General features: G+C 53.6%; 62 protein-coding genes and 1 other RNA gene (1 of these 63 cut by a window edge). 19 read left to right on the top strand and 44 right to left on the bottom strand.

Translation table 11 applies throughout. The annotated features are described in order from the left end of the window. From OCV64_RS03440 to OCV64_RS03455, 4 genes are all read right to left on the bottom strand, one after another. Nucleotides 1–629, bottom strand: a 629-nt coding sequence (locus OCV64_RS03440; RefSeq protein ID WP_262669340.1) for an amino acid ABC transporter ATP-binding protein, incomplete at its 3' end; no start/stop codon positions are given. 12 nt (nt 630–641) lie between these two features. Next, nucleotides 642–1,283 (bottom strand): amino acid ABC transporter permease, encoded by a 642-nt coding sequence (locus tag OCV64_RS03445; RefSeq protein ID WP_147570857.1) that lies wholly within the window; start codon nt 1,281–1,283, stop codon nt 642–644. Between the two features lie 93 nt (nt 1,284–1,376). Beyond that, nucleotides 1,377–2,279, bottom strand: a complete 903-nt coding sequence (locus OCV64_RS03450; RefSeq protein WP_262669341.1) for a transporter substrate-binding domain-containing protein — start codon at nt 2,277–2,279, stop codon at nt 1,377–1,379. Between the two features lie 340 nt (nt 2,280–2,619). Further along, nucleotides 2,620–2,820, bottom strand: coding sequence for an alpha/beta-type small acid-soluble spore protein (locus OCV64_RS03455; RefSeq protein WP_147570859.1), 201 nt, complete (start codon nt 2,818–2,820; stop codon nt 2,620–2,622). A gap of 495 nt (nt 2,821–3,315) precedes the next feature. On the opposite strand from OCV64_RS03455, the gene OCV64_RS03460 reads away from it, so the two are divergent. The 12 genes from OCV64_RS03460 (at nt 3,316) to OCV64_RS03510 (ending at nt 17,553) form a co-directional block, all read left to right on the top strand. Next, nucleotides 3,316–5,265 (top strand): DUF4118 domain-containing protein, encoded by a 1,950-nt coding sequence (locus OCV64_RS03460; protein ID WP_240286938.1) that lies wholly within the window; start codon nt 3,316–3,318, stop codon nt 5,263–5,265. 281 nt (nt 5,266–5,546) lie between these two features. Next, on the top strand, nt 5,547–5,624 hold the full coding sequence (gene kdpF / locus OCV64_RS16140) for a K(+)-transporting ATPase subunit F (protein ID WP_081692053.1): 78 nt from the start codon (nt 5,547–5,549) through the stop codon (nt 5,622–5,624). A gap of 36 nt (nt 5,625–5,660) precedes the next feature. Beyond that, nucleotides 5,661–7,484, top strand: coding sequence for a potassium-transporting ATPase subunit KdpA (locus tag OCV64_RS03465; protein ID WP_186852817.1), 1,824 nt, complete (start codon nt 5,661–5,663; stop codon nt 7,482–7,484). A gap of 15 nt (nt 7,485–7,499) precedes the next feature. After that, entirely contained in the window at nt 7,500–9,560 is a 2,061-nt protein-coding gene (kdpB, locus tag OCV64_RS03470; RefSeq protein WP_147570861.1) for a potassium-transporting ATPase subunit KdpB, read from the top strand. Nucleotides 9,561–9,575: 15 nt separating this feature from the next. After that, nucleotides 9,576–10,259, top strand: a complete 684-nt coding sequence (kdpC, locus tag OCV64_RS03475) for a K(+)-transporting ATPase subunit C (protein ID WP_186852818.1) — start codon at nt 9,576–9,578, stop codon at nt 10,257–10,259. A gap of 29 nt (nt 10,260–10,288) precedes the next feature. After that, nucleotides 10,289–11,170 carry a hypothetical protein gene (locus OCV64_RS03480; RefSeq protein WP_262669342.1) on the top strand — a complete coding sequence of 294 codons (882 nt, stop codon included), beginning with the start codon at nt 10,289–10,291 and terminating at the stop codon, nt 11,168–11,170. A 157-nt stretch (nt 11,171–11,327) separates the two neighbouring features. Next, nucleotides 11,328–11,525 carry a hypothetical protein gene (locus OCV64_RS03485; RefSeq protein ID WP_243200987.1) on the top strand — a complete coding sequence of 66 codons (198 nt, stop codon included), beginning with the start codon at nt 11,328–11,330 and terminating at the stop codon, nt 11,523–11,525. Nucleotides 11,526–11,648: 123 nt separating this feature from the next. Further along, complete coding sequence (locus OCV64_RS03490) at nt 11,649–12,983, top strand: TrkH family potassium uptake protein (protein ID WP_262669343.1); 1,335 nt, start codon at nt 11,649–11,651, stop codon at nt 12,981–12,983. 26 nt (nt 12,984–13,009) lie between these two features. Next, entirely contained in the window at nt 13,010–13,660 is a 651-nt protein-coding gene (locus tag OCV64_RS03495) for a potassium channel family protein (protein WP_147570865.1), read from the top strand. 33 nt (nt 13,661–13,693) lie between these two features. Continuing rightward, on the top strand, nt 13,694–14,179 hold the full coding sequence (locus OCV64_RS03500; protein ID WP_147570866.1) for a LysR substrate-binding domain-containing protein: 486 nt from the start codon (nt 13,694–13,696) through the stop codon (nt 14,177–14,179). 34 nt (nt 14,180–14,213) lie between these two features. After that, complete coding sequence (locus OCV64_RS03505; protein ID WP_262669344.1) at nt 14,214–16,859, top strand: sensor histidine kinase; 2,646 nt, start codon at nt 14,214–14,216, stop codon at nt 16,857–16,859. Continuing rightward, a complete protein-coding gene (locus tag OCV64_RS03510; RefSeq protein ID WP_147570868.1) occupies nt 16,852–17,553 on the top strand; it encodes a response regulator in 702 nt (233 codons plus the stop codon). Before OCV64_RS03505 ends, OCV64_RS03510 begins: the two co-directional genes overlap by 8 nt. 310 nt (nt 17,554–17,863) lie before the next feature. Here the strand turns inward: OCV64_RS03510 and OCV64_RS03515 are convergent, their stop codons facing one another. The 5 genes from OCV64_RS03515 to OCV64_RS03535 all read right to left on the bottom strand — a co-directional run bounded on the left by OCV64_RS03515 (nt 17,864) and on the right by OCV64_RS03535 (nt 24,733). Beyond that, nucleotides 17,864–18,634 (bottom strand): hypothetical protein, encoded by a 771-nt coding sequence (locus OCV64_RS03515; protein WP_147570869.1) that lies wholly within the window; start codon nt 18,632–18,634, stop codon nt 17,864–17,866. A 195-nt stretch (nt 18,635–18,829) separates the two neighbouring features. Beyond that, entirely contained in the window at nt 18,830–20,056 is a 1,227-nt protein-coding gene (locus OCV64_RS03520; RefSeq protein ID WP_240286929.1) for an aspartate kinase, read from the bottom strand. Between the two features lie 123 nt (nt 20,057–20,179). Beyond that, nucleotides 20,180–21,391, bottom strand: coding sequence for a homoserine dehydrogenase (locus OCV64_RS03525; RefSeq protein ID WP_147570871.1), 1,212 nt, complete (start codon nt 21,389–21,391; stop codon nt 20,180–20,182). 34 nt (nt 21,392–21,425) lie between these two features. Further along, nucleotides 21,426–21,866: an ACT domain-containing protein gene (locus OCV64_RS03530; RefSeq protein ID WP_147570872.1), complete on the bottom strand. Its 441-nt coding sequence runs from the start codon at nt 21,864–21,866 to the stop codon at nt 21,426–21,428. 206 nt (nt 21,867–22,072) lie between these two features. Continuing rightward, on the bottom strand, nt 22,073–24,733 hold the full coding sequence (locus tag OCV64_RS03535) for a transglycosylase domain-containing protein (RefSeq protein ID WP_147570873.1): 2,661 nt from the start codon (nt 24,731–24,733) through the stop codon (nt 22,073–22,075). Nucleotides 24,734–24,912: 179 nt separating this feature from the next. Here OCV64_RS03535 and OCV64_RS03540 point away from each other — a divergent pair, with 179 nt between their 5' ends. The 5 genes from OCV64_RS03540 (at nt 24,913) to OCV64_RS03560 (ending at nt 28,253) form a co-directional block, all read left to right on the top strand. Then, nucleotides 24,913–25,053, top strand: coding sequence for a hypothetical protein (locus OCV64_RS03540; protein ID WP_262669345.1), 141 nt, complete (start codon nt 24,913–24,915; stop codon nt 25,051–25,053). Continuing rightward, nucleotides 25,046–25,360, top strand: coding sequence for a DUF1292 domain-containing protein (locus tag OCV64_RS03545; protein ID WP_240286927.1), 315 nt, complete (start codon nt 25,046–25,048; stop codon nt 25,358–25,360). The genes OCV64_RS03540 and OCV64_RS03545 overlap by 8 nt, the downstream gene beginning before the upstream one ends. Nucleotides 25,361–25,364: 4 nt before the next feature. After that, nucleotides 25,365–25,563, top strand: a non-coding RNA gene (gene ssrS, locus OCV64_RS03550) — 6S RNA. Nucleotides 25,564–25,778: 215 nt separating this feature from the next. Continuing rightward, the gene (locus OCV64_RS03555; RefSeq protein WP_262669346.1) at nt 25,779–27,299 is read left to right on the top strand and encodes a peptidylprolyl isomerase; all 1,521 of its coding nucleotides are present in this window, start codon (nt 25,779–25,781) and stop codon (nt 27,297–27,299) included. 72 nt (nt 27,300–27,371) lie between these two features. After that, nucleotides 27,372–28,253, top strand: coding sequence for a DNA/RNA non-specific endonuclease (locus tag OCV64_RS03560; RefSeq protein ID WP_147570876.1), 882 nt, complete (start codon nt 27,372–27,374; stop codon nt 28,251–28,253). 192 nt (nt 28,254–28,445) lie between these two features. On the opposite strand, the gene OCV64_RS03565 is transcribed toward OCV64_RS03560, so the two are convergent. Further along, the gene (locus OCV64_RS03565; RefSeq protein ID WP_147570877.1) at nt 28,446–29,828 is read right to left on the bottom strand and encodes a vWA domain-containing protein; all 1,383 of its coding nucleotides are present in this window, start codon (nt 29,826–29,828) and stop codon (nt 28,446–28,448) included. A 593-nt stretch (nt 29,829–30,421) separates the two neighbouring features. Here OCV64_RS03565 and OCV64_RS16145 point away from each other — a divergent pair. Both OCV64_RS16145 and OCV64_RS03570 read left to right on the top strand, forming a co-directional pair. Continuing rightward, nucleotides 30,422–30,784 carry a sporulation initiation factor Spo0A C-terminal domain-containing protein gene (locus OCV64_RS16145; protein ID WP_186852827.1) on the top strand — a complete coding sequence of 121 codons (363 nt, stop codon included), beginning with the start codon at nt 30,422–30,424 and terminating at the stop codon, nt 30,782–30,784. A 409-nt stretch (nt 30,785–31,193) separates the two neighbouring features. Further along, nucleotides 31,194–31,451, top strand: a complete 258-nt coding sequence (locus OCV64_RS03570) for a helix-turn-helix domain-containing protein (RefSeq protein ID WP_186852828.1) — start codon at nt 31,194–31,196, stop codon at nt 31,449–31,451. Nucleotides 31,452–31,493: 42 nt separating this feature from the next. On the opposite strand, the gene OCV64_RS03575 is transcribed toward OCV64_RS03570, so the two are convergent. The 34 genes from OCV64_RS03575 to OCV64_RS03740 form a co-directional block, all read right to left on the bottom strand. After that, nucleotides 31,494–32,276 carry an N-acetylmuramoyl-L-alanine amidase family protein gene (locus OCV64_RS03575; protein WP_186852829.1) on the bottom strand — a complete coding sequence of 261 codons (783 nt, stop codon included), beginning with the start codon at nt 32,274–32,276 and terminating at the stop codon, nt 31,494–31,496. Then, nucleotides 32,269–32,535 carry a hypothetical protein gene (locus tag OCV64_RS03580; protein ID WP_262669347.1) on the bottom strand — a complete coding sequence of 89 codons (267 nt, stop codon included), beginning with the start codon at nt 32,533–32,535 and terminating at the stop codon, nt 32,269–32,271. Before OCV64_RS03580 ends, OCV64_RS03575 begins: the two co-directional genes overlap by 8 nt. A gap of 33 nt (nt 32,536–32,568) precedes the next feature. Then, complete coding sequence (locus OCV64_RS03585; RefSeq protein WP_186853532.1) at nt 32,569–32,829, bottom strand: phage holin family protein; 261 nt, start codon at nt 32,827–32,829, stop codon at nt 32,569–32,571. A 14-nt stretch (nt 32,830–32,843) separates the two neighbouring features. Beyond that, nucleotides 32,844–33,188: a hypothetical protein gene (locus OCV64_RS03590; protein WP_262669348.1), complete on the bottom strand. Its 345-nt coding sequence runs from the start codon at nt 33,186–33,188 to the stop codon at nt 32,844–32,846. 31 nt (nt 33,189–33,219) lie between these two features. Continuing rightward, complete coding sequence (locus OCV64_RS03595) at nt 33,220–33,507, bottom strand: hypothetical protein (RefSeq protein ID WP_262669349.1); 288 nt, start codon at nt 33,505–33,507, stop codon at nt 33,220–33,222. Next, complete coding sequence (locus tag OCV64_RS03600; RefSeq protein WP_262669350.1) at nt 33,504–33,824, bottom strand: hypothetical protein; 321 nt, start codon at nt 33,822–33,824, stop codon at nt 33,504–33,506. Before OCV64_RS03600 ends, OCV64_RS03595 begins: the two co-directional genes overlap by 4 nt. Nucleotides 33,825–33,941: 117 nt before the next feature. After that, a complete protein-coding gene (locus OCV64_RS03605) occupies nt 33,942–35,021 on the bottom strand; it encodes a hypothetical protein (protein WP_262669351.1) in 1,080 nt (359 codons plus the stop codon). Next, a complete protein-coding gene (locus OCV64_RS03610) occupies nt 35,018–35,872 on the bottom strand; it encodes a hypothetical protein (protein ID WP_262669352.1) in 855 nt (284 codons plus the stop codon). The genes OCV64_RS03605 and OCV64_RS03610 overlap by 4 nt, the downstream gene beginning before the upstream one ends. 11 nt (nt 35,873–35,883) lie before the next feature. After that, on the bottom strand, nt 35,884–37,053 hold the full coding sequence (locus OCV64_RS03615; protein WP_262669353.1) for a hypothetical protein: 1,170 nt from the start codon (nt 37,051–37,053) through the stop codon (nt 35,884–35,886). 13 nt (nt 37,054–37,066) lie between these two features. Then, nucleotides 37,067–37,714 carry a hypothetical protein gene (locus tag OCV64_RS03620; RefSeq protein ID WP_262669354.1) on the bottom strand — a complete coding sequence of 216 codons (648 nt, stop codon included), beginning with the start codon at nt 37,712–37,714 and terminating at the stop codon, nt 37,067–37,069. Then, the gene (locus OCV64_RS03625) at nt 37,711–37,881 is read right to left on the bottom strand and encodes a hypothetical protein (protein ID WP_262669355.1); all 171 of its coding nucleotides are present in this window, start codon (nt 37,879–37,881) and stop codon (nt 37,711–37,713) included. Before OCV64_RS03625 ends, OCV64_RS03620 begins: the two co-directional genes overlap by 4 nt. 11 nt (nt 37,882–37,892) lie before the next feature. Beyond that, nucleotides 37,893–39,944 carry a hypothetical protein gene (locus OCV64_RS03630; protein ID WP_262669356.1) on the bottom strand — a complete coding sequence of 684 codons (2,052 nt, stop codon included), beginning with the start codon at nt 39,942–39,944 and terminating at the stop codon, nt 37,893–37,895. Then, the gene (locus tag OCV64_RS03635) at nt 39,941–40,327 is read right to left on the bottom strand and encodes a hypothetical protein (protein WP_262669357.1); all 387 of its coding nucleotides are present in this window, start codon (nt 40,325–40,327) and stop codon (nt 39,941–39,943) included. Before OCV64_RS03635 ends, OCV64_RS03630 begins: the two co-directional genes overlap by 4 nt. A gap of 7 nt (nt 40,328–40,334) precedes the next feature. Further along, the gene (locus OCV64_RS03640; protein WP_262669358.1) at nt 40,335–42,221 is read right to left on the bottom strand and encodes a phage tail protein; all 1,887 of its coding nucleotides are present in this window, start codon (nt 42,219–42,221) and stop codon (nt 40,335–40,337) included. An 81-nt stretch (nt 42,222–42,302) separates the two neighbouring features. Beyond that, entirely contained in the window at nt 42,303–42,935 is a 633-nt protein-coding gene (locus OCV64_RS03645) for a bacteriophage Gp15 family protein (RefSeq protein ID WP_262669359.1), read from the bottom strand. Then, entirely contained in the window at nt 42,932–43,291 is a 360-nt protein-coding gene (locus OCV64_RS03650) for a hypothetical protein (RefSeq protein ID WP_262669360.1), read from the bottom strand. The genes OCV64_RS03645 and OCV64_RS03650 overlap by 4 nt, the downstream gene beginning before the upstream one ends. Nucleotides 43,292–43,303: 12 nt before the next feature. Then, nucleotides 43,304–43,801, bottom strand: a complete 498-nt coding sequence (locus tag OCV64_RS03655; protein ID WP_186853489.1) for a phage tail tube protein — start codon at nt 43,799–43,801, stop codon at nt 43,304–43,306. Beyond that, nucleotides 43,798–44,235, bottom strand: a complete 438-nt coding sequence (locus tag OCV64_RS03660) for a hypothetical protein (RefSeq protein WP_262669361.1) — start codon at nt 44,233–44,235, stop codon at nt 43,798–43,800. Before OCV64_RS03660 ends, OCV64_RS03655 begins: the two co-directional genes overlap by 4 nt. A 4-nt stretch (nt 44,236–44,239) precedes the next feature. Beyond that, a complete protein-coding gene (locus tag OCV64_RS03665; RefSeq protein WP_262669362.1) occupies nt 44,240–44,635 on the bottom strand; it encodes a minor capsid protein in 396 nt (131 codons plus the stop codon). Beyond that, nucleotides 44,632–45,030: a DUF6751 family protein gene (locus OCV64_RS03670; RefSeq protein ID WP_262669363.1), complete on the bottom strand. Its 399-nt coding sequence runs from the start codon at nt 45,028–45,030 to the stop codon at nt 44,632–44,634. Before OCV64_RS03670 ends, OCV64_RS03665 begins: the two co-directional genes overlap by 4 nt. Continuing rightward, nucleotides 45,027–45,371: a head-tail connector protein gene (locus OCV64_RS03675; RefSeq protein ID WP_262669364.1), complete on the bottom strand. Its 345-nt coding sequence runs from the start codon at nt 45,369–45,371 to the stop codon at nt 45,027–45,029. The genes OCV64_RS03670 and OCV64_RS03675 overlap by 4 nt, the downstream gene beginning before the upstream one ends. A gap of 18 nt (nt 45,372–45,389) precedes the next feature. Beyond that, nucleotides 45,390–46,562 carry a hypothetical protein gene (locus OCV64_RS03680; RefSeq protein WP_262669365.1) on the bottom strand — a complete coding sequence of 391 codons (1,173 nt, stop codon included), beginning with the start codon at nt 46,560–46,562 and terminating at the stop codon, nt 45,390–45,392. An 8-nt stretch (nt 46,563–46,570) separates the two neighbouring features. Beyond that, nucleotides 46,571–47,179, bottom strand: coding sequence for a phage scaffolding protein (locus tag OCV64_RS03685; RefSeq protein WP_186853483.1), 609 nt, complete (start codon nt 47,177–47,179; stop codon nt 46,571–46,573). 186 nt (nt 47,180–47,365) lie between these two features. After that, nucleotides 47,366–47,500, bottom strand: coding sequence for a hypothetical protein (locus tag OCV64_RS03690; protein ID WP_262669366.1), 135 nt, complete (start codon nt 47,498–47,500; stop codon nt 47,366–47,368). Then, nucleotides 47,497–48,654 carry a phage minor capsid protein gene (locus tag OCV64_RS03695; RefSeq protein ID WP_262669367.1) on the bottom strand — a complete coding sequence of 386 codons (1,158 nt, stop codon included), beginning with the start codon at nt 48,652–48,654 and terminating at the stop codon, nt 47,497–47,499. Before OCV64_RS03695 ends, OCV64_RS03690 begins: the two co-directional genes overlap by 4 nt. Beyond that, nucleotides 48,647–49,936 (bottom strand): hypothetical protein, encoded by a 1,290-nt coding sequence (locus tag OCV64_RS03700; RefSeq protein ID WP_262669368.1) that lies wholly within the window; start codon nt 49,934–49,936, stop codon nt 48,647–48,649. The genes OCV64_RS03695 and OCV64_RS03700 overlap by 8 nt, the downstream gene beginning before the upstream one ends. Nucleotides 49,937–50,042: 106 nt before the next feature. Further along, complete coding sequence (locus OCV64_RS03705; RefSeq protein WP_262669369.1) at nt 50,043–51,302, bottom strand: PBSX family phage terminase large subunit; 1,260 nt, start codon at nt 51,300–51,302, stop codon at nt 50,043–50,045. After that, nucleotides 51,302–51,697, bottom strand: coding sequence for a helix-turn-helix domain-containing protein (locus tag OCV64_RS03710; protein WP_186853475.1), 396 nt, complete (start codon nt 51,695–51,697; stop codon nt 51,302–51,304). Before OCV64_RS03710 ends, OCV64_RS03705 begins: the two co-directional genes overlap by 1 nt. Before the next feature lie 1,307 nt (nt 51,698–53,004). Further along, a complete protein-coding gene (locus OCV64_RS03715; RefSeq protein ID WP_262669370.1) occupies nt 53,005–53,235 on the bottom strand; it encodes a helix-turn-helix domain-containing protein in 231 nt (76 codons plus the stop codon). Between the two features lie 12 nt (nt 53,236–53,247). Then, nucleotides 53,248–53,448, bottom strand: coding sequence for a hypothetical protein (locus OCV64_RS03720; RefSeq protein WP_262669371.1), 201 nt, complete (start codon nt 53,446–53,448; stop codon nt 53,248–53,250). Then, on the bottom strand, nt 53,432–53,755 hold the full coding sequence (locus OCV64_RS03725) for a hypothetical protein (protein ID WP_262669372.1): 324 nt from the start codon (nt 53,753–53,755) through the stop codon (nt 53,432–53,434). The genes OCV64_RS03720 and OCV64_RS03725 overlap by 17 nt, the downstream gene beginning before the upstream one ends. Next, nucleotides 53,752–54,129 (bottom strand): dATP/dGTP diphosphohydrolase domain-containing protein, encoded by a 378-nt coding sequence (locus OCV64_RS03730; RefSeq protein WP_262669373.1) that lies wholly within the window; start codon nt 54,127–54,129, stop codon nt 53,752–53,754. The genes OCV64_RS03725 and OCV64_RS03730 overlap by 4 nt, the downstream gene beginning before the upstream one ends. Beyond that, entirely contained in the window at nt 54,126–54,782 is a 657-nt protein-coding gene (locus OCV64_RS03735) for a hypothetical protein (protein WP_262669374.1), read from the bottom strand. Before OCV64_RS03735 ends, OCV64_RS03730 begins: the two co-directional genes overlap by 4 nt. 72 nt (nt 54,783–54,854) lie before the next feature. Further along, on the bottom strand, nt 54,855–54,876 hold the end of the coding sequence (locus OCV64_RS03740) for a DUF3268 family zinc-finger domain-containing protein (RefSeq protein ID WP_262669375.1). 614 nt of this gene lie beyond the right edge of the window; 22 of the gene's 636 nt are visible here — the last part of the coding sequence; the start codon falls outside the window, past its right edge; its stop codon occupies nt 54,855–54,857.

Raw genomic sequence — 54,876 nt, forward strand, 5'->3', positions numbered from 1 at the left:
ATGATCATGGTGGTCTTTTGCTCCGCCAGGGAGCGGATAACCTTCAACACCTCGCCGGTGAGCTCCGGGTCCAAGGCAGAGGTAGGCTCGTCAAAGCAGAGAATATCCGGCTTGAGAGCCAGCGCCCGGGCGATGGCCACCCGTTGCTGCTGGCCGCCGGAGAGCTGGTGGGGATAATGGCCAGCCCGGTCGGCTAACCCCATCCTGCCCAACAGTTCCCGGCCATCTTTCTCAATCTGGGCGTAGATCTCCTTTTTTTTCTCCTTAAAATCGGGACGTTCCCTGGCCAGAAGCTGGCTGGCTAGGGTCACATTTTCCAGCGCGGTGTATTGGGGAAAGAGGTTAAATGACTGGAAAACCATCCCAAAGTGGAGCCTTTTCTTGCGGATCTCGCTCTCCCTCTGGGTAGAGGGGTCAGCGGCGTCAAAAAGGACCTTATCCTGGACCAGGATCTGTCCCTGATCCGGGGTTTCCAAAAAATTTAGGCAGCGTAGCAGCGTGGTCTTTCCGCTGCCGGAGGAGCCGATGATGGCTAGGGCCTGGCCCTGCTCCAGTTCGAAGCTGATGTCCTCCAGCACACGGGTGGCCCCAAAGTGCTTTTCGATATTCTTGACCTGTAAAACAGCCATTTCAGCGCCTCCTCATCTGAAGTAATCCAGCTTTTTCTCTGTCCGGCTCAACAGAAATGTGACCAGTCCATTGAACACCAGGAAAAACACACCGGCATAGAACAATGGCCAGATCATAGCCTTGTTTCCAAACTCCTTCGCCATGGCGATGACCTCTTTTACCATGATAAAGTTAGCCAGAGAGGTGTCTTTGATCAGGGTGATGATCTCATTTCCCATGGGCGGGACGATGCGCTTGATGACCTGGAGGAGCGTGACGTGGTAAAAAATCTGGCCCTTTGTCATGCCCAGCACCTGTCCAGCCTCCTGCTGCCCTCTGGGTACGCCCTGGATACCGCCCCGGAAAATTTCTGAGAAATAGGCCGCGTAATTAAGCACAAAGGCCAGACAAGCAGCCGTCATCCTGGGAAGCATATGTCCAGGATTCAAAAAACCGGGCAAATAATATACAATGGCCAGCTGGAGCATCAGTGGGGTGGAGCGCATCAGATAGACATACAGCCGGGAGACCCCGCTCAACGGCTTCCAGCGACTGATGGACCCAAAGGACACGATCAGCCCTAGCGGCAGCGCCAGCAACAGTGTCACGAAGAATATCTGGCAGTTGAGCAAAAAGCTCTTCCCCAGCATGACGTTCACAGTCTGAAAACTCATGTTCTCTCTCCTTTGCCTTCCCATCAAACACAGCACAGGGCAGGAGGGATCGCTCCCCCCTGCCTTGCGGTCTGGTCGCCGTGTCTTTTCTTTTTACTGATTGGCCAGCAGCAGTTCAGCCAAGTCATATTTCTCAGCCAGGGTATTCAAAGTGCCGTCCTCAATGAGCGCCTGCATGGCCTCATTGACCTTCTCAGCCGCGTCGGAGTCTTTGCGGAAGCCGACGCCGTACTCCTCCACGGACAGCTGCAGATTGGGGATAATCATCAAATCGGAGTAGTCCCCCTGGCCCACCATAGCGCCGGCCAGTACAAAGTCCAGTACGGCGGCGTCGGCGGCGCCGGTCTTGACTTCCAGAAGGGTGTCGGTCTGCTTGGCAGCGGAGATGTACTCAGCCTGCTTTAGACTTTCGTCTGCACCCTCGCCAATGATGGCGGCCTCACCGGCAGAGCCGGCCTCGGCCTCCACCGTCTTACCCACCAGGTCGGCGGTGGACGTATAGACATCGGCGTTGTCGGAGCGGATCACCACCACCTGGTAGTTCTTGATGTAGGGATCAGAGATGGTCAGAGCCTCCTGCAGCTCAGGGGTAATGGTCATGCCGTTCCAGATACAGTCGATGGTCTGGGCCTGGAGCTCCATGATCTTGCTGTCCCAGTTGATCTCCACAAACTCAGGGGTGACACCCAGCTTCTCGCAGACGGCGGTGGCAAACTCAGTCTCAAAGCCAGTCAGCTCGCCATTGTCGTCAAAATAATTCATGGGTTCAAAATAGGTAATGCCGATCTTCATCGTACCGTTGCTCTCGATCTTAGCCCAGTCGGAGTCCGCCGCGTCCACAGAGCTGTTGTCCCCCTGCTGGCTTCCAGAGCTGCCATCCGAGGCAGAGGCATTGGAGCCGGACTGGCTGGACTGGTCCTGAGTGCCGTTATTGCCGCAGGCGGCCAGAGACAGGCACATGGCCAAGGCCAAAACAAGAGAAAGAGTCTTTTTCATAGTTATGTATCCTCCAATTCTTTCAGCAAACCCCAGGGATCACTCCCTGTGACACTTTCGCATTTTAGCACGCTAATGCGATATTGTAAAGAGGAAAATGAAAAATTTTTTTGATTTTCTTTTTTGCCAAACGCTCTCCTTCCTCTTTCCGGAAAAAATATCACCTTCCACAAGATAAGGGGGCCGGACGGCCATCCCCTTTGTTGGAGGAAAACTGTCACGGGAATGAGGTCGTTCATCCTCATGTCCAACTGACAGTGCTCCTCCGAGAGATAAACCGCCCGGCCCCTGATCTGCCTCACTCAAAAGGCGCTCATAATCTGTCCCAATGTGGACCAGATTACTTCATGCCGTTCTCGTAGGACTCGATCATCTTCTTGACCATCTGGCCGCCCACGGAGCCAGCCTGCTTGCTGGTCAGGTCGCCATTGTAACCCTGCTTCAGGTTGACGCCCACCTCGTTGGCAGCTTCCATCTTAAACTTGTTCATCGCTTCACGGGCATTAGGCACCATAATTTTATTGCTGTTGTTACTAGACATGATTCCTCTCTCCTTTTACTGTTTGACTGTTTTGGTTTGGATGGAACATCCACGCATATCATTTCCCCAGCCGGATCAACTATACCTGTATCATCTTTCCTTATCCAGGCAATTTTCCTGAAATATCCTTTCCTCTTATGATTGCTTAAATAAGCAAATTTCTCTTTTAGCGTACACCGCACAACTGACAAATAGCTGCGCGCGATACTTTCCTATTTCTCTTGAAGGATAAAACGCCAACCACAAAATATTGCCTCTATACAATCCAACTGGAGCACACAAACTTCGGAGAGACAATCCATTTTTATTTTTTGCCTAGCTCTTTCCGCCAAAATACTCTTAATTGGCTATATCCTAAGCCCATCTTAATATCAGATATACACTCCTTAATAACGCAATAATGTCTGGCATGATAGGATAGCAAAATAGAAAATGATTTCCAGAATAAATCGGAGGGGAAGTGAAGTTCACATGGTTTCAGGGAAGGACAATCCTTTGCATGATGGAGGGAACCTGGTAGCTTCCGGTCAATTAAAAATATTTTTCGGCTATGCCGCCGGGGTGGGCAAGACCTATGCCATGCTGGAGGCGGCTCACCATGCTAAACGGGAGGGCATTGACGTGGTGGTGGGCTATGTAGAGCCCCATGCCAGACCGGAGACTCTGGCGCTGCTGGATGGGCTGGAGGTCCTTCCCACTATGGAGACGGACTACCGTGGGATCAAGCTGCGGGAGTTCGACCTGATTGGAGCGCTTGACCGTCACCCACAGCTCATCCTGGTGGACGAACTGGCGCACAGCAATGTCCCAGGATGTCGCCATATGAAGCGGTATCAGGATGTGGAAGAACTCCTCCAGGCGGGCATTAACGTCTACACTACCGTGAATGTCCAGCATCTGGAGTCCTTAAATGACTTGGTTTCCTCCATCACAGGCGTTGTGGTGAATGAGCGAATCCCCGACTATGTATTTGACCGGGCCAGCCAGGTGGAACTGGTGGACATCGAACCCTCCGACCTAGAGAAACGTCTGAGAGAGGGGAAGATCTACCGTGCACAGCAGGCAAAGCGGGCATTGCAGAATTTCTTTACTACGGAAAATCTGGCTGCCCTGCGGGAGATTGCCATGCGCCGGACCGCAGACCAGCTCAACCGCTCCGCGGTGAGCAAAGGGAAAGAGAAAAGCGCCAAGGCGGGCGAACATATCCTGATCTGCCTGTCCTCCGCCCCGTCAAACGCAAAGGTGATCCGAGCCGCCGCTCGGATGTCAGAGGCATTCCACAGCGGGTTTACGGCACTGTTTGTCCAGACGCCGGAGACCAAGGAGCTGTCTGGGGAAAATATTAAACGCCTGCGGAGCAACCTGCGCCTGGCGGAGCAGCTAGGCGCTCAGATCGCCACTGTTTACGGTACCGATCCGGCGGAACAGATCGCGGAATATGCCCGGGTCAGCGGAGTGACGAAGATCGTCATGGGCCGAATGAACCACAAACAGAACCCCATCTTGCGGAAAAAGAGCCTGGCCGACCGCCTGATTGAGCAGACAGACCTGGATGTCTATATCATCCCTGACAGGCAGCCGATCTATAAAAGGCCGATGCAGAAGGTCCGGCGGTCAAAGGAACGATTCTCCATTCGGGACTTGGGGACTACTCTGCTTTGCTTGCTTCTTGCTACGGCGCTTGGCTTCGGATTTTACCAGGCCGGCTTCAGCGAGTCCAATATCATTACCGTCTACATTCTCGGCGTGCTGCTGACTGCAGTCTCCACCAACGGGCACCTGTACGGCGCGGCTAGTTCTCTTATCAGTGTCGCAGCCTTCAATTTTTTCTTTACAGAGCCACGCTTCTCCTTTCAGGCCACCGACCCCAGCTATCCTGTGACCTTCCTGATCATGCTTACCTCCAGCATTATTGCCAGCTCTCTGGCCAGCCGGGTGAAAACGCAGGCCAGTATGGCGGCGGAGAAAAGCTATTACACGGAGTTGTTGCTGGAGAGCAGCCAAAAGCTGCAGACTGTCCGCACGGAATGGGATTGCCTGCGCCTAACAGCGGAACAACTCAGCCGGCTGTTTGATAGACCCGTTCTTTATGCTTTGAGCAGCCCAGAGACGGAACTGAGTTTTCGGATCGAGCCAGCGGACGAACAGGCACTGGTAGCAGGGCTGAGTACGGAAGATATCGGTGTGGCCAAGTGGGTACAGAAGAACAACAAGCACGCCGGAGCTACCACCAACACGCTGCCTGACTCCAAATGGCTGTTTCTGTCCGTGCGTGGTACCCGTGGGCCCATGGGAATCGTGGGTATCCCCATTTCCGGTTATCCTGTGCCGGATGCCTTTGAGAAAAACCTGATGATCGCTATCCTTGGCGAGTGCGGACTCAGTCAGGAGCGTATCCGCGTGGAATCGGAGCAGACCTGGGGAATGGACCGCTCACAGGAGTAATTTCTTAGAGGACAGTGCAGCCAATTTTTATTTTCTGTTAATACGAACGTGGAATCCTTAATCCTCGCTTTTTATGGATTGCAGTATCCTATGGAGGTAATTTGAGGCTGACAAACACTAGCTGTCAGCCAGAAGAGAAAGGAGAAATGATTGAATGATGGACATTTTCATGATAGGGACTCTGGCGGTCAGTTTCGGTCTGGTATGGCTCTTGATCCGCTGGTGCCAAAAGCAGTTGGATAACCCGGAATCCTAAATCTCACGGAAAGGAGAGCAAAACTGTGATTGCACTTGGAATTATCGTTCTGCTGCTGGGCGCCTATCTCGTTTACGCGCTGGTGCACCCGGAGCGCTTCTGAGATGCCTAATACCGCAGAAAATAGGAGGAATACGATATGTTGCAGCTGGCGTTGACAATTATCATTTTTCTGATTATTGTCATTCCGGTTGGACGGTATATGTATCATATCGCCACATGGAACCACACCTTGGCCGATCCGGTCTTTGACCGTCTGGACGGCGTTATTTACAAAATTGGCGGCGTAAATCCCCATCAGGGCATGAACTGGAAACAGTACGCCTTGGCCCTGGTGGGGACCAACGCGGTCATGGTGGCCATCGGCTACCTGATCCTGCGTATTCAGAGCGTCGGGATCTTCAACCCCAACAACATTGGCAACATGGAGCCGACTCTGGCGTTCAACACCATCATCAGCTTCATGACCAACACGAATCTACAGCATTACTCCGGCGAGTCCGGACTGAGTTACTTAAGCCAGATGCTGGTCATCATCTTTATGATGTTCGTCTCTGCCGCCAGCGGCTACGCCGCTTGCATCGCGTTTATCCGCGGGCTGACCGGCAAGACCAAAGATGATGTGGGCAACTTTTTTGCCGACCTGACCCGCATCACCACCCGTCTGCTGTTGCCGTTCTCCATTGTGGGCGGCCTGTTGCTGGTGTGGCAGGGCGTGCCCCAGAACTTTGATTCCAACGTCGTGTTGAATACTCTGGAGGGCACCTTCCAAACCATCGCCATGGGGCCCATCGCCGCCCTTGAGATCATCAAGCACCTGGGCACCAACGGCGGCGGCTTCCTGGGTGCCAACTCCTCCACTCCATTGGAGAACCCCACCATTATTTCCGACCTGATTGAGCTGTACTCCATGATGCTCTTCCCCGGCGCCTGCGTCATCACCTTCGGCAAGATGGTCCGCGGCCGCAGGAAGAAAGATGACAAGGACGACGATGATAAGAATTCGCCTAAGGGCGGCGCTTCTGGCGGTCAGTTGTCTACCACATCTTCCGCTGGCACATCTCATGGTCCCCGCCTGAACGACCACAGCCTGACCGCTGCCATCTACGGCTGGGAGGGCCGCACGATCTTCCTGGCTATGGGCATCATCTTCCTGGTTGGTCTGAGCGTCTGCTATTGGGCCGAGCTTCAGGGCAACCCGGCGCTGGCCAAGATTGGCCTGAGCCAGTCCATGGGCAGCATGGAGGGCAAGGAAGTGCGCTTCGGCATCGCGCAGTCCGCCATGTTCACCACAACTACCACCTCGTTTACCACAGGCACCGTCAACAACATGCACGATACCTTGACCCCCCTGGGCGGCATGATCCCCCTGCTGCACATGATGCTCAACGTGGTCTTTGGCGGCAAGGGTGTTGGACTGATGAATATGATTATGTACGCCATCTTGGCGGTGTTCATCTGTGGGCTGATGATCGGCCGCACGCCCGAGTACCTGGGTAAGAAGATCGAGGGCCGGGAGATGAAACTCACCGCGCTGTGCATTATCATCCATCCCTTCCTGATCCTGTTCTTCTCCGCCCTGGCGGTTTCCACCTCCGGAGGTCTGGAGGGGATCACCAACCCAGGCTTCCACGGCCTGAGCCAGGTGCTGTATGAATATTCCTCTTCCGCGGCCAACAACGGTTCCGGCTTTGAGGGCCTGGCAGACAACACCTACTTCTGGAACATCACCGCAGGCTTGGCCATGTTCTTCGGCCGGTATCTCTCCATCGTCATTCAGCTGGCCATCGCCGGCTCCCTGATGCGCAAGCGGTTCGTCAACGAGACCGTCGGGACCCTGCGTACGGATACTCTGTCCTTCGCTGTGATCCTGGTGTTCGTAGTCTATATCTTCGCAGCGCTGACCTTCTTCCCCGCGCTGGCACTTGGCCCCATCGCAGAGCATCTGACCCTGTGGGCCTAAGGAGGGCGTTTCCATATGAGTAAGAAACAAAACAAGAAATTTATCACCCCGGAGATTCTCCGGGGGGCGGTGAAGGGCGCGTTTGTCAAGCTCAATCCCCGCTATATGATGAAAAACCCCGTTATGTTCGTGGTGGAGATTGGCTTCTTCATTACCCTGCTGCTCTCCTTCTTCCCCGGCCTGTTCGGGGATGTGGACGCGGCCTCCCTACGGATTTATGATATCATTGTGTGCGTCATTCTCTTTATCACCGTTCTGTTTGCCAACTTCGCCGAAGCCGTGGCCGAGGGCCGCGGCAAGGCCCAGGCGGCCAGTCTGAAAAAGACGCAGAAGGACACCGAGGCTCACCTGCTCCATGAGGACGGCAACGAGAGCATCGTCCGTTCCAGCGAGCTGAAGAAGGGCGACGTGGTCATGGTGGTGGCTGGCGAAGTCATCCCCGGTGACGGCGAGGTCATCGAGGGTATCGCCTCGGTGGATGAGTCCGCCATCACCGGCGAGTCTGCCCCTGTGGTCCGGGAGAGTGGCGGCGACTTCTGCTCAGTCACCGGCGGCACTACCGTGGTGTCCGACTGGCTGAAAATCCGCATTACATCTGAGCCGGGAAACAGCTTTTTGGACCGGATGATCGCTCTGGTAGAGGGTGCCTCCCGCAAAAAGACCCCCAATGAGATTGCGCTGAACACCCTGCTGGTATCTCTGACCATCATTTTCCTGATTGTGGTGGTGACCATGTACCCCTTCGCTGTGTACAGCGGTGTGCAGATCCCTGTTTCCACCCTGATTGCCCTGCTGGTATGCCTGATCCCCACCACGATTGGCGGCCTGCTGTCCGCCATCGGCATTGCGGGTATGGACCGGGTCACCCGCTTTAACGTTATCGCTATGAGCGGTAAGGCGGTAGAGGCCTGCGGCGACGTGGACACCATGATTCTGGATAAGACCGGCACCATCACCTTCGGCAACCGTCTGGCGGCCGACTTCTTCCCGGTGGAGGGGGCCAACCGCAGCGACCTGATCCGCTGCGCCGCCCTCACCAGCCTCCACGACGAGACCCCCGAGGGCAAGTCCACGCTGGAGCTGGCCCGCCGGCTGGGTGACAGCAGTGAGGAGACCACAGGCTCTGTATTCATCGAATTCACTGCCCAGACCCGCATGAGCGGCGTGGATCTGCCCGACGGCACTAAGATCCGCAAGGGCGCCAGCGACGCCATCGAGCAGTATGTAAAGGAAAACGGCGGCAGGATTCCTGCTGACCTGCACACCCATGTGGAGGAGGTCTCCTCCCTGGGCGGCACCCCCCTTGTGGTGTGTGAAAACAATAAAATCTTGGGTGTCATCTATCTGAAGGATACAGTAAAGCCCGGCATGGTGGAGCGATTCCAGCGGCTGCGCGCCATCGGCATCAAGACGATCATGTGTACCGGCGACAACCCCCTGACGGCAGCTACCATCGCCAAGGAGGCCGGCGTGGACGGCTTTGTCGCAGAGTGCAAGCCGGAGGACAAGATCGCCCTGATCAAAAAGGAACAGGCTGAAGGCAAGATCGTAGCCATGACTGGTGACGGCACCAACGACGCCCCCGCTCTGGCCCAGGCTAATGTGGGTCTGGCCATGAACTCCGGCACCACCGCCGCCAAGGAGGCGGCCAACATGGTGGACCTGGACAGCGACCCCACCAAGATCCTGGAGGTGGTGGAGATCGGCAAGCAGCTGCTGATTACCCGCGGCTCTCTGACCACCTTCTCCATCGCCAACGACATCGCAAAGTACTTCGCTATCATCCCCGCCATGTTCCAGTTGGCTATCCCCGAGCTGAACGTGCTGAACATCATGGGGCTGGCCAGCAACTACAGCGCCATTCTCTCCGCCCTGATCTTTAACGCCATCATCATCCCCTGCCTGATCCCCCTGGCCATGAAGGGCGTCAAGTACCGCCCCATGTCCTCTGGAAGAATGCTGGGCCGGAACATGATGATCTACGGCGTGGGCGGTGTGATTGCCCCCTTTATCGGCATTAAGGTCATCGATATGATTATCGCTCCGCTGCTGACTATGATTGGCTTTGGAATCTAAGGAGGGACCTGAACTATGAACGAGACAAAATATGGTATGGGCCACAATATCCGTCAGGCCTTCCTGGTTACGGTGGCGCTGCTGGTACTGTGCGGCCTGGTGTTCCCGGTGCTTCTCAGCGGCCTGTCCGCCTTGATTTTCCCCAGCCAGGCCCAGGGCACTCTGGTAATGGCGGACGGCGTGGCAGTAGGCGCCAAGAATGTGGGGCAGGAGTTCACTGAGGACTACTTCATGTGGAGCCGCCCCTCCGCCTATCACTACAACACCTACTATGAGGAGGATACCGACGGCGACGGCCAGGTAGAGCAGTATTACAACGACGGCTCCGCGTTTGCCGGCCTGAGCTCCGGCTCCAACAACTACGCCCCCTCCAACCCCGCCCTTGCCGAGCGTGTGGAGGCCGACATTGCGGCCTTTCTGGAGAAAAACCCTGGTGTCAGCCGCGAGGACATCCCCACTGATCTGATGACCGCCTCCGGCTCCGGCCTGGATCCCCACATCTCTCCCGCCTCTGCCGATGTTCAGGTCCCCCGCATTGTAGAGGCCTCTGGCCTCAGCGATGAGCAGGTCCGTCAGATAATCGCCGACAATACGCAGGACAAAACACTGGGCGTATTCGGCGAGGAGACTGTCAATGTGTTGGGCGTCAACCTGGACATTGCCCTGGCCATGGGCCTGGTGAGCGAGGTCAACCACTGAGCGCCTTTCTTCAGAGAGGATAGACTGGTATGGAAGTTCACTTTGAAAAAATGGCTGAACGCCGATTTGCACCGCAGACCATGGCCACCGACGAGAGTCCAGCCATGCTGGTAATTTGCCTGATTCGGTCCCTGAAAAACTGGTTCGGGCAGTCCAGCAGGACTCAAACAGATGGCAGCCAACTGCAATTCGGTTATGAGCTGCTGGATCTCCCGGTTCAGGAATTTGCGGAGACCTTCGGCCCGTTGATCTATGAGATCCAGCGGGTGTGGCCGGTCCAGGCCTTTGGCCTGGGCAGCCAGGATGAACTGGTCGGGCTGTCCTTTCCCAACGATGGCAAATCGGCTGTTGTCCGGCAGCACAGTATCTCTGGCCTCTGGTACAATGAGCTCCGGGACCTGTATCTTTGTATTCAGTTCCCGGAGCCTCAGACAGCGGAGTGTATGTCCCGGCTGCTGAACGCGGCGGAATATGATATGGAGGCTGTGGCGCTGGAGTGGAAGTACGCCGACTTCTTGGAGCAGCAGAAGCTGTGCCGGATCGATCACACACTTTCCTTTTGTTATGTAATCTTGCAGGAGGCGGAGGATCAGAGCCGGACCGGCGTGTATCTGTCCGCTTTGACGGCCCAGCAGAAATGTCAATTGTGGCGCACATTTTTGGAGAAGGGGCTGCCGCAGCCTGAATTTGAATGGCTCCGCAATGCTTTGCTTCAGGGCGATATTCCAAACTGGATTGAGTGGCATCTCGCGCTCTATCGCGTTCTCGAGGAGCTTGGTATTCGATTCCTGTGCCGGGATGGGCAGTTTGTACTGCTGGATCGGCAGGGAAAGAAGCTCTACTTTGGCATAGACCACGGTAATTCCGCAGCACAGGTATTGATGAAGGTGCTCTTCCCCCTCAGGCGTTGAGCGGCTCCCTTCCGCTCTCGTTGATATAGCCGGCGGCCAGTCTGAATTCATTCGGCTGGCCGCCGACCTCTTATTGTACCCTTAATACCACAAAAGGTTTCTTTTCCCCACTTTTAACTCCACGGGATTATGATAGGGCCTGCAAGGAGGGATTGCTATGATGTCCGCAATGAAAAAACGTCTGCACCATTTTAATGCTTGGTTTGATGCGTCTTTGGAACAGTTTATGCTCCAACACAAATTGCTGGGCTTTCTGACGGTTTTTATTGGGATGCCTCTTTTTATATTGGCTGCGGTATTTATTTGTACAATTGGTATCGTCCTACCGATGGCATGGATTTTTGGAGTGATGTAACACAATGGCGATGGCCTTAATATTCCTTTAATGCCAAGGCAGATATGCTAACGCTTCATTAAGACTAAGTGTGGATAATATTGCTTAAGAAGATATAAAGGCATATTAAGAGGGTTAAGGCTTATGTGGCAAATTTTCCATAAAAATAACACATCGCCGTTTCAAATTATTATCATAGGATTCTCCCTCGTAATCCTGCTTGGAAGCCTAATGCTAATGCTTCCCATCTCGACTCAGTCTGGTACCACCACTTCGTTCTTGGACTCCCTGTTCACTGCGACCTCCGCTGTCTGTGTGACAGGACTGGTGATCCATGATACGGCGACCTACTGGTCAGAGTTTGGGCAGTTTATCATCATTTTGTTGATTCAAATCGGCGGATTAGGAGTTGTGACCGTGGCGGGCGCGTTCTCCATCCTCTCTGGCCGCAAGATCGGGCTTATACAGCGGAGCACCATGCAGGAAGCTATTGCGGCGCCTAAAGTGGGTGGAGTCGTGCGTCTGACGGGGTTCATCCTCAAAACAGCCCTGGTGGCGGAGATGGTAGGGGCGGCTGTGATGCTTCCTACGTTCTGGAGGGAGTTTGGTCTGGTAAAGGGGGTTTGGTATGCTCTGTTCCATTCCATTTCTGCCTTCTGCAACGCTGGATTTGATTTGATGGGCATTAAAGCCCCCTTTTCTTCCTTAACGGATTACTCGGACAATCCAGTGATTTCCCTGACTATCCCGTTGCTCATTATTATCGGGGGTATTGGCTTCTTAACCTGGGACGATATCAGGACAAACCATCTACATATTTCTCGATACCGAATGCAAAGCAAGGTGATTTTGACTGTCACTTGTGGACTGATCTTAATTCCCAGCATCTACTTTTACTTCTTTGAGTTTGCACAGGCCCCTCTGAAAGAACGGCTGCTTCTATCTTTCTTTCAAGCGGTTACGCCCCGGACTGCCGGATTTAATACGGCGGATTTGAATGCGATGAGTGAAAGCGGCCAGTCCATTATAACAGTTCTTATGCTTGTTGGCGGCTCCCCCGGTTCCACCGCCGGCGGCATGAAAATCACTACCTTAGCCGTTCTGCTGGCCAATGCCATGGCAGTTTTTCGACGCAGTGAGTTTCCTCACTTCTTTAACCGCAGAATTGCCAGGGAAATTGTATCTCAGGCAGCGACGATTTTCATGATGTATCTTACGCTGCCCCTGGCGGGCGGGTTGATCATCAGCCGGCTAGAGGAGCAGCCCATTCTGGACTGCCTGTTCGAAACGGCTTCCGCTATCGGAACAGTAGGCCTTTCTCTGGGGCTGACCCCGCAGCTGCAGACCGCTTCCCACCTGATTTTGATTGTATTGATGTTTTTCGGGCGGGTAGGCGGGCTCACGCTGATTTTTGCTACCCTGTCCAATACACAACACTCCAGCGCCAGGCTCCCGCAGGAGCACATCACAGTAGGATGAATCTGTAAATAAAAGAGGACGAAACAATGAAAACAATTCTGCTGATTGGTTTGGGCCGTTTCGGCCGACATATCGCAATCAAGCTGCATGAGTTGAACCATCAAGTGATGGTAGTGGATCAAAATGAAGATCGGGTAAACGCGATACTGCCCTATGTGACCAACGCCCAGATTGGGGACAGCACCAATGAGGAATTTCTTGCGTCCCTTGGGGTGTGTAACTTTGATGTGTGCATCGTGGCCATTGGGGATAACTTTCAGAGTTCTTTGGAGACCACATCCCTTCTGAAAGAATTAGGGGCAGTAAAGGTAGTGGCTCGGGCTACACGCGACATTCAGGCCAAATTTCTGCTTCGCAATGGGGCGGATGACGTGGTCTACCCCGAAAAACAAATGGCGATTCAGACCGCAATTCGGTATAGCTCAGACAATATATCGGATTATATCGACTTAGGTGATAACCACGCTATGTTTGAAATCGGCGTCCCCAAGAGCTGGGTCGGGAAAACGATCGGACAGTTGGACGTACGTAAGCGGTATCATGTGAGCATCATGGCGATTAAGCAAAATGGAAAGTTCTCCATGACGGTCATAACCCCAGAAACGTGTCTGCCGGCAAACTGCACCATGCTGATTTTGGGTACGCACAAGGATATTCAAAAGTGTTTCCATATATAGGACAGCTTCCTTGCGGGAAAGGATGAATTTGTGATGGAAGGTGTGGTTTTATTTGGCGGATTTCTGGCGCTTGTACTGTTTGGCTATTTCCTGGCAGGAAAGCTGGACTGTTTTCTGAACAGCGTCCAGCCTTCCACACAAGCGAAGGGGGACTCCTGTTCTTTAAAGATTGCCATATCAAATCCCTGTGCTTTGGCGCCGGTTGCAAGAGCCCTAAAGGAACTGCAGGGGCAGTATCCGGATATAGAAATCAAGATGTACATGGGGAAAGAATGGGAAATTATGAGAGATCTTGAGTCCGGAGTTACCGACATAGCAGTAGTTTCCGCTGAAGCGGAAGACAGCGGCCAGACCCACAGTGCCTGCTTTATATGCTGCCCCCAGCCGCTTTCCGTCGATGGCATGACACTGATGCCCGCAGATACGGAAAATCAGCGGCAAAAGCTTCTTTGGAAAGACATCCAATCTCCCATTCCCATTCAAAAACTTGTCCAGCGGCTTTGCGGAAGAAGTGACTGAAATGTGTTATAATAAGGCCGTTGGAGGTGATTGTATGGAGCAACAAACTGCAGTGAGGATAGAAAAGGGCCGAGGCGCTCTGACGATTTTTGCAAGCTACTTCTCAGGCACTGGGAAGACCTTTCGAATGCTGGAGGCCGCAACACAAGTCCATCGGGCGGGCGGTGATGTGGTTATCGGGTTGCTCTCCTGCAGCCAGTGGCCCCAGACACAGGCTATGGCGGAGCCATTTGAGTCTATGCCCCAGCGGGCAGTTACAGCGGGCGATGACGTAATCTATGAGATCGACCTGGATGCTTGTCTGAAGCGAAGACCACAGATTCTTCTGATTGATGATCTATCCCATGTGAATGCCGAAGGCTCCCGCCACAAGAACCGCTATCGGGACATTGAAGAGTTGTTGAAAGCCGGCATCGATGTCTACACCACCGTGGATATTCAGCATATCGAGAGTATCCAGGAAACGGTTTTTGAAATCTTTGGGGCACCGGAGAGTGAGCGGATTCCAGACTGCGTATTTGACCAGGCGGCGCATGTGGAATTCATAGATATGGAACCGGAGCAGCTGCAGAATCGTTTGAAACAGGGGTGCGGCGCCCGAATACCATCAGCCGGCTGCACCTTATCCCAACTGAACGCTCTCCGGGAGCTTGGACTGCGCCGGTGTGCAGACCGTTCGGCCCTCTATGCCTCGACCCAGCCCGCCCAAAGTCAGGCGCTATACCGTATGCAGGAGCACATTCTGGTGTGCCTCTCTTCTGCGCCATCCAATGCGCAGGTCATCCGCACCGCGGCCCGTATGGCGGGCGCATTCCGGTGCGGCTTTACTGCCCTGTTCGTAGAAACCAGCAAGTTTCAGTGGATGCCGCAGTCGGATCGGGAGCGTCTGCGCGATAATCTGAAACTGGCGCAGAAGCTGGGAGCATCCATTGAAACAGTATACGGTGATGATATTGCCTACCAGATTGCGGAGTATTCTAGACTGTCCGGCATTACAAAGATTGTATTGGGCCGCGATATGATACCACATCGGTACATTTTTCGAAAAGCGTCGCTCACAGAACAGTTGATCGAACTTGCTCCGGATTTTGACATCCACATCATCCCGGATAACAGAAGATCAAACAGATTCACTTCCCGCTATCGGGAGGTTCTGCATACTCCCTCAGTTTCTCTAATCGATTTGGCGAAAAGCATACTGATTTTGGCGCTGGCCACCATCATCGGGTTCCTGTTTCACTGCCTGGGACTGAATGAAACTAACATTATTACAGTCTATATTTTGGGAGTTATGCTGACCTCGGTATTTACCAAAAACTCCGTATACAGTCTCATTAACTCGATCGCGGGTGTGTTGGCCTTCAACTTTTTTTTCACGGAGCCAAGGTTTTCCCTAAATGTACACAGCAACGACTATCCGGTCACGTTTGTCGTGATGTTTGTGGTTTCGTTTCTTACTAGCTCCCTGGCTGCCAAGCTCAAATCCCTGGCCAAGCACTCTGCGCAGATGGCTTGGCGGACAAAGATTTTGCTTGAAACCAGCCAAGATTTGCAAAAAGCGGGAAGCCAAACGGAGATTCTTTCTATCATTGCGGATCAGCTGCTGAAGATTTTGCAGCGGGATATCGTCGTCTACTGTGTAAAGGATGAGAAGCTCCAGGAGCCGGAGATTCTTTTGGCAGAGGAGTCTGGCCTCAAAGCGCAGTACACCACGGACCAGGAAAAACAGGTGGCCCAGTGGGTCTTGACCAATAACAAGCGGGCCGGTGCTGGTACAGAAACTTTTTCCGATGCTCGATGCACTTACCTGTCGGTACGGGCCGGTGAGCATATATATGGAGTCGTGGGGGTTGCGGCAGCGGGCAAGGGGTTGGAGACCTCCGAAAACAGCATCCTCCTCTCTGTATTGGAGGAGTGCGCCCTGGCAATGGAAAATCAGCGGCATCTGGAGGAAAAGGAGGCCGCCGCGGTCTTGGCTAAAAACGAACAGCTCAGGGCCAATTTGCTGCGCTCCATCTCCCATGACCTGCGTACTCCGCTCACCTCCATTTCTGGGAACGCCAGCAATCTTCTCTCCAACGGAGATATGTTTGATGCTAAGACCAGACAGCAGATGTATACAGATATCTATGACGACTCAATATGGCTGATTAATTTAGTGGAAAATCTGTTATCTGTCAGCCGGCTGGATGGGGGCAGGATGAACCTGCATATTTCCACCGAGCTGGTAGATGATGTGGTGTCTGAGGCCCTGCGGCACATCAACCGTAAAAGTGTGGACTACCATCTGCACACGCAGGGTGACGACTACTTGTTGGCTCAGATGGATGCCCGCCTGATTGTCCAGGTCGTGATTAATCTGGTGGATAACGCCATCAAATACACACCGCCCGGTTCAGACATTGATATCAGCTGGAAACGGCAGGGGAAATATGTCCTGATCACTGTGGCCGACAATGGACCGGGAATCTCCGACGAAGCGAAACCTCATATTTTTGATATGTTTTACAGTGCATCCAACCAAATTGTGGACAGCCGCCGCAGTATGGGGTTAGGCTTGGCACTGTGCAAGTCAATTGTTAACGCCCATGGCGGTGAGATCACAGTTTCGGATCAGTTACCTCATGGGGCTATGTTTACATTTTCTATACCAGCCAGGGAGGTAGATCTGCATGAATAAACCATTGATTTTAGTAGTTGAGGACGATGTGGCAGTCCGAAACTTGATTACCACAACGCTGCGGGCCCATGATTATCGTTTCCTGACCGCGGCGAACGGAGAATCCGCAGTCTTGGAGGCCAGTTCCCATAACCCGGAGATTGTCCTGCTGGACTTGGGGCTGCCGGATATGGACGGCGTCGAAGTGATCCGCCGCATCCGCTCTTGGTCGAATCTGCCCATTATTGTCCTCAGTGCCCGAAGTGAAGATACAGACAAGATTGGCGCACTGGACGCCGGCGCGGACGATTATTTGACCAAACCGTTCTCCGTTGAGGAGCTGCTGGCCCGTCTGCGTGTGACTCAGCGGCGCTTGGCCACTTTGCAGACCGGCATGCTGACTTCTGGCGCTGTTTTCACCAATGGGAAGTTGAAGGTGGACTATGCTGCCGGCTGTGCCTTTCTGGATGGCCAGGAACTGCACTTGACGCCCAGTGAGTACAAGCTGTTATGCCTGCTTTGCAAAAATCTGGGCAAAGTGCTGACTCACACCTTTATTACCCAACAGATTTGGGGACGAAGCTGGGAAAATGATGTGGCTTCTCTGCGCGTATTTATGGCGACTTTGCGCAAGAAGTTAGAAAAAGAACCGGGCTCTCCTCAATATATCCAAACTCACATTGGGGTAGGGTACCGTATGCTGAAAGTAGAATAGTTTTGAGCGGAAGCAAGAATGGCTGTACAGCAAAGTGTTTTATACTTTTCATTCCTCGCGGCCTTCATGTTTACTATCCAGAAACAGATGTAAAGATGCAGAAAAGTTTACTTTATAGGTAAACGAAGCGCATTGTATGCCTTGCATACAATGCGCTTTTTTGAGTCAATCCGCCGATATAAATATTTACTTTTCACAGGTTCCTAAACAGTTCGAGTTTCACACAGGATGTTGGCGGTTCTTCCACTTAGGCAGTATGTACTGGACATAAAAAGTCCCAGCCGCTCTAAAAGGCCGGCCGGGACTTTTTTCACATCAGCTTGACTGTGTAGTAGACCAGCAGGGCAAACAGCCAAGCTACCATCAGAAAGATCAGGTAGTAGGCCACGAAGGAACCCAGCGCCATAGCTGCCGCCAGTGCCAGCAGACTGGCCAGGCAACTGACCAGCACCACAGGGTAAGAGGCGTTCTTGCTCAGGAACTGGAGCTCCCGCTCGCCATATTTGACCGTGCCTCCGCTCTTTTTCAGCCACAGCGCGGCTGCGGTCACTGCCAGGATACCCACAAAGACCAGGCCCGATTCCAGTGTCAATGCGCCTCCAAAGCGGACACACCACAGCCCCAGGATGGACAGCCCCACCGCCACGGCGGAGAGGAAAAACTCCTTCTGGTAGAGGTAGTACACTAGAGCCAGGCCGGCCCAAGCAGGAACCAGCAGGAACAGCATCCGCACCCCTGTTCCCTTGAATGCCAGAGTCACATGGGCACAGATGGCCAGAGCGCCAAAAGCAGCGGTCAGCACCACCGGAAGCACCAGTTTTTCACCTTTCCGGAAGCGCAGCACAGACCAGACCAGGCACAGTATGGCAGCCACAGCCCCGCCAATCCGCACCACCTTCAGCAGCGTATGGAGGGTAGTAGCCAGGTTCACGGAGGCCTCATCCACACGGAAGTTGATATAATATCGGTTGATGAGCAGCAGCAGGAACTCCAGGATGATGGCCGCTCCGACCCACAGCAGTCCCCGATTTAGGGCCATATCCTCCTGGTGACGGCGTGCTTCTCTCTGCTTTTTATCCATTTGCGTTCAATCTCCTTGCAACCGGGCACAGCATCCCGGAACAGTCTGACAAATTGTCTATGGTCCAGACAGATTATTATTGTACCAGATACGCTGTTTTTTTGCAACAGAAAAAAAGGAAAAAGAATCCTTAAGAATCTTTTACGAAAAATCAGGACACGGTTTCCCGTGCCCTGACGTGAGTGGCAGATGAGCTCAACCGTTGCTGCCAAATTCGCTGAAGAATCGGTCATGGACCGCCTGGACAGCCCGCTCGGCGTCCCGCTCGTCCACCAAGACAGACACCTTGATCTCGCTGGTAGAAATCATGTTGATATTGATACCGGCGGAAAACAGGGCCTCAAACATCTTGCAGGCCACACCGGCGTTATTCGCCATACCCGCACCCACGACGGAGATCTTGGCGATCTGGTCATTGAGCTCCACCGACTTGCAGCCGATGACCTCCTTATTTTCCTCCATGACCTCACGGGCCCGCTGGCTGTCACCCCGTGCTACCGTGAAGCTGATATCCTTGCTGCCGTCACGGCCGATAGACTGGAGAATGATGTCCACGTTGATATTCTCCTTGGCCAGCAGAGAAAAAATCTTAAAGGCGATGCCCGGCTGATCCGCCAGGCCCACCAGAGCGATCCGGGCTACATTCTTATCCTTGGCTACACCGCTAACATGGGTCTTTTCCATGGTTTTGACAACCTCCTTGACTTTTGTACCGGGATTTCCGCTGAAACTGGACAGCACTTCCAGATTGACGTTATACCGCTTGGCCATCTCCACCGAGCGGTTGTGGAGGACCTGGGCGCCCAAGCTGGCCAGCTCCAGCATCTCGTCAAAGGTAATCTCCTCCAGCTTTTTTGCCCCTGTAACACTGCGGGGATCGGCAGTATATACACCATCCACATCGGTGTAGATCTGGCACAGGTCCGCGTGGAGCGCGGCGGCCAGCGCCACCGCCGAGGTGTCAGAACCGCCCCGGCCCAGAGTGGTAATGTCGTCATACTTGTTAATGCCCTGGAAACCGGCGACCAGCACAATCTTTCTCTTATCCAGTTCTTTCTGGATGCGCTCGGTGCGCACTCGCTTGATCCGGGCGTTACTGTAAGACGAATCTGTGAGCATCCCTGCCTGCCAGCCCGTGAGAGAGATGGCCTGATAACCCATACTCTCAATGCACATGGCGCACAGGGAAATGGAGATCTGCTCTCCAGTGGACAGGAGCATATCCATCTCCCGCTTGGAAGCGTGGGGATTGAGCTCCTTTGCTTTTTCGATCAGGTCGTCGGTGGTGTCCCCCTGGGCGGACAGGACCACCACAACATCGTTGCCTCGCTGATAGGTATCGGTGATGATACGGGCCACATTTCGGAGCTTATTAGCGTCAGCCACAGAGCTGCCGCCAAATTTCTGTACAATGAGTGACATTATGTGATTCCCCCTAAAGGTCAAGTGGTGATTTTATGATGAGGGCGGCTGACCGTCCCTCAAAAGCGGTGAAGGTGGCCGTCGGTTACCTTTGCAGCCAAAGCCTCCCCGCCATTCTATGCGTCAGTCCAGCACCCGGAACAGGGAGGCCACCTCCATCCCTCTCAGTTTGTCCAGCACCAACGGCCGGGGCATGGGAGCGGTAAGGAAGGCCACCTCAGAAGTAGGCGCGCCACTGCGGGCCAAAGGCTGTATCTCCCCACAGGCGAGTCTGGCCTGGTCCATGGTACCCTGGGCCCGGACGTACCATTTGGAGGTCAGGCCGTCGTCGGACACCACCAGGTCCGGAGACCCGGAGGCCCAGCCGTTATGCCGGTCCCGCTTCAGGTCCTTGGCAATATCAATGACATCGGCCACCACAGCGGAAGCGGTGGGCAGCTTACCCGCTCCCCGGCCATAGAACATCACATCACCGATGGCGTTGCCGGTGACGGCGATGGCGTTGAACACGTCCTCCACCCCGGCCAGAGGGGCTGTGTCCGCCACCAGATGGGGGGCCACAAAGGCGCACACCTTACCCTCAGGCTGGCGGATCGCCCTGCCCAGCAGCTTGATCTTATAGCCTTTGGAGTCGGCATAGGCCGCATCCCCTAGGGTGACGTGCCGTATCCCTTCCGTTGGCACCTGGTCTGGATACACGTGGTGTCCAAAGGCCAGCGCGGCCAGAATACAAATTTTCCGGCAGGTGTCATGCCCATCCACGTCGGCGGTGGGGTCCTTTTCGGCGTATCCTTTGTCCTGTGCCTCCTTCAGCGCCTGCTCAAAGGTGAGGCCCGCCTGTATCATTCGGGTCAGGATATAGTTCGTGGTGCCATTGAGGATGCCGACGACCTGGGTCAGCTCGTTGGCCGCCAGACAGGAAGTCAGGGGGCGGAGGATGGGGATACCGCCCCCTACGCTGGCCTCAAAGAGATAGCTCACTCCGTGCTCCTTGGCCAACTGGAGCAGCTCATAGCCGTGGGTGGCCACCAGCTCCTTATTGGCGGTGACAACGCTCTTTCCCGCCTTTAAGGCCCGGGTGGTATAGTCCAGGGCCGCTCCGGTCCCCCCAATGGTTTCCACCACAATATCCACCTGGGGGTCCTGCTCGATGATTGAGAAGTCCTTGACGAATAAATCTTGATAGGGCCCGTCAAAGACCTCTCTGGCTCTCATAATATATTTCAGCCGGACCAAGTCATCCACCCGGCTGTCGATCAAGCCGCCGTTTCTGGTCAGCACCTCGGCCACACCGGAGCCTACTGTACCAAAGCCCAGAAGTGCTACATTAACCATAGTAATCCCACCTTGTTTGATTTGTTCCCAAAAGTCAGCCTGCCAGTATCTCGCATCGGATGACCCCCTCGCCGGCCGACAGGCTGTTCAGCACGTCCTCCAGTGAGTCCTGGAGTGCGGAGGTCTCCGCGGTAATGGTGACCACAGCGCAGCCATTGACTGGGATGTTTTGATTGATAGTCAGGATGTTTACCCTGGTCCCCGCCAGCACGTTGAGGGCCCCTGACAGAATACCCGGTTCGTCCTTCAGCAGAATCTGGAAGGTGACGATGCGCCCATGGAGCATATCGTGGAAGGGCCGAACCGCGTCCTTATATTTGTAGAAGGCGCTGCGGCTGATGCCCACGGTCCGGGCCGCACCATTGACGGTGCTCTCCTCCCCTGTTTCCAGCAGCCGCTTGGCCTCTGCCACTTTTCGGAATATCTCCGGCATGGAGTCCGCCTCTACAATAAAATATTTTGCTGGTCCACTCATGTCCACACCTCTGTCTGTCCATCTGATACGGTCATCTGTTTCTGTGATGTGGTCTATTGTAACACACTCAGAGGCAGGATGCAACGAAAAACCCTATGGGGAAACGCTAAAATTCCCTCGACTATTCTCGGCCATCTCCGTCATTTTTGACAGAGTCCAGACAGACGCCGCGGAGTGTCTCTCCGCGGCGTCTGAGCCGTTCCGATTCATGGCCACTGGTCTTGGGGGATATCCTGGGAGGGCGGAGGACTGTCGGAACCCGATCCGCTCCCTGATCCACTGGGGTCAGTCTGGCTCCCAGACCCCGGATCATTGGGGTCCACCGGCTGGCTTGGATCCCATGGAAAGTTGGGATCACTGGGATCAGGCTGCACCACCGGGGCCTCGGTGTGGACAGTACAGGTCCCCTGGGCCTCCACCACGTCGAAGCGGTACATCTCATCCTGGGCTACGGCGGAGCCCACCTTCTCACGCTCGTAGTTGGGGTAGCAGACCTCCCGCAGGCTCTCCTCGGGGCAGTAGGGACCAGCGATGTGGTACAGGCCGGTCTCCGTGCCATCCTCGTTGAGGATTGGGCTGTCCACACACACCTTGACCACGCTCTCAGCGGTGTGGACGGTACAGGTCCGGCCATCGGGATAATCTTCCGGGAAAATATAATCGGTAGCCACCCGGCTGCCCCTTGGGTCCAGGGCGCAGTATTCACCAGCCAGCAGTCCGCTGTCCAGGCAGTAGGTGACCTGCTTCAGCCCGGAAACCTCAGGGAACTTCTTGTTCTCCAGCCCCTCGTGGACCTGGCTCATCACCTTTTTCCACAGCACGGCCGCCGGGTTGGCGCTTCCGGTCTTCATCTTCTCATTCTGCTCATAGCCGGTCCAGACGGCGGCAGTATAGTAGGGGGTATAGCCCACGAACCACCGGTCAAAGTTGTCGGAGGTGGTACCGGTCTTGCCAGCCGCCCGCATTCCGGACAAAGCCGCCTCATAGCCCGTATGGCCGTCGCCGCTGACCCCACTTCCGCTGATGACCCGCTGGAGCATGGTGTTCATATAATAGGCGGTGCTCTCCTTCAGCACCTGCTCCTTCTCTGGCTCATTCTCCAGCAGGACCACTTCCTCCCCGTCCACCAGCTGGGTCACCCGGGTATAGGTCCTGGAATAGGTGTAAACCCCGGCGCTGGGGAAAGTGGCATAAGCCTGGGCCATTGTTCGGCTGGACACGCCGGCGGTCAGGCCGCCCATGGCCATGGGGGAGATATCGATATCACTCATGATCTGGTCCCCAGACTGGACCGCGTCCACCAGATCCAGTTTGAACTTGTCCTTGCCAAAGGAAAAGCTCTCCTGAGGGGTAACATAGTCGGCCACCACCCGGACCGCGATAGTGTTGGCTGACCGCATCAGGCCGTCCTTCAGGGTGGTCAGGCCCCGGTAGCGGTTCCCGCCGGAGTTCAGGGGCCAGGCGGAGCCTGTTCTTGTATCATAGGGATAGTCGTCCAGCACGGAGATGGGGGATAACAGCCCCTTCTCCAGCGCAGGGGCGTAGACCGTCAGAGGCTTGATGGAGGAGCCGGGCTGCCGCTTGGCGGCGTTGGCGTAGTTCATGCCCCGGTTCTCTGTCTTCTCTCCAAAGCGGCCCACGATAGCCGCCACGTCCCCGGTCTCATTGTCGATGATGGTGATGGAGGACTGCATCTGCTGGCCGCTCTTAGAGGTATAATTCAGATTGGCCCGGTCCTCGTACACCGCCTCAGCAATGGCCTGAATCTCAGGGTCCATACAGGTGTAGATCCGCAGACCGCCGCGGGCCATGATCTGATCCAGCCGGGAGTCAGAAAAGCCATATTTTTCCTTCAGGTCCGCCCGAACATCGGAGATGACTGTCTCCTCGTACCAGTTGTAGATCTCGGTCTCCGCCTCCTCGCCCTCGGCCCGGACAAAGACCAGCTCCTGGGCCACGGCCTCGTCGTGCTCCTCCTGGGAGATCATCCCCTGCTTGAGCATCTCCCCCAAGATGACCTCCTGGCGGTACTTGTTCCACTGCCGGGCATCCCACACCTCACCGGTGCTGGTTTTAGACTTGGCGAAGGAATAGGGGCCGTACTTAGAGGGGTTGTTGGTGATGCCCACCAGGCTGGCGCACTCAGCCAGTGTCAGCTCGCTCACCGGCTTGCCAAAGTACTTCAGCGAGGCGGAGCCTACCCCCTCACAGCCTGCCCCCAGGGGGATGATATTCAAATACATCTCCAGGGTGTCATCCTTGCTGTTGTTCTGGGTAAAGCGGATGGCGCGAAATATCTCGGTGACCTTCCGCTTCACCGTGGTCTCGTTATAGTCTGTCATGTTTTTGATGAGTTGCTGGGTGATGGTAGAGCCGCCGGAGATGTCGTTGCCCAGGAACATATCCAGAACAGCTTTGGCCGTCCGCTTCCAGTCCACCCCCGGGTGGGTGTAAAACCGCTGATCCTCAATGGCTACAGCGGCCTGGGGCAGATATTTCGGCATCTCCTCCAGGTCCACCCAAACGGAGCTGGTACTACTGAGCAGGGTGGTCATCTCCACATACCGGCCCGTCTCTTTGTCCTGGTAGTACATGACGCTATTCTCACCCAGTTGGAAGTCGTCCATGCTCACCTCTACCTCGGGTAGAATGACCGTCTGGACATAGTAGGCACCAAAGCAGCACAGCACAGCGCCAGTGCACAGGCCTACCAGAAACAGGGTGCCCAGCACCTTTAGGATGGTGTTGCCCGTGCTCCCTCGCTTCTTTCTGGGCCGTCGGCGGGGATGCTGGTCGGCTGTCCGGCGCTGGCGGGAGGGGTATTCACTGTTTTCGTATAGAGAGTTATTGTTGTTTTGATCAGACACGTTGCTACCTCCAACCGGGGCGGGCTGTCCCCCGCGCTCCGATGGTCTTGGTGGATAACTACTGCTCAACACCGCGCTTCCCCAAAGGGCAAAAACGGCATGATACAGATACCATTATAGCATATTCTTTCCATTTGTCCACCCATAATCCCGGATAAGCCCTTTCCGGAGCACTCCCCATGGGACGGGCCGTTCTCGCTGTGTCCCGTCCCCAGCTTTTTACCCAGGCGAAATTTTACATCCTCCAGCCCTTGCATTTTTCCTCTCACCGGGTTAAAATAGAGAAGAAGAAAGAGCTGGAGGTAGCTTGCTATGAGTGAAGAGTTCGGCCCAGATTTCATCTCCGTCACCGACGAAGAGGGCAACGAGTTCGAACTGGAATTAGTCGATACCCTAGAGCACAATGGTGTCACTTACTATGCCATGTTCCCCGCCGTGGCAGAGGACGAGGAGACCGGAGAGCCAGTCGATGTGGATGCCGATGATGAGGAGTACGGGCTGGTCATCATGAAGGCCATCGTGGAAAATGGCGAGGAACTGTTGTCCACCCCAGACTCTGACGAGGAACTGGATACGGTCTATAACCTGTTTATGGAGCGTTTTTTTGAGGAAGAGGACGAGGAATAAGCGATCTTTCCTGCTCGGTGCGTGATGGGCTCTTTTAAACCCACATTTTTTAAACGGGACGCCCCCTCACACCGTGGGTCGCAGGCCTCCCGGTCCCCCTTTGAGGTGGATTGGAAGTTGGAAGCGGCAAAGCGGTGTGGAGGCGACCCACCTGCCATTCGTGCAGGTTTTAAACGGGCTCACACGGCCAGAGCGGGGTATATAGAACGCTTGGAACTGGGCCGCGGTCTTATGACCGCGGCCTCTTTTCGTCCTAAAAAACGTGAATAAAGTGTAAAACCCTTACTTTTCCCCGTCTGACACTTGAAAGGCAGGCCGCTTTCCTGTATAATAGTTCAGGCCGTCCCTGCCTTGCCAGGGGCGTGGGGCCGCCTCTGGGCCGGCTCCCATTGAACACAACGAGAGGACTGAAACAACTGTGAGTGCATCCAGAGAAAAGAAGACCCGCCAGGGTCAGACCAGCCAGGGGCCGGACGAGCGGGTCCAGGAGCGCCAGCGCAAACAGAAGGCTGACCGCCGCAGCTCCATCCTGTACGCTGTGGTCGGCGTCATCTGTGTGGCGGCTATCGCTGTGACCTTGGTCTTGAACAGCGGACTGATCCAGCGGTCCATGACCGCTGTCACCATCCAAGACACCAAGTATTCCGCGGCCGACCTGCAGTACTACTATAATGTCATGTATCAGAACACCCTGCAATACGCCATGTATGGCCTGCAGACCGGTTTTGATTATACCAAGGACCCCAAGGACCAGGTCTATGACCAGGAAACCGGCGACACCTGGTATGACCATCTGCTGGACGGGGCGGTGGACTATCTGACCACCATCACCGCCCTCTACGACAAGGCCGTGGCCGAGGGCTATGCCATAAGTGAGGACGGTCAGGCTGCCCTGGACGAGACGGTCACCACCCTGAACAACGCCTGGGTGGGGCAGTACAACACCCGCAACGAGATGATCCGCAGCAACTACGGGCCCTATATGACCTATGACCACCTGCTGGAGCTTCTGGAGCGGGAAGCCCTGGTGTCCGACTATGCCAGCACCAACAAAGCCGCCTACACCTATTCCCAGGCCGATTATGAGTCCTACTACCAGGAAAACAAGGACGCTCTGGACACCTTTACCACCAGCCAGTTGGCGCTCCGTGCCAGCGTCAACACCACGGACGAGAACGGCGACACCATTGAGATGACCGAGGAGGAGCAGGCCGCCGCTCTGGAGGAGGCTAAGGCCGAGGTCAAGGCCAAGGCCGAGGAGATCCTGGCTAAGATGGAGGCCGGCGAGGAGCCTGCTGATCTGGCTGCTCAGTACAGCGAGGACCTCTATTCCGACGCTGTTTCCCGCGTCCAAACCGGCTCCAGCGTCAACTCCTCTTATACCGATTGGGCCTTTGATAGTGCCCGCAAGGCCGGCGACGTGACTCTGGCCGAGTATGACGGCGGATCCAGCTATTACTATTATGTGGTCCGCTTTGAGGACCGCCAGCGCAACGATGGAGCTGCCGCTGACATCCGCAACATTCTGGTGACTGCCGACTCCGACGACGAGGCCAAGTCCTCTGCCGAGGACCTGTTGGCCCAGTGGCAGAGCGGCGACGCCACTGAGGACAGCTTCGCTGACCTGGCTGCTTCCAACAGCAAGGACCCTGTGTCCGCCACAGGAGGCGGCCTGATGACCAATCTGACCGCCCTCACTTCTGACGCGGTCTACACCAACTGGGCCCTGGACCCCGCTCGCCAGCCTGGTGACACCACCGTGATCCAGGATACGGAGGCGGAAGGCTATCAGATCCTCTATTTTGTGGCCCAGAAGGACCCTGTCTGGCAGCAGACCGCTGACAACAGCCTGCGCACTGAAGACCAGACCGCCTGGGAGGAGAGCGCGGCCGAGGGCTACGAGGCCGCTCTGGGCTTTGCCGCCAAGTTCGTCCAGTAAGCGGTTCCACCGAAGAGAAGGGCACAGACGGATGTCTGTGCCCTTTCTGTTATAGATAGAGAGGATATCACCATGATAACTGGTAAAACGCTTTCCCGATGGCTCACCGGCCTGCTCCTGCTGCTCTCCTTGGCCTCCTGCGGAGCGCCTGCCCCGGTCCTAACGGGCGACGGCTTCTCTCCCTCCGATATCCCGTCCTACTCCGGACAGGCCTATGCGGAGGTAAACGGCGGCCTTCCCTACTTCTCCCCCGATGATCTGACCACCGAGCCCTTTGAGAGATACAGCCCGTTGGACTCCCTGGGCCGCTGCGGCGCCGCCTGGGCCAATGTCTGCCTTGACATCATGCCAACAGAGGAGCGGGGAGAGATTGGGATGGTAAAGCCCTCCGGCTGGCACACGGTCCGTTATGACGACCTGGTGGATGGGAAGTATCTATACAACCGGTGCCATCTCATCGGCTTTCAGCTGGCCGGGGAAAACGCCAATGAGGAAAATCTGATTACCGGCACCCGCTATATGAATGTGGAGGGGATGCTCCCCTTTGAGGATATGGTGGACGACTATGTGGATGACACGGGCTGCCATGTGCTCTACCGGGTCACTCCCATCTTCCAGGGGGACAATTTGGTGGCTGACGGTGTCCTGATGGAGGCTTTCTCCGTAGAGGACGAGGGGGCAGGCCTCTCCTTCTGTGTCTTCTGCTACAACGTCCAGCCTGGAGTGACCATCGACTACGCCACCGGCGAGAGCTGGCGCTCCGAGGAGGATCCTCCTGCCCCCTCCCAGGGAGAGACAGGACGTTATGTCCTCAATACCAATTCCATGAAGTTCCATCTCCCGTCCTGCGGCAGTGTGAATCAGATAAGTCCCGGCAACTACCAGGAATATTCCGGCGGCCGGGAGGAGCTGATCCAGCGCGGCTACAGTCCCTGTGGCTCATGTAAGCCTTGACTCCACGGGGCTGTCCTATAAGTGAAAGAAGAGGTACGCCGTATGCGTACCTCTTCTTTTTAGACGGAAGGGCAAATGACGGCCTAAAAACCGAAAATCCGCTTGTTTCTCAAGCGGATCGACTGCATTTATTTAGATAGCTCCCTATGTACCACCGCTGTCTGGCGGTGGTCTGCTGGGCTGGCATCCGTTTTATAGAGTCAAAACGGACTCACAGCAGCGGTAGTCGCTGTCGATATTGTGGGCAATAAAGCGGGCTTTAAACTGACGCGGGCTGCACATCGTCTGGGTCGATCCGCCGGACACATCCAGGTCCTTGGGAACCACAAACTTGATGCACTTAACCAGTACATCCCGGCAGGAGGGGTAACTGTGGGCCGGGATGGTCACAGCCTTCGTCCCCCGCTGATACTCCGTACCGTTCTCATCTACCTCGGTAAGGATAACGGCCAAAGCGACCCGCTTTTGGGGGCAAACGTTTTTCACCGTCACATCCATCTGCAGAATCGTTCCCATAGACTCCAGATAGACATCCCCCGTATCTACTACTACGGCATCCGAACAGCTCTGGATCGTCAGATCTACCGGGAGAGGACATTCCTCCGGATTGACCACTACATCACATTCCACGGCCACAGCGGGCTCTGGGAAATCCACTACATTCCCCTCGGTATCGGAGTAGGTGATAGATTCATTGACCAACTTGGTGCCGGGATTCTGCCCCACATGGCGGACATAGAATTCCAGTGTGGCGCTCTCAGGAGCGGAAACACCCAATTCGGGGATGGTCCAGCGCAGAGAGGTGGAATTGAGCATGGTGGCGCTGCCCACCGTCGGATTCAGAACACTGGTGACCACAAAGTCATCCGTCACCTTCTCATTGATCACAATATTGGTGGCTCCTGTCTTCGAAATATTGGCGGCTAGCTCCGCAAAGAGCTCCTCCAGGTCCGCTGTGTCAGGTGTGACGGCTACATGGGTCGCAGCCGGGTCGCTGGCCCAGTCGTTCAGCACTCCCACATCTACTCCGTCCGACCCGACCAGACCAATGCAGTAGATGATGATGCCCTGCGCACGGGCCGCGGCGGCCACAGGAGCAGGAGGAGCTCCAGCCGTGGTGTTTCCATCGGTGAACATGACAATGACCTTGGCGTTGCTGGAACTGGGATCAAATAGCGAGATGGCCTTCGTAAAGGCGTCGGCGTGGTTGGTGCTGCCGCCGGCCGACAGAGCGTCTACGGCGTTCTTCAGTGTTGCCACAGAGGTGATCAGCTGGGTGTCCTGCACGGCTGTGCTGGAAAAACTGACGATGCCGATGCGGCTGCCGGAGCCAATCTCTCCCGACGCCTGGCCTCCAGTGGACTCGGAGATGATATCGATAAACGTCTTGGCACCAGTTTTCATGCTGGCCAGCGGCTCGCCGGTCATGCTACCGGATCGGTCCAGCACCAGAGCGATGTCGGTGGGATTAGTGACAATATCGGGCGCGGCGGTAAGCGCCAGAGTAACCTTCAGAGACCCATCACAGTCGATGCGCTCCATATTGATCACCTTATTGGAATTGGTAATACCCATTGTTGTATTACTCCCTTCTGGGGGTTGCCCCATCACAGTCTATGTGACCGCGGTAGACCATGACACCATAGGGCGTCGCCGGTTTGTCCTATTTCAGAGCGCAGTTGCATACAGGGCGGCCCTCCTGAGGGAGACAGGGCAGCTCTATCAGCCTGCGTAATTTTATTCCCAAGGGTGGAACCGAGCAGAAACTGACGAGGCCAAAACGAAAAGGACAGTTAAAGCCGATATTTCTGCAAAATCAAAAAAACGCCGCAAAGCGGCGACGCCAAATCGCAGCCCAGCGCAGCGGTTGTGATTTGGAAAGGAGGAGCAATAAAATGGGTGCGCTCTGACTTTTTATAAAAAAAGTCGGAGCAAACGATATGACGTTTGCTCCGACGTGGTGCGCGAGGCGGGAGTCGAACCCGCCAACAAAAGCACAAAGTAATTGTGGCACAATGGTTTTCGGTTTTTGTGGTATAATTGTGTTGCATCTTGTGTGATATAGCAAAAAAATCGAGAGGCCCGCTAAGACAATGCCGCGGACCTCCCCAGAGGCATGGCGTATCCCGCATAAAGATAGAAAGGATTGAAACGTCATGCCTATAACCATGGACCCTATACAGGAATGTAGCGATTTGCACATTGTTGTAGAGCGAACTCTACGCCGCCTCCGAATCAGCGGAAAGTTGAAAGGTTTTCGCTTCTTGAGGTATGCCCTTACAGTAACCGTAAAAGACCCTTACCGGACTGATCTTATCACGAAAGTTCTTTACCCCGAAATAGCCGCAGAATTTAGTGATAAAGATACCAGGGTCGAGCGGGCAATCCGTACTGCGATTTGCGCCTGCTGGGACAGCTACGGCAGAGATGAACTGAATAAGATGGCGGGCTATACCTTAGAAAAGCGCCCCACAAACTTAGAGTTTATTGACTTGGTAGCAGCATATATTCGTTACATCCTGGACAGGTAACCACTGGCCGGACAGGAGGATTCTCCTGTCCGGTTCTTCTTTATGCCTGCCAATGGTATCCACAGGTCTGACATACCCACATAGATTTATGTATAATTTTAGTTTTGTATTTACGAGGGGCAAAAATCTTAGCTATCAATGCAAGTACAGTAAAACAACACCATTTAACTGGAAGCCACCACCAACCAATACAAATCCACCAGAAAATGCCACGGTGTTTGGTAAGTAACTGCGTTTCCGATACCATTTGAACATTAATACTATTACTTCCACATTTTGGGCAAACCATCCTTCACTCCTCCAAAACACACATAATTCATAATATTTAGTCATCTTTGGCATAATAATAGCATAAAAAGTGTGTTAGTGTCAATCCCGAAATAGTCACTTTTGGGATAGGATTGATAGTATGCGATTGTTAACATGGAATGGAAAGTGCAACTGTTGTGGTGAAAGGGTCCGCCTTGCTCGGGAAAAGGCGGGATTATCACAAGAGAAACTGGCCGCTATAATCCAGCTTAATGGGCATGGTCTTACACAGAAGGCAATCAGCCGAATTGAAACAGGGGAGCGCATCGTTCCCGATTTTGAGATTCCGCTTCTCGCAACTGCGTTGAATGTAGATCCACTATGGTTGTTAGGTATAACAGAATGTAATAGAGAGTAGAGAAAGGCCAGGGATCATTCCCTGGCCTCTTTCTTTTTGTTGTCACTTAACCACCTTGACCATTAACGCCACCTCCTGGCGGGTAGCAAAGCTCTGTGGCCTGGTGCCGTCTGTGATGCCTTTCACTTTTGCCTGTTCCAGTCCAGCCTGTGCCCACTCATTGGCCGGTAGCTCCGCTCGCTCGGCCAGATAGCGGTCCATGTACTCCTTCCACTGCTCGTATGTCACAGTTTCATCCCCTTCTTCTTTGAGATCATATAAGCTAATCAGAGCAGACACCACTCCGCAAGCCGCCTGCTCTGCAAACTCATCTGTCAGGATGATCGGAGTGTCGGTGGTGCTGTCCATAAAGCCGAACTCCACCAGCACGGCGGGCATGGTGGTGTGCCGCAATACATAAAGGCTCGCCCGTGCCATGGGATTGGCCCGGTTGCCCCGCAACCCCGTAGCGGCCACCACGGACTCGTATATAGCCTTCTGGACCACTATGGACTGCTCCTGCGCTACGGGAGCCACATAGACCACACAGCCCCCGCCAGAGCCGCCGTGGATGCCCGCATTGTGATGGAAGGACAGATACAGGTCCGCATCCGCTTGGTTGGCCAGCGCCACCCTTTTGGATAGGGAGATCTCCTTCTCCCCGGTCACGTCATCCACCCGCATGGTAGCGCAACGATAGCCTCTCAGGCGCTCCTGCACCTTGTCAGCAATTCGGCTGTTCAGGACCCACTCCCGGGTCTCCCCGGGGTCGATGCTTTTCAAGCACCGTTTCCCCGGGGTATCTATGTAGTGGCCCGCATCAATAGCAAAGAGTGGGTTACTCATGCTCCTGCTCCGCCTGCTCGGCGGCCTCTTTGTCAGCCTGGATGCCAGCCTCAACGGCGGCCTCAAACGCCTCCTTGTCAGGGAAGGCGGCGGCCAGCTCCTGGCCGTGGCGGCCAGTAAACTCACGAATCTCCTTGGCCTCCTCATGGGTAATCTCAGGGTGCTTCTCCCGGAGCATAGGCATGCCTACGGTAGCCAAATCGGGGGCGTCGTTCTTCTCAGTGATTTCGTACAGTTCATACAGTAGTTCGGTGTTCATAGTTCAATCTCCTTTGTAGTCAAAAATATGTTGTTATTCCTTCATCTGCTTGATGGCCTGGTTAACACCAGTTGCCGCCAGACCGCTTACAATGCCCACGGCAACGGCGGTCAGCGGGTCCGTCGCCGGGAAGTCCTGGAGGCCGGTATACAGGGCCGCCACGCCCAGAACGCCGCCGCACAGGCCCACGATAGCCGGGATGTACTTGTTATCCAGGCCAGACGATTTGACGATCAGTCCCACCAGATAACAGATGACGGTAATGGCCGCCACGGATGCGATTCCAAAGTCCATATTTTCACCCCCTCTCAAAGACCTATCTTGTCTAACAGAAAGGCCATAACCGCTGTAATAACCGCCGCAATTACGGCCCAACTTATTTTGCCTTTCAGATCTTTCCAGGTTCGTCCAGGCTCTGCCTGAATGTCTGACAATCCCTTGGACAGTGCGCTCACTTTACCCGTCAGGTCCTCCAGCTTTTCGAGTATCGTTGTGTACTGCTGGCCCTGCTCTGCACGGGCGATCTCCAAGGCCCGGACCCGATTATAAAATTCTTTGTGCGTCTCAGAGGATTTCTGTTCGTTCTTTTCTACTCGCCGTTCCAGGTTAGCGATACGGGATTCCATGGGACAATCATTGCAATCCGGTGGCATGGCACACCGCCTTTCCATCTTAAACTATTGGTTAATAAATCCTGAAATCTCCAGTCACATGATAAGCGGCTCCAACTTGGCCAATAATTTTAATTTGAGAAATGTCACCAGAGAAAAAGGGCGAAGAGCGTGACACATCAAATTCGGCAATCAAAATCCCCGCCTGCATGGAATAGACTCCCGTCCCATCGATTTGCTTAGGCGTTCCATTTTCATCCAGAAACGTGTATGTTACACCATTTTTCGGCTCAAAATCCAGTGTTGCAGTCACGAGATTTGCACCGCCGCCCCCACCTTGTATCACCGGGTTCAGTATCATGCTGTAATCACCCCGTCTCCAGATACATATACCAAATTGGTCGTATGGCCACCACGAGTATATACCTCCGAATTTGCAACCACTTCTAATGCTCCGCTTAATGAGGCTTGTCTTACATCTCCTATCATTAGTGGAAGGATAAAAGAGTTTTTAGCTACTGATATAGTAAATTCTGTAGAGTTAAGTGGGGCATAGCCTTTTGTTCCGTCCGAAGTAACATAATGTATACCATAATCAGGGCTTGATATTGTATCACGGCTTTTTATAGTAACTGTAGTAGTTTCTCCGCCGCACTGTACCACTGGATTCAGTATCATGCCGCACTGCCTTTCATCAAATCAAACAATTTTTGGGGTATATGTTGTCCCGACGCTTTAATGCAATAAAGTTATACATAATGCGTAAACCTTCTATTATTGGAGTATGGTGATTTTCTAAGTTTTCGGCGGGCGCTCCTGGAGGCGACAGCCGATGGTGAAGTCAGAGTACGACCTACTGTAACCGTTCACATAGAAAGGCCCGTAATTCTGGTGGTGGTAATAGTCACTGCCATGGTACAGGCACGGGCTACCACCGTTGAAATTCCAGCCATCCGGGACATAGGTAGTCGTACTGCCAGAAGATTCGGTGGGGTAAAGCGCCCACTCCAGATTGCTTTGAGTCGGGATGGCGAAATCGCTGGGGTAGCCGCTGGTCGGCCTGCCCACCAGAACCCCGTTGGCGCTGTCGCTGAACTGATTGGGATTCTTGATGACGTTCAGGCCGCTGCTGTTGTAATAGCACCCGTCCATCCAGTCGTACACGTTGTCCCACCAGCCCTCGATGTTCCGGTACTGGCAGAATCCGTAGGAATCCCGGCTGGCCGCCGTGGTTCCCGTGTGGTACTGCATGGTGTCCGTCTTGCCGTTGTTCTCCTTGGAGCCGCTGGCCGAACAGCCCCGGCCGATGCGCTCGCCGTTCCAGTCCGCAAACTCTACCAGGAACAGCATATTTACATACCACATCTGAGCAAAGTCCATCTGCCAGATATGAGAGCCCAGATTGTGAATACTCGACCGAGCCTGGCTCCGGGTAATGTCTACCTGCTGGGCCTTGTTTGTCTCAGACTTGTAGGTTCCACTTGCGCAGTGGTAACGACCGATATAAGAGCAGTCCAGCTCCCCAAGGCCGTCCCCACGGTCCATGTTGACGGGATCTACATGGAATCCATCAACCTGCTGGTCCGCAATTTGCAGTTTCAGCTTCTTCCCCGTCTTGGTCCACTTGTACCAGTATTTGGGCTCTTTCACCATCACGCCCCCGATCCGGGTCGTTTTGGTCATGTCCTTCCACGGGTACAGGTTGTCAAATGGGGAAGAGCCGGAGCCGTTGTTGGCGGCGGGGGAGGGCTCGGCAAACTGTGCGGAACCATCAGTACGTTTGCCCTTGGTGGAGCCGTTGCTGGTCCAGTCCCACTCTACACCGTAGATTTTGGGAGGAGGAGGGAACGGTTTTGCAGGACAACTAAAAATCATGTCCTTACCTCCTGAATTACCACATAAACCTGCACATCTTCTGTCGGCACCGTCTGCGCCTTGAATGTCAATTTGTTGGCCGCCTGTCCCGTGCAGGATATCCCAGCGGCAGAATACACCGCTTGGTCCGCAATCGTCGGCATTGGCTGAATCAACTGTTTACTCTCATCCGCAAGTACGCCCGGAACTGTAACAGTCTGGGTGTTGTTGGACCAGGCGGAGAGGGGGAGGGTAACCAGGGTGGATTTTGGTCTGATTTCCGTTTTTACATCTTCCATCGTAGGTAGGTAAGCGTCATTTTCTACAAGGCCAGTTCTAAGCGCACCTCCGACGTTATAAAAAACCACACCTCCGCAGTTTACCCGTTGAATAACGCCAGATTCTCCGGATACCGCATCAAACTCCCCTGGGTTTGCAAACATATATGCCGTATTATGATTACTAGAAATCCCGATCAGCGGTAACTTCTCAAGACCCAAAAAATCTCCATTCACAACTAACTGCACTCTGTGATCTGTACCTTCGTCTACCGGATCAGGGGACTCAACAACCTCCAGCACCAACTCCCCCGTCATGGTCCCTCCGCTCAACTGGAGATACCTCTGGTCGGCCTGTTCCTGTGTCATGCCAGATTGTGGCGCATCCTGTGGCACGGCGTTACCCCCGCTGTCAAAGCCGACCACCTGGCCCTGTGTACCAGTGAGTTTATCCTGCTTCTCATTTGCCAGGGCAGCGGCGGCGACGGGGAGGGCATCACTACCAGCCCCAACTGTCACGCCGGTATCACTAATAGTTTTCAGCGTGTCATTCACATTCTTCTTGATGCGGTCAATCTCGCTCTGTACGCTCATGCCGCACCTCCTCAGATGGCCGCAAGGGCTTCCTCAATGTCACTGGTCAAGCTCACGCTGCCCCCGGAGGTGTACCCGGCAGGCACAGAATATGAGGTCGTGGTCAGGCCATCGATGGTACCGGAAACAGCGCCGTTATTCGCCATGGAGCCGGATACCAATGTGCCTTTCGCATCTACGATCTTCTTACCAGTCAGCACATCAGCCGCAGCAGCCGTTACTCCGCTTACGTCCTGATATGCGGCTGGAATGGCTCCAACGGTAACCTTAGACAGCACCTTTCCTGTGGTTGGCGCAATCGTCTGGGCGGACTTACTGGGGGTTGCGGTCTTTTCCTCCAGCGTGATAGATACTGTTCCAGCGCCGTCATGGTGTCCTGCCGGAATCGTATAGGATGGAGCCGCAACGGTCAGCGTTTGGGTAACTGCCCCATTATCTGGCATCGTACCTGTGACCTTGCTGCCGCCAACATAGGCAGTTTCCCCATCGAGGATTTGTCCAGCCTCTGCGGTGGCGTCTGTTGTGTCTACAAACTCCTCTGGGATAGCCCCTACGGTGACAGAGGAAAGCACCTTGCCCTCTGTTGCCTCCACAGTCTGCTCGGACTTTGTAGGCGTGACGGTTTTCGTCTCTGGGACAATCTGCACCTTACCAGTACCAGCATGGTACCCCTTTGGGATGGTGTATGATGGTTCCTCCGCTGTAAGGGTTTTATTTGCGGCCCCATTGTTTGGCATGGTGCCGGTAGAAACCTTACCCGTCTTATCTACAAATACCTTTCCAGTCAGCACGTCAGCCACAGTGGTGGTCACAGCAGACACATCCTGGTAACTATCGGGAATCGGAGCTACCGTCACATCAGACAGTCCGTAATAACCGGGGTCTGGAGTCACGTTCTGCTGAACCTTGGTAGGCGTAACACTCTTGCTCTGGAGGTTATAGTTTCCACCGCCAGCCACACCGGACACCGTGCCACTGCCGTTATGGTAGCCCTTCGGGATGGTGTATGTATCGCCCTCCTGGACTTGCGCCGATACAGCGCCCCGGTTTTCAATACCCTCGATCTCTGTCGCCAGCTTGTCCAATGTGTCAACGCTCGTGCCAATACCAAGCTCTACCGCTTTCGCACGGATCGTATTTCGTGCGGTTTGGATGCGGCTGATTTCAGTTGCTACGCTCATTTTTTACCACCTTTCAAATCGTCCCTAAAAGGATCTCGATATTTCCAACAGTATCCTGCACCGCCGCCGCAGTAATGGGAAGGGTGTTGTCCCCCTCGAAGTCGCTCACCGCATTTACAGAGAGCGTATTCGTTTCTCTGTCCAGCAGCAGGCCGTGGCCGATCCTATAGCCACCACCGCCGCCCTCTGGTAATGGTATATCTGATTCCTCATATTCCCCGGAATCCGGGTTAAAAATGAGCCATGTCCCGTTTGTGCCGGGTTTTGGCGGATTATTGTTAATGTCTGTCAGACGGTCCTCCATCTGCTCAAACTCGGAGGGCAGGGGCGGCGGGAATGCGTCTACCGCATTGATGCTATTAAACACCGTGGCATAAAACAGGTTGCTGTGCCGCACCTGGTCACCCAGAGTGCCCCGAACCTGCATGGCGTATGTACCGTCATCCGCCAGCATGGAGGCGGTAAGCAGAGCGCTGTACACTTCCCCATCTCGGGAAAGCTGGATGATGTTCTTCTGCCCATCCTTCTCCACGTCCACCTTCAGGTCCCACCCTTCCGGCAGGTCAGTGGATATTTCCAGAGACGTGACCTCATTATCACCCTCAAATCCAAGGGAAAAACCGGGCGGCGTACAGATATTCCAATCGGTCATGTAAATCATACGCCAACCTCCTGTGTCATAGCGGCCACCTTATCCAGAAGTGCGTCTATCTCTTCCCCACTATATTTACTGGTGTAATAGCTTGTAGGTGTTTTTTCTGCAAGCGCCTGTAACTCCATGGTAGAAATCCTCTGTTCCAGGGCGGACAGCCTCTCTTCTATTGTCATGGTATCTCACCTCACACAACGAATCTTCGGCCCAGCTTGTCCAGAATAAAGCGGCCAGTGCGGTCCATTACGGGGCCGGATGCGGTTAATTTAGGGGCGGAGTAATAAAGAATCACACAGCCTTGATATCCGTTGCCACCCTTTGAACCAATACCTCCAGAGCCTCCAGCACCTTCCCAAGTATATCTATCTTCCGCACCGGTACAGTTACCGCCACCGCCACCGCCGCCGCCACCATGACCTCCAGAGCCTCCGAAGCCATAGATGGTTGCATTTTCTCCGCTTACAGGTGTTCCACCATCTCCACCATCTCCACCAGTTGCGTATGGTTGTGTACTAACTCTTCCTATCGTTCCATCTTTTCCGTTTTCTCCAGCAGAGGCACCGCCACCGCCGCCACCAGATGCAACATATCCCTCATAGGTTTCTCCTCTTACCGTATCGCCAGGTGTATAGGTTACTCCCTTATATATTACATTCTCTGCTGTGGAATTGGCTCCGTCTCCATTTCCTCCGGGGATACCAGCCTCTCCTGGCTTTGCGTATGTAATGCCGCTGGTCTGTTCGTAAAATCCACTTTCACTACGACTTCCATTTAATGACGATAACTCGCCAAATGTTGTATCGCCACCATCCGAGCCATTCGCCGGTGCTTCTCCCCCGTTCCCGCCAGTTCCTCCATTCCCTATATGGACTTGAAATGCATTCCCTGGAGAAACTGTAATATTATTTTGATATATCTTTCCTCCTGCTCCCGCTTCTCCTTTTACTCCCCCGGAGCCACCTTTGCCTCTTCCCTTCGTTCCAAATATTCCTCGCCCGCCATCTTCTCCTGACGCTCCTCCACTGCCGCCGCTTCCGCCGCCAATTAAAACTACACGAAGCGAGGTCACGCCATCAGGAACGGTCCATGTAGTGTCCTCATCTATGAGTTCCATTGTATCGTAGTATTCGGCGCTTGCTTTCGGCGGCACAAATCCAACCAGCAACGTTTCGTCCGCTTTCAACGTGTTGGACAGGTTGATGTCAGCGGATTCCAGACAGGCGGTGACTCCCGTTTTGTCATAAGGATGCCATGTCGCAACACGGTTGCCCGGCACCTCTCCCTGGTATACGATGGGGGCCTGTATCGTTTCCGTCCACTGAAAATAGTTGGCCAGCCGCTCCGCCACCGCCGTGGAATTGACCAGACTGACCAGCGTTGCGTCCTTCACCGTTTTAATGTTAGGCTCTGCCGCCTCAGATACATCCCTTACCACCTCTCTGGTGTTATGGATATACGCTCTCCCTTTCAGCGTGCCAGAGCCGCCAGAAACCTTTGCGTAGTTGGCCCCGCTCTCCAAGATAGAGAAGCCATCAGCAACCAGCTCATACATCGGGCTATTAAATGTGATAATATCCCCTTGCTGGGCAGTTCCTTCAAACAGCTTGGTTTCCTCTCCGCCCTCCACATATTGGTGTTCTGTGACTACCACCTGGGTTATTTTTGCTGTTTCCGGGGCTTTCGCTCCCACCAGCATATAATCCTCATTGATATTTCCAGAGATGCCATCCCACAGGCTTTCAATGCGTAAAACGCCATCCAAATCCGTTTTGATCCATGCTCCAATCGCTATCAGGACTTGGACCAGGTTGTCCCGCTGTGTAGCAACAGGCAACCAACCATATAGCTTAACGTCTGCGTATTTGTTTTGGATTGAAAAAGGGACTGTACCACAGATGCTGGCAATAACTTCCTGCGCTGTTTGCCCGGTGTATATTCCTCCATAATGTTGTCCCTCAGTTAAAATACCAATGGCGGATGTAGCGTAAAGACTATATCTGCTAGGACCAACTCGCTCTACTTCTTGAAGGTAAAATATCCCTCGCTGGGCGCCATTGTAGATCCATTTTAAGGGTGTATTTCGAGCGAATCCAATAAACACTCCATCCGGGTCACGGGCCTCAGCGGATAGTGTATTGACCTCCAGAGAGGATGAGCGAAGAGACATAGCGATATGCACATTCCCCGAAAAGATATCCTTTTGGTAAAATGTCTTTCCGTTATAAACAAGCTGATTCATGTCGGCACCTTCTTTGGCTCCCTGGCGTAAAATGTGACGGTCAAACCGCCCCAGCATGTCCCATCATCCATATATTCCACCGTATCCTCAACGACCTCTATATAGGCCTCATAAGATAGTGTGGTTTGCCCGTAGGGTGCCACAACAGTGTGACTATCCACCGGGGATGTCAGTACCTCATAAAGAGAGTCATAGTCATCACGGCTCATCCCATCAGCAGAAAGTTGGAATGTGTAGTCAAAAAAAGTTCCCTGGAGGTCTCTCCAGTGATAACCAGAAAGAGCGTTGTCTGCGTTTGGCCCATCTGAGAGTCTGGCTTTACGGGCAATAGATTCTACGCCTACGTTGTATCCGACCCCGTCTATGGTGAAAATATTATCCATAGCCACCTCACTCCACCAAGTCTGTACCGCTTCTACGGTCCTCGTCCCTTAGATAAGGCCGCAAAAACATTGACGCCTCTCTCGGATAGAAGCCAATGTCCAGTTTGACTCGTTGTGAACTGTTCCCATAAACCTCACCGCTCTTGTTTGTATCAGCAGTTTCTCGGACGGTCGTAGCCGCCACCGAACCTGGAACCATTCCGTCGTTAACCAAGGTAACACGTCGCTCAATATTAGGCATAGCGCGCTCTAACTCGCTAAGTACATCTAGTCTGGATACAGCAGATTTGACAGAGGCTGCGTTTCCCTCCAGCCCGTTCGCTATCCCTTGGTCAATATTCTTGCCCAGGCGCTCCCCTCGCTTAGACGGAGAATGTACCTCTGCTTCTTTCTCGGCGGTTCCAAAAATCGCATCTATGACAGAACCTATGGCATCTACCACATTCCCGACCATGGACAAGAATCCATCTATCAGGCCCTGAATGATATTGGCTCCAATGTCAAACAGCATTTGTGGCAACTGGGCAAACCCATCCAAAATAGCTTTAACTACATCAGGAAGCGCAAGCACAATGCTTGGAATCGCACTTATGATGCCGTAAACTAGAGCAGTAAGAATTTCGACGCCGGTTCCAATTATTTCAGGAAGATTCTCTACGATAAAATCAATAATGGATGTAAGTATCTGCGGGAGATTTTCCATCAAAATTGGAATTGCAGAAACAATCCCATCTATCAGGCTTATAAGAATGTCGGCCCCTGTATCCAGAATGGAGGGCAAATTTTCGGTAAAATATTCTGAAATTGACGATATTATTTCTGGCAGCTTCTCTACAAGGGACGGAATGCCATTTTTGATTCCATCCGCTATGTATTTGAGAAGTTCAATCCCGGCATCCAACAAGGAGGGAGCCAGTTCTACAAGAGCAACGAATATTTCTTCGACCACCTGTGCCAGTCCGTCCAGCAGGGTCGGCAGATTATCGATGATCCCCTGCAAAATAGCTTGGAGAACATCCACGCCAAAGGAAAGAAAATCCGGGAGCTTCTCCACCAGCGCCGTGACCATATCGCCGATGGCCGTAGAAAGCGCCTCATCCGCTCCATCTACACCATTGACCAGGTCATTGAACGCCGTAACGACACTTGCGATTGAAGGGAGAAATTCAGATAGGAGATTATTTTTTACTTTTGATACGGTTTCCCCCAGTTGAGATAACGTATCATCGAGAAGGATCTGATTTTCTCTAGCCTGGATCAGTGCTTCGTTGTTTCGATAAAATGCCGCACTCGCTTGGTCATATGTCCTGGACAGGGTACTCATGATGAGCTGGTTGCGCTCACTCTCAGAGGTACATTTGGCCAGCTTTTCGTTGAACTTGTCCTCAGATATACCGGCCCAGTTCAAGGCGTCCGCCAAGGTGCCGGTTACCTGACCGACCTTCGCCGTCTCGTTTGCGCTTTCAATCAGCCCTTCGATTGGAAGGGAGTCGCCAAAAGTACCGAATACACCAGCGGCGATATCGGTCCATGTGGATACGTCCTCTTCATTCTCTGCCAGTTGTGCCAGTAGCTGGGATGCCTCGGTGGCCGTATCGGTGTCGCCAAGTATTTTGTAAAAGTCGCTGTAAGCTTTGGAGGCTGTTTCAGGTCCATATCCCGCCGCCTCAAAGGCGGTATTCAATTTACCTTGGGCGACTCGGTATTCTTCGGTAGCAGATTCCAGGGCTAGGAGTCCGGTCACCGCTCCAGTTGCGGCGGTAGCTACTCCTCCAATGGCCGCTACAGTTCCTTTCAGCGCCGTCTTGGCAACGCCACCCAACTTGGATAAGCCAGACTTAAAACCGCTTTCGTCGATATCTGTTCCGATTTTTACAGTGCCATCGTTCGCCAATCATGCCACCTCCTGTGGCTATGGCACTACGGCACTTTCAGCTCAAATATTTTTTTGCAGATCTTGCACTTTAACCATAAGTCATTTGCTCGTGCTTTCGGACCCAGCATCACCCGACTGTCCACTACTCCGCAGTACGGACAAACTGGCTTGCGCTTCTTCGTATCTTCGTTTGACATAATCTTTCATGTCCTGTTCTGTCTTATAGCCTGTGTTTCCAGTCCCAAGAGAGTAGCGTGATTTCATTTCCCGGTAGAACTGTTTTTGCTGCTTTGGGAGATCCTTCAAATCTACTGTCCGGTAGGTCATGATCCGGCAGATCTCACAGTCTTGGGGAAGGGATTTGAACAGCGCTTTGAACCGCCACCAATGCAATTTTGCTGTGCTTAAATCTATCCCATAGCACTCCCAAAAAGCGGAGAAAATAAACTCGCTGTCCTGCTCAAAGTCAAATGCCTGTGGATGTTTCTTTCCTGGAGCCGATTTCTCTTGCGAGGCTGCAGAATAGAACTCCAGCATGGACTCCAGTGTGTCATTGGAGGGCGGAAGGCCCAGAGAAGTCATGAACTCACAGAGCCGTTCTGCTTTCCTTCCGTCCTCTTCTTTTGCCAGCAAGATTCCTTGAAATTCGATCCAGCGCCGGAAATCTGTATCCACAGGGTATAAGACTCCGTCAATGGTGATTGTTTCCGGCGGTTCCCTGTACAGGCTCATTTTTTCAGATTCTGTAGGGTGAGCAGCTTCTGTACCTCCGGTCGGTTCAGCGCTTCCCTTGCTTCCGCCAGCTTCGCTTCCATTCTTGCTTTCCGTGCGGGTGCGTCATAAGCCGCAATGATGTCCTCACACGCCTTCATCAATTCGTTTGTATCTACCTCTTCCACGCCGGGCAAAGAGCCGGGAGCGAGATCCAAAACGAACATATGGAGCCGCTGGACTGCCTCCCGGCGGGTGATCTCCCCACTACGGTACTCCTGATCAATTTTTGCCACAGATTCGATCTTATCATCCACGGACAATGTTCTAGCGGGAAACTCATAGGTCTTTCCTTGGATGGTAACTTTGTAATTCATGTTGTTCTCTCCTTAGACAGCAGAATATGTATACTCTGTGGGGGCAGTTCCAACGCTCCGAAGGTCTACGGAAATAGCGGAGTTTTCGCCGGCATTTCCGCCGCCATCAGAATTAACGATGATGGAAACGGTGCCCTTCTCTCCCTTACCAGTCAGCAGAGAGAAATAAACATAGGGTACAACGACCTTCTGGCCTACTCCATGAGCGATATCCAGGCCAAAGCAGTAGTCCTGGAAAGCGTCGCCAATGTAGCGGTCGCCGGTGATGGCAAAGGTGCGCTGTGTGCCAGTCTTGGAGGTGGACAGTCCCGTTCGGATATACTGCTTGTCCTGGGTAACGGGGTTCATCTGTGGGTCCAAGCCAGCAATGCCCATCTGCACAACGGTATAGTCCTTCTCCGTGGTGGCCTCCTCTCCAATCCCGACTGCCAACACCCAATCATCGTTGGTAGCAAAGCCAGCAAATTCATCATTCGGAGTATATCCGGCCATTAATTCAGATACTTTCATGCTTTCACTCCTTCTGTATAATACCTAACCCTGACCTGGAACATATAGCGGGCGACGGTGCCCGCCTCATTCACCCCGGCCAGATTCGGCATATTTTGTAGATTTTCAATACTTAGCACCTTACATCCCTGGAATTTAGGGAAGTTTCGCGATCTGTTCTGCTCATCGATCCAGTCCATAAAGTCCTGAACGCTCTGCGCCTGCTCTGCGTTGACATCGCTTGTGCCTTGATCCTGGGGCAGCATCTGTACAACGGCGAACTCATAGACCTTGATCCCCACGTCCCGAATGAACCGCTTCTCCCACACGTCGCTGTACACCGTTTCAATGCTGACACGCCCCGCCTTATCTGTGGCGCTGTTGAAATAGAGGAAGGACTTCACGGCGGGGCACTTCTCCAGAAATTCGAGAATTTCTTTATTTTTGTTCGCCATAAAATCACTTCCTCTTGATATAGGTTTCAATATCCTCCGCTAGTCTGTCGCCCTTTGCAGTCATGGCGGCCCGCTCCCAGTGGGAGCTAGCGAGCGGATGCTTGTCTATAGAGTATTTTAGATTTCTTTCTGTAGCGTGTTTACTGGTATTCCGCTTTGCGTATGTGCTCCCCCGGTCATCCACAAACACCTTGCCCTCCCATTGAAAATGTGCATAGGGTGATTTGTAGTGGACATAGTCAGGTGTGATATCCACAGTTTGGTCCAGAGCCCCGCTGTCCATAGGGACATAAGGAGAACAATAGGCATGCAGTCGAGTATGGGCATATTTCCTGACATTATCTGAAAATATCCGTTTGAACGTTTTCTTCGGGTTGAAAATCTCAACACTGATATTCATACGCCCTCCAGGTGGATGTGTCCCAATGGAAGCCTTGTGTTGTCCCGGACGGAACGGACGGTCATGAACTCGTATCGTCCCGCCACCGCCCGCACATTGTCCGGGGTCACATTCTCCGCTACCTTCCCATGTACCACGATGTCGCCAACAGAGGCTGTAAAGCCGGTCATGTCGCCTTTCCACTCCTGGTATGGGTGGTAATCCGGCGATTCCGGGATACGGACCGTAACCGTCTGCCCCAGCGACACATCAGCGCCCGACACGCTCCTCACGGTGGTTCGGACAAACACGCAACCGGTCAGAACGGTCTTTTTCCATGCGTCCAGGCCGTCCGGGCTGTCCTCTGCTGCTCTCCGGTTCAGAAGCGTGATCGTCTCACGAAACAGCGGCGTCATATCCCAACCTCCAGGCTGACCAGCTCAACGGGAAGTATCTCCACGATTTGGTCATATACGGAGCCCATCATTTGCTCCTCTGTTTTAGCAGAGGCATAGTTGACAGTCAGGCCGTCGTTGCTGGTACTGGCTACATTAACAAAGCCGCTCTTGATTCTTTCCATAGCGTCGATAATGAGCACCATACACAGGCGGATATCATCGTCTGGCCCTGTGATCCGTCCCCGCGTCCAGTAATCCAGCTTTTTTCTCGCCAGTTGCTCCAAGCGGGGGAAGGCCGACGAGCTGGCCGTCCCGCCAAGGGCTTTATACTGTTCGTATGTGATATAGCCACACATCAAGCCTTCCCCCTCCTTCTTTTAGGTCTTGGCCGTCACAGTAGCGTTACCGGCATTCTGGGCCTTATAGGTGCTGTCAGCTTCCACAACGGTGATCTTATGGCCGGTGGTGGCGGTAATGTCAGACACGCCGTCCCAAGTAGTCCAGTTCCGCACACTCTGACCGTAAGTAACTACCGGAGCCGTAGAGGGATCAGTTTTGTACTTATACACGTTGGTAGGGGACTCCTTTATGGGAGTAACTGTCAGCTTGGTATCGCCGGATGCGGTTCCCGCCGCACTCTGCACCGTCAGCGTCCCCAGGGTGGGAGTGCTGTCCACATCAATAACCGCAATACCATCCAAATACTCCGCAAACAGGGTCATGCCCATGATGGCAAAGCTCTCGGACACGGCAGTGTGGTAGTTGCCCTCCACATGGAAGCCGATTAGATTCGTCTCACCGTCCGTGGTATAGACCAGACCAGCCCTTGCAAAATCACTGGTAGACGGGTCCACATAATACAGAACAATATTTTCCACGGGGGTGGCAATCACTCGTCCGCGGGGGATCTCCTCGTCAGACAGCAGGAACACAGTGGAGAAGCCCATGAAGTTCTGCACATACTGGAAGCCGAAAGCTGTCTGGACGGTGATATTGGCGTCGCCCAGATAGTCGTAGAGGTCCAAGACATTGGCAAATCCCACTACATTGGTGACGGTCCGGTGGATCTGCTTAAACTTATTGATGACCAGGCCCTTGGACATGGCGAGGGCTCTTTGCCAGGTGGTTTCAGAGCTGGCAAGTTTGCCGGTGTTCAAGTAGGCGTAGAAGCGGCGGGTCACGTTGTCCTGCAATTCATACAGGAATGCGTCGTCCGTCATGCCAACGGCCACATCATAGCCATAGGTCTTAATGGCCTCGATAGAAACAGCCTTGGCATACTTCTCCACAGTCATCTCTTCGTAGGGGGTCTCAATGACTGTGGCCTTAGAGTAAGGAATTTCCTCGCCCTCTCCCACGGTTCCGCCCTGAAGGGTAACAGAAGCAGTCTTACTCTTTAGAATGGCGCCGGGCTCTTTGCGGATAGGGCGCATGATGCCCAGGATCTCCCGCAGGTGCTCCCAGTTGCGGGCAAAGCGGGTCACAAAGTCAATGACACGCGCGGTAGACTGGATGTCGGACGATTTGGTCAAATTATCTTTTGCTGCCATAATCTTTATCAATCCTTTCTAAATAGGTCTAAATGTTCGGCAATAGCGGCCTGACGCTCTGAGGCATCTTTAATACTCATGATCTGGTCCTTAGTCATATTGCCGCTGGTGTCGGTTTTGGTAACTCCGGCGATCTTCAACGGTTCATGCTGTGGGTTCTTGAAAATGCCGTCCACGTCTTTGGTCATGTCGGAAAACAGGTCAGCGGGCTTTTTGCCTTTGTTTGCTGGGTCTTGGATGGCCTTTTTCAACTCCCCCAAAAAATGGGTGCGTGTATACTCGTTGACAAACTCCCGACCCTCGAGGGCGCTCTCTGCGGTCTGTGTGAGGATGGCGTCCACCTGCGCTTCCTTCTCCGCCTTGGCTCGATCCGCTTCGGCCTGCTTGTACTTGTCAAGCTCCGCCTGGATAGCGGCGGCGTCGCCCTTGGCCTTTTCCAAGTTGGCGATGGTCTCGTCCTTTTCGGCAAGTTGTCTTCGGAGATTTTCCAATTCGGTCTTTTGGTCCTCCGTCTTTCCCTTCACTTTTCCAATGTCACGGCTGTTTAAGTCCAAAATGCTGTTTACCTGTTCGTCCGAAATGTCCTTCAAAATTGCTTTGATCTCTTCTCTGGTCATAATCTTCTCCTCTACCACTTCGCTTTTTTCTCGTGGGTCGCATCCACTGTGGCCCCGTAGTTTCTCGACTTCGGGTCGGTCAAATGTTGTATAAAATCCGCAGGTGCGGGTTTTACCAGAAGAAAAAGGGGCCAACCGCCTCCTATTTGTAAGCAGTTGACCCCAACGGTCCTTCCCCGGCTCCAATCAGCCGGAGGAGCTGTATTTGATTGTCTTTTTTACCTCCAGGACGATGCAGCCATCTCCTTTTCGCCTGACTTCCGCATCATTCCCACGCTTGATGATAGCCTTGATGGCCTCCAGCAGTTCTGTGTCTGTCATACTCTCTCAACCGTCGGTCCTGTCATAGACCTCGTCCTTTCCGGTCTGGGCGTCAACCCCGCCTGTTCGCAAAACCGCTTGTACTCCGCACTCAGCGCCGCTGACTTCTTACGGGCCTGTGTAGCCCCCAGCTTGTCACCTGCGGCTATCATGGCATCCCTCTCGTCCTTTGCATAGCGGATCGCAGTCTCCATCTGCCTTTGTCTCTGGCTTGCCTCGTAGCGGCTCATCTTCTGCCCCTTGTACTCGATCTTTTCTGAGGATCGTCGGTTGATGTCCGCCAGCTCCTTCCGGCTGTAGACTGACTTAGAAACCCCCAGTACGATGGGCGTGGCAAAGTGCTGGCAATTCAGCGTCCCCAAAGGGCGGTCAAGACTGCGATTGATGCGCTCCCACTCCTCATTGGAGAACTGCCGTCCCTGGATGTGGCGGTGGTCGGGGGCGCAGAGGCCGTGGGCGGAGATCTCCACACCATCGGCTCCAAACTCTCGTCCGGTCTCCTCCATCATTTGACTGTTGAGCCGCCGAACACCCTCCAGGATATTCATGCGGGCGGAGGAATCCAGGCGGCGGGAGTATCCGCTTTCCCAAGTCACCCGGCGCAGGCCGCTTCGGGCCATCTCCTTGACTGTTGAGCGCATTGCGCTCTGATAATCCACAACGCCGGTCTGCACATAGGTAATCGCCCGGTCAATAGCGGAGATGTAGTATTCCCTCAATGGGATGGTCTGCTTTCCACGCTTGAATCCAATCATGTAGGTGTTGGAGATATTGGATGTACCGTCCATAGCCTGACGCTTTGCGGCGTCCACAAAGGAGGACAGTACCGACCTGGCGGCGTAGCTCTGGAGCGCATCCATTTTCCTTGCTCTGTAATAGGTGTTGGCAAACTCCACATTCTCCTCCGCCACCTCCTCGAACAGCCTTTCCACTTCCTGCTGATTCACACCCATAATACGGGCAACTTCTTTCTGAATAGCCTTGAGGTCCGCCCCAGCATATTCGATGGCTGTTTTCAGGCGGTGAGCGTCCGCCGCGCCGATATCTCCAATTTTACGGATTCGCTCACAGATACGTTGAACAACATAGTTGTTCAGGCTCTCCAGGTTTTCCACGATGTTGTCCGGCAAGCCCTCCAGCCAGGACTCATTCATCAGTCGGCTCATTTATGATCGGCTGAATTGCCGCCTCCTGTATGTACTGGCTTCCGCCTTCTTCGGCAATCTCCTCCACGCGGGCCTTGGCCGTCTCATAATCCTCATCCATCATCCAGGCACGAACCTCCGCCTTATCTACAGCGCCGATTCCCTCCGCAACCGTAAGCTGATTGAAGTGCTCATTCAGTTGTTCGATATAAGAAGCGGACCAATCATAATGCGTCTCCCATAGTCCAATCGGGGCCAGATTATTATAATTGGCAATCACGTCCACAGCGTGGAGCAGATCGTCTGTCCCTCGTTCCAGTGCCCGGCGGAACTTGGTGATAACCGCAAATGTCGAGTTAAGCGCCGCCCGCATTTCAGTGGCGGTGGCGTAGGAGGTAGTCGGCGGCGTCAGTATTCCGGGAGACAGGCCACATAGGAGCTCCACCATCTTGTTGTTGACTGTAATTCCGACCTCCAGGTCTGAACCCCGTATCTCTGGAGAAAACTCTTGGATCAGTTTGCCGGGGTTGGCATTATCTCCGGCACCTCTCATCATCTGAAAGAAACGCCGTTTTTCCTGTGGTAGCACTACATTTCCGTTTTCATCCTTCACCAAAAGAGTCTTGTCGGCAAAGATCATAGTCTCCTTGGCACTGTACTCCCGATTGAAACGCTCATACGCCTCCACCGCCTTTGCCATAGGGCCGTCCACACCGGCTGTAATCTTCACGCCGTTTACGCCGTTCACGTCCGCCCGGTTGACCGCAGGCGACTTATAGCGGCCAAACAGCGGGCGGTCCACATTTGGGATGATCTGTTCCTCTGGGATGTCCTTCCAGGCTGGCACTTGGTCCAACCGAATCTCGTTCGCTCCCTTAAAGGCTACGTTACGGATGATAAGCGCGCTGGTTTCCTGCCCACTCTCAGTCTGTGCCTCCTTAACCATCTGAATCTCATATCGCTGATATAACCCGGACTCATTTTTGATTTCTCCGACCTTCAAAATACAGGACAGGATATCATTCCCGATGGACTCGCATACAGCGAAGTCTCCATTCTTCACGATATCTACGCCCAGGCGCTTGCCATCGGTATATGGCTTAACAATGCAATCCCCAGTTCCCAGAGCTACCTCAGCGGCCACATCCATTCTGTCTCCCAGGTAGTAGTCCAAAAAATTCTGAATAAATTTCGCTCTGGCACTATCCCCCTCAATTGTGATAGTGCTGTCCTGCATGGCCAGGGTCGCCACTTTGTTTGCCACAACCGCTGTTACGGAGATATTTGACATATCGCTGTAATCATCCCGGTATATTGGCTTATCTTGCAACTCCAGCCCGACCTTCTGGGCCAGATAAAGCAAAATGTTCTTCACAAATCCCGTAGGGTACACCCCCTCAATACATATACTGCTTGACAAAGTGATTTATGGAGTACCGTAGCTCGTCCATAGCGTGATTGTATGCGTCTACTGGATTCCCGTGCTCGTCCACGCAGTACATACCGATCTCTTTCAAAAAATCTATGTGTCCATATGTTTCATCTTCCACTAGAAAGAAACATCCGTCCTGAATCATATTTTGTGTGTACTCTATCCCGACCTTGATTCCCTTGCTACTCCCGCGGATATCGTGTGCATTATTGTCCGCGTTTAGTGCGTCGATTCCATAAAGTTCCAGTTCCTTTCGTAACGCCTTACAGGCCGGGTCAATATACCATGCGTCTTCCCGCATATTCCAGCGGTTGCGGCAATATGGGGCAAATTTCCCGGCCAATTCACGGGCCTGTACGCTCATAGCCTTGTTCCCGCCGTCGTAGTACCAGTTTGCCACACGGTATAGCGCCATCCCCTTCTTTGTGCGGCAGACCAGGTTGCAGGACACGCTTGTGGCATCCGTCAGGCCGCCGTCTCCGGCAAAGTACATCTCAATAGGGCGGGCATCGTTCGGCAGCCGGGTCAAGATGTGCTTAGTCGGATCAAACATGGAGTAAATCACACCCTGGGGGATACACCGTTCTCCCAGCCAGTCCCGCTGATAGAGATATGGATTTCTCTCCAGCGTCTGGCGTAACTCTTCCTTTCGCTCCGGTGTGATAATCGGGTTGTCATCCACCGTCCAATGTGTCCAGCGGGTGTCCTGCACATTGAACACATCTGTGATGACCGGGTGCATGGGTGCTGGCGGGTTCAGGTCGGCCAAATGCCAACGGATATGGGCGGCATACGTCCGGCGGAAGCACTCCTGAATCATGTTCATGTGCAGGATGTCAATCTCGCAGAAGTACACCCCGCCCAAGGATAGGCCACGGATGGTCTTGTCGCTGTCCGCCTTGGCTCCGCCCTTGTAATAGATCTTCTTTACGCCGGAACAGGTTAGAGCCTCCAGGTGGTCCCCATGGTCATCATGCTTCAAGTTCGCTTGCCTTCCAAACAAGTGGATCAGGCCATTTCCATCACCATCCATGACCAACCGAAACGCCTGCTGCTGTGATGCTCCGACCACCAGGAAATTGCTGTCCTTGGAGGTGTTCAAGAAGTCATAGAACCGCAGGATGCAGGCCGTTGTCTTGCCGCTTCTGGGCGTTCCCTCCGCCACATCCAACGTCCGGTCAAATGGGCGATTCAGAAAATCTATTTGCTTTGCGGAAAGGCTCATTATTTCCTCGATTCGTACATATCACGCAGTAACGGGTGAATCTCTTGCCTGTGCTCCGTATTCGCTGTAAATTTGTCAATCAGCGTTCCCAGTGCAGTGGTAATCTGCGCTGGACTGGCCTCCGCCAGCTTCTCTGGGTCGTTCAGGGCGGCCAGCCCTTTTCCGATAATCTCGCAGACAACTCCCTTTTGACTGTCCATATACGCCAGAATGTCGGCGGTGTTCTCGTCTTTTTTCTGATTGCACATTTCTGCAATATCTGCATTTCCTTGCACAATTTTCTTCACCGTGTTAAGAGAAACGCCATTTACTTTTGCTGTTGCGTTATAACTGCCCAACTGTACATAGTCAGCAATAATTTTCTTTTTCTGCTTATCCGTCAGCCGTGCAGCCATAACACCACCTTCCTGTCATACAAATCCGCCCCCGTCTCCCGCAACGAGGCACGGCATATATACCCCTTCCGGGGTATGCTCCGGGTTTGGTCAGGCTTTCCGGGGGCCTGCTCTGTAAGGACTTGCGTCCTGGTGCCACCGCCCGCCTCATGCGGCGAGGAGCGGCATATAAAGCACCACCACATGGATGATGCTTTGTCCGGCATACACCGGACTTCTCTGGAGCCGAGAGGCGGTAATGAGCCGCCACGACCTCGCCGCCGTTCCCATGGCTGCGGTCCGGCCTTCTGCTACAGCACTCGGCATATTTTTGACTATCTGATACAGGTACTCATAAAAATCATAAAAGACAAGTTCCAGACCATTCCAATCAGGTCATCTTTTTCCTTCGCTTTGAAGGCTAAATAAGCATTTGCAATCATAAGAACAAGGCAGATAAATTCTGCAATGATCATAAACACATCCACAAACTTTACACCAGCCCATCATAAAATCTGCTTTCAGCTATTTTATCTCGCTTTCTTTTCAGCTTGGGGAACTGTTTGGACGCACTCCTGTTAGCCTTGCACTGATTGCAGTTGTTCTTGTTTTTACAAAACCAGCACCCGTCCTGCCCCCACCAGTACCAGTCAGGCATAGAAGGTCTTGGCTTGCGCTTCGCCTTTCCCATGTTGCCCCCAGTCACACAATTTCGGCAGAGGACGTTAAACTAGGATAACCCGTCTGCCTATAATGCCTAGTATCACATGTGCGCTCATCAGCTTAGATTGTCACACCCGTACTAATGCAGGCAGTTTTCAGCGGGTGAGCGCTTTGCGGTCCAGCCACCTAGGATGCAGCGTCGCAATGCCGCTGGGCCGGGAGCGCAGATGCTGTCTTTCCAGCGTCATCCCCGTGTACTTTGGGGCGGTCTACTTTGCAGGGGCAGCCTCGAAAGGCATCCCTGCGCTTTGCCGCTTAGAAACATCCGCCTGGTCTTATCTGCCTCCAGGTCTGTACCTCTGCGGCCCCTGGTTCGGTACCCGTGCGCTCGTAGACACTGCCGGGGTTCCTTGACCGCCAGGAGGTTTTTGTGCGCCATCACTACGACTAACTTATAGGCGCACCTTGGAATGAACGCCGCATGGAGGGCGCAACCCTCCGGCCCGGATGTGTGGGCTGATGCGCTCGTGCGGCGTATGTACCCCGGCAAGCGCCGGGGTTAGCGCAGGGGCATACGCTCCCACACTCCCATTGTCGCATAATCGTCGGCTTTGCCTCCCACTTTTGTGGGAGATATTTTCTTATTTTTTTGAGATGATAAAAGATTATAGTCTATGCACAAACGGGAAGTTTGTTCGACCCATCAAGTAATCTGTGCTGACACCGTAATAATCAGCAATCTTATATAATGCGTCCATTGACGGCTCTACTTCTCCACGCTCATACCGCCTCAACATATCAGGGTGTAGACCCATTAGCTGTGATGTAACCGTCATGCTCCTGACCGGCCTCATAGACTCCCTTAACCTTCTTAGCCGCTCTGGAAACTCGTTCATCCTACCACCATCCTATAATCCCTGCTGTTCCAGAGGGCAGTCAAAGGACACTCTTTTCTTTCGCTTGCCTACTTCCTTGGATTCACAGTGGTCTACATCTCCCACCCTACGGCATCCGGTATCCAATAGATGGTTGCAAAAGGGCGCATCCTTGGAATTATTGATACCTCGCCAGTAGACGCAGGTTTTCCCCTTGTCACAGATTTCGACCATATCTCTCCTCCCAAGGTTTAAACAGGTCATCTCCAACAATGGCCCTGATCTGCTCGTCAATCTTTGCTTTGGCATAGACGAACTCACCATCGTCCTGCTGATCCTCACAGACCATCCGTGCCATACCGTTCATGGCTTCTATGTATGCGGTGCAGAAAGCCTCAGACCTACCAGGGCCAAGCTGGAGGACCTCGTGAGCGGCAATCATGGCAGCATCTTGTCCCATCTGCATCAGCATGTCCATTTTCAGATGGAAAAGAGCGTTATATTTGGCCTCTATCTTGGATATCAAAGCATTTGGCTTCAATGTCCGCCCTCCCCGTCGTGGATGGAGCCCTCCATCTCAATCAAAAACGCCGCGTTTGTAGCCAAATGCCACAGGTGCGGAAGGCCGCTCTCCTGATCGCACTTCTCCCCCTTGAGATAGGCTAGCCAGTGCCGGTAGAGCGCATCCCGGTAACGCTGCGGCTCCACCTGCCGCCAGTTCTCCGGGTCGTGATACTTTTCGTTCCCGTACATGCGGACCGCCGTTACAGCGTCGATTAGACTGACGGGAGTAAGCGTGGGGCGAGGCTTTCCTGAGTCTGCTTTGGCTTGCTGGTCGCCAAGCAAATTAAAGTCCTTATTTTCTGTGCTCACAAACTCTACTTTCTCTCCGTTTGGAAGTTTATGTAGGCTCATTCCGCACCTCCGATGATTTCGTCAAGGGTGACGGTTTTGCCGGGGTGGAGGGAGGGGAAATGGTCTACGTTTAGCTCTATCGTCGCACCAACAACAGAAATGGCCCCAGATTCGGCTTTCACAATCGCTTTTGCACATGGCCACAGTGTCTTGATAGCCTTCGCCCTCTCCACCTCCTGCTGGGTGAAGCGGGGCTTGCGGATGATGCGGTCGGGGTGGTTGATAATATATATTAAGTCCTTTTCATTCCAACATTGGAACCAATCTTTTTTGTCCTTGTAGTACCGTAATCCATCCGCGCCGATTTTCATCGTTCCTCTGCTTACCTGATTGCTATCAAAATCAAATTCAAATTCCTCGTCCACGTTAACCCCTAGCACATCACAAATTCTCGGCTTGTCCATGTTGGCCTCCTTCATCATTTTCGTGACCTCACGAAATTGTTCATCCTCCACCACCTCGAACCCCATCAGGCGGGCGGCTTCGTGGGGATTGTCTGCAACATACGCATAACACGGGTTTTTCTGTTTTTGATAGCTTTTGACCGGTTCTCGAAGTGCACAATCATTACAGTCTTCTTTGCTGTCGCAATAATAATCCATAGCCTCCAAAATCCCGATATACACTTCCCCCGTCTTACTCCGAAACTTCATTTAATCTTCCTCCCAATCCATGGCAAAAGCCAGCCGAATGTCAGCGCACCGGCCACATAGCCAAGCCATAGTTCACTGCTCATGATTGACCTCC

This window comes from Muriventricola aceti, assembly GCF_025567565.1.
Lineage (GTDB): Bacteria > Bacillota > Clostridia > Oscillospirales > Oscillospiraceae > Lawsonibacter > Lawsonibacter aceti.

What these genes read in the sequence shown, in the direction of transcription:
- OCV64_RS03615 (WP_262669353.1), bottom strand. Translation starts at nt 37,053, where the DNA reads ATGAGCGTAGCAACTGAAATCAGCCGCATCCAAACCGCACGAAATACG.
- OCV64_RS03455 (WP_147570859.1), bottom strand. Translation starts at nt 2,820, where the DNA reads ATGTCTAGTAACAACAGCAATAAAATTATGGTGCCTAATGCCCGTGAA.
- OCV64_RS03505 (WP_262669344.1), top strand. Translation starts at nt 14,214, where the DNA reads ATGGAGCAACAAACTGCAGTGAGGATAGAAAAGGGCCGAGGCGCTCTG.
- OCV64_RS03560 (WP_147570876.1), top strand. Translation starts at nt 27,372, where the DNA reads ATGATAACTGGTAAAACGCTTTCCCGATGGCTCACCGGCCTGCTCCTG.
- OCV64_RS03485 (WP_243200987.1), top strand. Translation starts at nt 11,328, where the DNA reads ATGATGTCCGCAATGAAAAAACGTCTGCACCATTTTAATGCTTGGTTT.
- OCV64_RS03540 (WP_262669345.1), top strand. Translation starts at nt 24,913, where the DNA reads ATGGGACGGGCCGTTCTCGCTGTGTCCCGTCCCCAGCTTTTTACCCAG.
- OCV64_RS03735 (WP_262669374.1), bottom strand. Translation starts at nt 54,782, where the DNA reads ATGAAGTTTCGGAGTAAGACGGGGGAAGTGTATATCGGGATTTTGGAG.
- OCV64_RS03625 (WP_262669355.1), bottom strand. Translation starts at nt 37,881, where the DNA reads ATGACAATAGAAGAGAGGCTGTCCGCCCTGGAACAGAGGATTTCTACC.
- OCV64_RS03700 (WP_262669368.1), bottom strand. Translation starts at nt 49,936, where the DNA reads ATGTCAAATATCTCCGTAACAGCGGTTGTGGCAAACAAAGTGGCGACC.
- OCV64_RS03705 (WP_262669369.1), bottom strand. Translation starts at nt 51,302, where the DNA reads ATGAGCCTTTCCGCAAAGCAAATAGATTTTCTGAATCGCCCATTTGAC.
- OCV64_RS03465 (WP_186852817.1), top strand. Translation starts at nt 5,661, where the DNA reads ATGTTGCAGCTGGCGTTGACAATTATCATTTTTCTGATTATTGTCATT.
- OCV64_RS03520 (WP_240286929.1), bottom strand. Translation starts at nt 20,056, where the DNA reads ATGTCACTCATTGTACAGAAATTTGGCGGCAGCTCTGTGGCTGACGCT.
- OCV64_RS03515 (WP_147570869.1), bottom strand. Translation starts at nt 18,634, where the DNA reads ATGGATAAAAAGCAGAGAGAAGCACGCCGTCACCAGGAGGATATGGCC.
- OCV64_RS03620 (WP_262669354.1), bottom strand. Translation starts at nt 37,714, where the DNA reads ATGATTTACATGACCGATTGGAATATCTGTACGCCGCCCGGTTTTTCC.
- OCV64_RS03655 (WP_186853489.1), bottom strand. Translation starts at nt 43,801, where the DNA reads ATGAAAGTATCTGAATTAATGGCCGGATATACTCCGAATGATGAATTT.
- OCV64_RS03680 (WP_262669365.1), bottom strand. Translation starts at nt 46,562, where the DNA reads ATGGCAGCAAAAGATAATTTGACCAAATCGTCCGACATCCAGTCTACC.
- OCV64_RS03720 (WP_262669371.1), bottom strand. Translation starts at nt 53,448, where the DNA reads ATGGTCGAAATCTGTGACAAGGGGAAAACCTGCGTCTACTGGCGAGGT.
- OCV64_RS03480 (WP_262669342.1), top strand. Translation starts at nt 10,289, where the DNA reads ATGGAAGTTCACTTTGAAAAAATGGCTGAACGCCGATTTGCACCGCAG.
- kdpB (WP_147570861.1), top strand. Translation starts at nt 7,500, where the DNA reads ATGAGTAAGAAACAAAACAAGAAATTTATCACCCCGGAGATTCTCCGG.
- OCV64_RS03600 (WP_262669350.1), bottom strand. Translation starts at nt 33,824, where the DNA reads ATGATACTGAATCCAGTGGTACAGTGCGGCGGAGAAACTACTACAGTT.
- OCV64_RS03575 (WP_186852829.1), bottom strand. Translation starts at nt 32,276, where the DNA reads ATGAGTAACCCACTCTTTGCTATTGATGCGGGCCACTACATAGATACC.
- OCV64_RS03610 (WP_262669352.1), bottom strand. Translation starts at nt 35,872, where the DNA reads ATGAGCGTACAGAGCGAGATTGACCGCATCAAGAAGAATGTGAATGAC.
- kdpC (WP_186852818.1), top strand. Translation starts at nt 9,576, where the DNA reads ATGAACGAGACAAAATATGGTATGGGCCACAATATCCGTCAGGCCTTC.
- OCV64_RS03530 (WP_147570872.1), bottom strand. Translation starts at nt 21,866, where the DNA reads ATGAGTGGACCAGCAAAATATTTTATTGTAGAGGCGGACTCCATGCCG.
- OCV64_RS03635 (WP_262669357.1), bottom strand. Translation starts at nt 40,327, where the DNA reads ATGGATAATATTTTCACCATAGACGGGGTCGGATACAACGTAGGCGTA.
- OCV64_RS03630 (WP_262669356.1), bottom strand. Translation starts at nt 39,944, where the DNA reads ATGAATCAGCTTGTTTATAACGGAAAGACATTTTACCAAAAGGATATC.
- OCV64_RS03660 (WP_262669361.1), bottom strand. Translation starts at nt 44,235, where the DNA reads ATGGCGAACAAAAATAAAGAAATTCTCGAATTTCTGGAGAAGTGCCCC.
- OCV64_RS03580 (WP_262669347.1), bottom strand. Translation starts at nt 32,535, where the DNA reads ATGAACACCGAACTACTGTATGAACTGTACGAAATCACTGAGAAGAAC.
- OCV64_RS03650 (WP_262669360.1), bottom strand. Translation starts at nt 43,291, where the DNA reads ATGAATTACAAAGTTACCATCCAAGGAAAGACCTATGAGTTTCCCGCT.
- OCV64_RS03605 (WP_262669351.1), bottom strand. Translation starts at nt 35,021, where the DNA reads ATGATTTTTAGTTGTCCTGCAAAACCGTTCCCTCCTCCTCCCAAAATC.
- OCV64_RS16145 (WP_186852827.1), top strand. Translation starts at nt 30,422, where the DNA reads ATGGACCCTATACAGGAATGTAGCGATTTGCACATTGTTGTAGAGCGA.
- OCV64_RS03645 (WP_262669359.1), bottom strand. Translation starts at nt 42,935, where the DNA reads ATGAGCCTGTACAGGGAACCGCCGGAAACAATCACCATTGACGGAGTC.
- OCV64_RS03730 (WP_262669373.1), bottom strand. Translation starts at nt 54,129, where the DNA reads ATGAGCCTACATAAACTTCCAAACGGAGAGAAAGTAGAGTTTGTGAGC.
- OCV64_RS03450 (WP_262669341.1), bottom strand. Translation starts at nt 2,279, where the DNA reads ATGAAAAAGACTCTTTCTCTTGTTTTGGCCTTGGCCATGTGCCTGTCT.
- OCV64_RS03500 (WP_147570866.1), top strand. Translation starts at nt 13,694, where the DNA reads ATGGAAGGTGTGGTTTTATTTGGCGGATTTCTGGCGCTTGTACTGTTT.
- OCV64_RS03510 (WP_147570868.1), top strand. Translation starts at nt 16,852, where the DNA reads ATGAATAAACCATTGATTTTAGTAGTTGAGGACGATGTGGCAGTCCGA.
- OCV64_RS03525 (WP_147570871.1), bottom strand. Translation starts at nt 21,391, where the DNA reads ATGGTTAATGTAGCACTTCTGGGCTTTGGTACAGTAGGCTCCGGTGTG.
- OCV64_RS03715 (WP_262669370.1), bottom strand. Translation starts at nt 53,235, where the DNA reads ATGAACGAGTTTCCAGAGCGGCTAAGAAGGTTAAGGGAGTCTATGAGG.
- OCV64_RS03710 (WP_186853475.1), bottom strand. Translation starts at nt 51,697, where the DNA reads ATGGCTGCACGGCTGACGGATAAGCAGAAAAAGAAAATTATTGCTGAC.
- OCV64_RS03670 (WP_262669363.1), bottom strand. Translation starts at nt 45,030, where the DNA reads ATGACGCCGCTGTTTCGTGAGACGATCACGCTTCTGAACCGGAGAGCA.
- OCV64_RS03570 (WP_186852828.1), top strand. Translation starts at nt 31,194, where the DNA reads ATGCGATTGTTAACATGGAATGGAAAGTGCAACTGTTGTGGTGAAAGG.
- OCV64_RS03590 (WP_262669348.1), bottom strand. Translation starts at nt 33,188, where the DNA reads ATGCCACCGGATTGCAATGATTGTCCCATGGAATCCCGTATCGCTAAC.
- OCV64_RS03685 (WP_186853483.1), bottom strand. Translation starts at nt 47,179, where the DNA reads ATGACCAGAGAAGAGATCAAAGCAATTTTGAAGGACATTTCGGACGAA.
- OCV64_RS03585 (WP_186853532.1), bottom strand. Translation starts at nt 32,829, where the DNA reads ATGGACTTTGGAATCGCATCCGTGGCGGCCATTACCGTCATCTGTTAT.
- OCV64_RS03595 (WP_262669349.1), bottom strand. Translation starts at nt 33,507, where the DNA reads ATGATACTGAACCCGGTGATACAAGGTGGGGGCGGCGGTGCAAATCTC.
- OCV64_RS03565 (WP_147570877.1), bottom strand. Translation starts at nt 29,828, where the DNA reads ATGGGTATTACCAATTCCAATAAGGTGATCAATATGGAGCGCATCGAC.
- OCV64_RS03665 (WP_262669362.1), bottom strand. Translation starts at nt 44,635, where the DNA reads ATGAATATCAGTGTTGAGATTTTCAACCCGAAGAAAACGTTCAAACGG.
- OCV64_RS03490 (WP_262669343.1), top strand. Translation starts at nt 11,649, where the DNA reads ATGTGGCAAATTTTCCATAAAAATAACACATCGCCGTTTCAAATTATT.
- OCV64_RS03695 (WP_262669367.1), bottom strand. Translation starts at nt 48,654, where the DNA reads ATGAATGAGTCCTGGCTGGAGGGCTTGCCGGACAACATCGTGGAAAAC.
- OCV64_RS03690 (WP_262669366.1), bottom strand. Translation starts at nt 47,500, where the DNA reads ATGACAGACACAGAACTGCTGGAGGCCATCAAGGCTATCATCAAGCGT.
- OCV64_RS03495 (WP_147570865.1), top strand. Translation starts at nt 13,010, where the DNA reads ATGAAAACAATTCTGCTGATTGGTTTGGGCCGTTTCGGCCGACATATC.
- OCV64_RS03445 (WP_147570857.1), bottom strand. Translation starts at nt 1,283, where the DNA reads ATGAGTTTTCAGACTGTGAACGTCATGCTGGGGAAGAGCTTTTTGCTC.
- OCV64_RS03545 (WP_240286927.1), top strand. Translation starts at nt 25,046, where the DNA reads ATGAGTGAAGAGTTCGGCCCAGATTTCATCTCCGTCACCGACGAAGAG.